This is a genomic window from Microbacterium saperdae (assembly GCF_006716345.1).
Lineage (GTDB): Bacteria > Actinomycetota > Actinomycetes > Actinomycetales > Microbacteriaceae > Microbacterium > Microbacterium saperdae.
Map to the genome: position 1 here is coordinate 1069440 of NZ_VFOX01000002.1, position 56015 is coordinate 1125454.

Below are 56015 nucleotides of genomic sequence, written 5' to 3' on the forward strand. Positions count from 1 at the left end.
ACCGTCATCTCGGACTCGGAGCGTCGGCGTCCGGGCATCCGGTTCGGGATGTCGCTCACGCACGTGTTCCTGACCGTCGGACTGGTGGTGGCCGGACTCGGCCCGATCCTGTGGTTGGCGAAGTCGGCCGTGACCCCGACGCAGGACACCCTGCAGCAGCCTTTCGCGCTGTGGCCGAACGGGATCGACTGGGAGAACCTGTCGACGGCGTGGAACGACATCCACATCGACCAGTACTTCCTGAACACGATCGTGATCGCGCTCGGCGCCTGGTTCGTGCAACTCTTCATCGCGACGACGGCGGGCTATGCGCTTTCCGTGCTCCGCCCGAGGTACGCGCCGGTGTTGAACGGGCTCGTGCTGGCGACGCTCTTCATCCCGGGGATCGTGCTGCTCGTGCCGCTGTATCTGACGATCGTCAACCCGCCGCTGCTGGGCGAGGTGAATCTGCTCAACAACTACCTCGCGGTGTGGCTGCCCATGGGCGCGAACGCCTTCAACATCCTGCTGGTCAAGCGCTTCTTCGACAGCCTGCCGCGGGAGGTGTTCGAGGCTGCGCGCACCGATGGCGCCGGTCCCTTCCGGCTCTTCTGGTCGATCGTGCTGCCGATGTCGAAGCCGATCCTCGGCGTGGTCTCGGTCTTCGCGATCATCGCCGCCTGGAAGGACTACCTCTGGCCGATGCTGGTGCTGCCGGACCCCGCGGTGCAGCCGCTGTCGGTGCGGTTGCCCGCGGTGCAGTCGCAGACAGAGCTCGACGTGTTCCTGGCGGCGCTCGCGATCGCCACGCTCATCCCGATCGCGATGTTCCTCGTGTTCCAATCCGTGTTCCTGCGGTCGGCGGGGCTCGGCGGTGCGGTGAAGGGGTAGCCCTCCCGGTTGCCGTGGGTGGTTCGCGCTGCGGCTGTTCCGCACCGAGACCCACCGCGAGCACCGAGACCCACCGCGCGAGGCGTTCTTCGCGGTGGGTCTCGGCGGGGGTGGTGGGTCTCGGCGGTCAGATCTGCGGTTCAGTCGTCAGGGCGGCGGGCGGAGCCGGCGGGTACAGGGCGCCGATCAACGCCTCCATGATCGCGGGCATGTCGACGGTCGGGTCGATCATCCACTGCAGCTGCAGGCCGTCGGATGCGGCCTGGATGACGCGTGCGAGGGTCTCGGGCTCGAGTACGGGGCGTCCGTGGCCGCCGGGGCCGAAGCTCTCGACGAAGGTCTCGCGCAGGCGCTCGCTGCGGTCGAGGAAGTACTGGTGTGCCGGGTGCTCGGGGTCGGCGGCATCCACCGAGAGGCGTGAGAAGAGGGCCACGAGACCGGGGACCTGGGTGTTGTGACGGATCACGTCGATGAAACCGGCTCTGGCCGCGTCGGCGTCGAGGAAGGCGGGATCCAGCCCGTCGTGCTCGTCGCGCTTGCGCAGCACCTCGGTGAAGAGCTCCTCCTTGGAGCCGAAATAGTGCAGCAGCGCGGCGGGGGTCACCCCGACGACCTCGGCGATCTCCTTGAGAGAGGCGTTCTGGTATCCCTTGCGCCCGATCACGTCGAGCGCGCTCTCCAGGATCTCTTCGCGTCGAGCGACGCCTTTCGCGTATGAGCCACGTCGTGCCATGCCTCGAGAGTAATCCTGAATACCGTTTGAAATCTAATACTGAAGCGCATATAGTTTTCGCAGAGACACCGCCGTCGCCCGCGAAAGGAAGACCATGACCGACATCTCGGCATCCGATCTGACACTCGAGGAGAAGGCGTCGCTCACCAGCGGCGCGGACTTCTGGACCACCAAGGCTGTGGAGCGCGCGGGCATCCCCTCGGTGATGATGACCGACGGTCCGCACGGACTCCGCAAGCAGTCCGGCGGCACGGACCACCTCGGGCTCGCCAGCAGCGTCCCCGCCACCTGCTTCCCGCCCGCCGTCGGCATCGGCTCGTCGTTCGACCCCGAGATCATCGCGCGCGTCGGCGCCGCGATCGGCGTGGAGGCCGCGATCGAAGACGTCGCGGTGGTGCTCGGACCCGGCATCAACATCAAGCGCTCCCCGCTGTGCGGACGCAACTTCGAGTACTTCTCGGAGGACCCTCTCGTCTCGGGCATCCTCGGTGCCGCCTCGGTGCGCGGCGTGCAGTCGCAGGGTGTGGGGACTTCGCTCAAGCACTTCGCGGCGAACAACCAGGAGTTCGACCGCATGCGCGCGAGCTCGGATGTCGACCCGCGACCGCTGCGCGAGATCTACCTGCGCGGCTTCGAGCGCGTCGTGAAAGACGCCTCGCCGTGGACCGTCATGTGCTCGTACAACAAGCTCAACGGCGTCTGGACCTCGGAGGACCCGTGGCTGCTCACCAGCGTGCTGCGCGACGACTGGGGCTTCGACGGCCTCGTCGTCTCGGACTGGGGTGCCGTGAACGACCGCGTCACGGGCGTCGCCGCCGGACTCGACCTGGAGATGCCGGCATCGGGTGGCCGGACGGATGCGCAGCTGGTGGATGCCGTGCGGGCCGGCACCCTCGCCGAGAGCGTGCTCGACACGGCCGCAGGCCGAGCGATCGACCTCGTGCGCAAGGCGGGGGAGCGACCGGCCGTGGCCGGACCCCTCGACGTGGACGCGCATCACGCCCTCGCCCGCGAGGCCGCCGGCCGCTCGATCGTGCTGCTGAAGAACGACGGGGGAGTGCTGCCCCTTGCAGCCACACAGAAGGTCGCCGTGATCGGGGCGTTCGCGACCGAGCCGCGCTTCCAGGGCGCCGGCTCCTCGCTCATCAACCCGACCAGGGTCGATGCCGCCCTCGACGAGCTGCGCGCCGTCGGTGGAGGCAACGTCACGTACGCCCCGGGCTTCGCGGTCGCCGGTGGCGCCATCGCGGCATCCGGACGCAGCGCTGATGACCTGCGCGCCGAGGCCGTGACGGTGGCTGCCGCCGCCGATGTGGCCGTCGTCCTGCTGGGCCTGCCTGCTGCCGAGGAATCAGAGGGCTTCGACCGCGAACACATCGACCTGCCTGCCACGCAGCTCGCGCTGCTGGACGCGGTGATCGCGGCCAACCCGCGCACCGTGGTGGTGCTGTCCAACGGCGGCGTGGTCGCGCTGCCCTTCGCCGACCGGGTGCCGGCGATCGTCGAGACCTGGCTGCTCGGTCAGGCCGGAGGAGGCGCCGTCGCCGACGTGCTCTACGGCGTCGTGAACCCCTCGGGCAAGCTCACCGAGACGGTTCCGGTGCGTGTCGAGGACAACCCCTCGTTCGGCAACTTCCCGGGCGAGTTCGGGCACGTCCGCTACGGCGAGGGGCTGCTCGTCGGCTACCGCTGGTACGACGCCAAGGGCCTCGAGGTCACCTATCCGTTCGGCCACGGACTCTCGTACACGACCTTCGAGTACGGGGCGGCCACGGCATCGATCGGCGCCGATGGCGACATCCTGGTGCGCGTCGATGTGACCAACACCGGTGACCGCGACGGTCGCGAGATCGTCCAGGTGTACGTCGCCCCTGCGCAGTCGATCGTGCAGCGCGCACCCCGCGAGCTCAAGGCGTTCTCGTCGGTCGCGCTCGCCGCGGGCGAGACCCGTGCCGTCGAGCTCGTCGTGCGCCGCGAGGACCTGGCGTACTGGGACGTGCGCGTCGATCGCTGGGTCGTCGAGGGCGGCACGTACGCGGTCGAGGTGGCGGCATCCAGCCGTGACATCCGTTCGTCGGTCTCGGTCGAGGTCGCGGGCGACGATGTGCAGCAGGATCTGACCATGAACTCCTCGGTCGGCGACGTGCTGGCCCACCCGGTCGCCGGCCCCATCGTGATGGGGGCGCTCGGCGGCTTCATGAGCGAGCTCAGCGGAGCGGACTCGTCGGCGGCGTCCATGATCCCGGACGACGACGCGATGCAGAAGATGATGGCGTCGTTCCCGATCGGCCGCCTCGTCGGATTCCCGGGTGTCGAGGTGACCTACGAGCAGGTCGAGCAGCTGATCGCGGCCGCGAACGCAGGAGTCCTGCCGGCGGAGTAGTCCGCGGGGGTCTTCCTTCCCGCGCTTGCGCCGAGACCCACCACGACCGCCCGGACCCACCACGCCGCGCACCGGTGATGGTGGGTCTCGGCGCGCGTGGTGGGTCTCGGCGCGCGGTGGCGGTGGGTCTCTAGGCGCGGGGCCGGCGGACTCCGCGGGCGGAAGTCGGCGGACTCAGCCCGCCGTCGAGCGACGGATGACGAGTTCGGGCGGGAACACCGTCTGGCGGGGGATGCTCTCGGGGTCGGCGGCTTCTTCCAGCACGATGCGCAGCGCGGTGCGTCCGATCATCCGGCTCGGCTGGCGGATCGACGACAGGGGCACGGCAGCGGCCGCGGCGAACGGGTTGTCGTCGAAGCCGATGAGGGCGATCTCATCGGGGACCAGCACTCGCCCTCCTGAGACCAGCGATTGCAGGAGCCCGAGCGCCAGCAGATCGTTGGCGGCGAAGAGCGCATCCGGCCATTCGCGGCGCGGGCGCGTGAGCAGCTTCGTGCCGGCGATGACTCCCTCTTCGACCGTCATCGCCGATGTCGGGACGACTTCGAGCTCCACGTGGACCGCCGCGTTCTCCGCCGCGGCGCGGGCGCCGGCGAGGCGATCGGTGACCTGGCGCATGTCGAACGGGCCGCCGACGAAGGCGATGCGCCTGCGGCCGCCCTCGATCAGGTGCTCCACCGCGAGACGCCCGCCCGCGACGCTGTCGACGGAAACGGACGAGAAGCCGCTGTCGGCGCTGAACCGGTCGACCAGGACCGTGGCGATCCCGCTGGCCCGGAATCGGCGCAGTTGTGTCATGACATCGCCGTAGGGGGCGATGAGCAGTCCACGGACCTGCTGTTCGCGGAACAGATCGAGGTAGACCTTCTCGCGGGACGGATCATCGTCGGTGTTGCCGTAGAGGATCGCGATGCCGTGGCTGGACGCCTCGTCCTCCGCCCCGCGCACCACGTCGTTGTAGAAGGGGTTCTGGCCGTCGAGCACCACGAAGCCGACGGTGGTGCTCACGCCGGCGCGGAGCTTGCGCGCCGCATCGTTGCGCACGTAGCCGAGCTCTTCGATCGCCTGCGTGACCCTCTCGACCGAATCGCTGGAGACCTCGTCCGGGCGGTTCAGGACGTTCGACACCGTGCCGACCGAGACGCCGGCGCGGAGGGCGACATCACGGATGCTGATCGACATCTGGCTGTCCTCTCGTCGTCGGGTGGATCACGCTTCGGCATCAGGGGTTGACCTGAGACCGGCATCACATACACTAGCCTGAAACGAGCTTGAATCGATTCAGGTAGAGTTCATTCCGATCATCATCCCCCTCAACGGAGAGGAAAGCCAGTGGTAGACGCAGCCTCCGCCCGCAGCGCTCCCCCCACCGCGCTCGAGCTGCACCGGGTCGTGAAGTCCTTCGGCCCCGTCGTCGCGCTCCGCTCGGGCAGCCTCACGCTCCGCCCCGGTTCGGTCCACGCCCTCATCGGTGAGAACGGTGCGGGCAAGTCGACGCTCGTGAAGATCATGGCCGGTCTCTACCGCCGCGATTCCGGCGACTTCCGCCTGCACGGCGAAGAGGTCGACTTCACCAGCACCGCCCAGTCGAAGGCCGCGGGCATCGCGGTCATCTACCAGGAGCCGACGCTGTTCCCCGATCTCTCGGTCACCGAGAACATCTTCATGGGGCGCCAGCCCACCGGCTTCCTCGGTCGCATCGATCGCAAGGCGATGCGCACCGAGGTCGACCAGATCTTCCGCCGCCTGGGTGTGGCGCTCGACCCCGATCGCATCACCGAAGGGCTGTCGATCGCCGACCAGCAGATCATCGAGATCGCCAAGGCGATCTCCCTCGATGCGAGCGTGCTGATCATGGACGAGCCGACCGCCGCTCTCAGCGGCGTCGAGGTCGACCGTCTGTTCGCCGTCGCCCGGAGCCTCCGTGACGAAGGCAGGGCGATCCTGTTCATCTCGCACCGCTTCGACGAGGTGTTCGATCTGTGCGACACCGTCACCGTCATGCGGGACGGCGCCTACATCGACACCACGCCGATCGCCGAGACCACGGTCGACGACCTGGTGCGCCAGATGGTCGGCCGAGACGTCACCGAGCTGTTCCCCAAGCAGGAAGCCGAGATCGGTGAGCCGCTGCTCGAGGTCACAGGGCTGAACCGCCCCGGCGTCTTCCATGACATCTCGTTCACCGTGCGGGCGGGCGAGATCGTCGCGCTGGCCGGCCTGGTCGGCGCAGGGCGTTCCGAGGTCGCGCGCGCGGTCTTCGGCGTCGATCCGTACAACGAAGGCGACGTGCGGATGCTCGGCGCCGCCGTCGCCCGTCGCAACCCCACCGCGGCGATGCGCAGCGGGCTCGCGCTCGTGCCGGAGGACCGCCGCAAGCAGGGTCTCGTGATCGACGCGGGCGTGGGAGGCAACATCACGCTCGCGATCCGTCGACGTCTGTCGAAGTGGGGACTGATCACCAGCGGCATCGAGAACCGTGCCGCCAAGGAATGGGCATCCCGACTCGAGGTCAAGACGCACGCGCTCGACACCGTGGCATCCACCCTCTCCGGCGGCAACCAGCAGAAGGTCGTGCTGGCCAAGTGGCTCGCCACCGACCCGCGCGTCCTGATCATCGACGAGCCGACCCGAGGCATCGACGTCGGCACGAAGTCCGAGGTGCACCGTCTCCTGTCGCAGCTTGCGGGCGAGGGGATGGGCATCCTCATGATCTCCTCCGAGCTCCCCGAGGTCCTCGGCATGGCCGACCGGGTGCTGGTGATGCGCGAAGGCCGCATCACCGCCGAGATCTCCCGCGACGACGCCACCAGCGAGAACGTCATGTTCGCCGCCACTCATTCATCGGAGCAGCACTGATGCGCCGCGCTGAGAGAACGAAGAGAGACGAAGTGAGCCTCATCACCGCACCGCCGGACGCCCCGGCGTTCGCGAAGAAGCCGGCCGGCGTCGGACGCGCGCGCGAGTTCGGCATCCTCGCCGCCCTCGTGCTCGTCGTGATCGCCGCCACGGTGAAGAACCCGAACTTCCTGTTCAGCGCCGACGGCTGGCGCGACCTGCTGCTCACGCCGTCGATCCTCATGCTCGTCGCGATCGGCCAGGCCATCGTGATCATCACGCGCAACGTCGATCTCTCGGTGGGGTCCGTGATGGGCCTGACGGCCTACCTGACCGGCCGACTGTTCGTCGACATACCGGGTATCCCGATCGTCGTCGTCGTGATCGCCGCCGTGCTCCTCGGCGCCCTCCTCGGACTCGTGAACGGCGCGCTGGTCGCGTTCGCCAAAGTGCCGGCGATGGTGATCACACTCGGCACGCTGTATGCCTATCGCGGCATCAACGTGCTCTGGACCGGCAGCGATCGCATCAACGCCTCCGACATGCCCAAGGACTTCCTCGGACTCGGCACGCAGCAGATCCTGTTCATCCCCGTGCTGTCGATCATCGCGGTGATCGTGCTCGCCGTCGCCGCCTGGTACCTGCGCAACACCCGGGGCGGTCGCGAGTACTACGCGATCGGATCCGACCCGGCAGCCGCAGAGCTCTACGGCCTCAAGGTCACGCGCCGGGTGCTCTCGGCATTCGTCCTCTCCGGCGCGCTCGCCGGGCTCGCCGGCGTCTTCTACGCCGCCCGGTACGGATCGATCAGCTCGCAGGCCGGCAGCGGCTGGGAGCTGGATGCGGTCGGCGCGGCCGTCATCGGCGGCATCGCGATCACCGGAGGCGTCGGCACGGTCTGGGGAGCGGCCATCGGCGCGATGCTCCTGATGACCATCAACCGTGCGTTGCCGATCCTCGGCATCCCGGACTTCTGGCAGCGCGCCGTGGTGGGCGTGCTCATCATCGGGGCCATCGTGCTCGACCGGGTGCTCGCGGTCAGACAGAGACGCCAGCTCATCGAGGCGAGGGACGAATCATGACCACGACAACGACGACCGCGTCGACGCGCGCCATCCGCGACTACGACCGTCCGCTCTGGCGCCGCATCTTCATCAACCGCGAGTTCGCGATCATCGCGCTCCTGGTGCTCGTGACGATCGTCGCCGCTGTGTCCATCCGCGGGTTCGCGCAGCCCATCACCGCGAACTACCTGCTGCTCGACGTCGCGCCGATCCTGCTCATCGCGCTGCCGATGACCCTCGTCATGATCACGGGCGAGATCGACCTCTCAGTCGGGTCGATGGTGGGGCTGGCCAGCGTCGTGACGGGCGTGCTCACGCAGTCCGGTGCTCCCTTCGAGGTCGCGGCGCTCGCCGCACTCCTGGTCGGCGTCGTCGGCGGTGCCTTCAACGGCTTCCTCGTCACCGTCGTCGGACTGCCCTCGCTCGCCGTCACGATCGGCACGCTCGCACTGTTCCGCGGTCTGGCGGTCGGGCTGCTCGGCACCACGGCCGTCACCGACTTCCCGGAGGCGTGGACAGCTCTCGCGAAGGCGAAGATCGCCGGGACGACGATCCCGTACATCGTCATCCCGTTCCTGATCCTGCTGGCGTTGTTCATCGTACTGCTGCACTTCACCCCCTTCGGGCGCGGGGTCTTCGCGATCGGCCTGTCGAAGGATGCCGCGCGGTTCTCCGGCGTGAATGTGGAGCGGACGAAGTTCATCCTGTTCGTGCTCTCCGGTGTGGTGGCCGCGTTCGCGGGCATCTTCTACACACTGCGCTTCGGCAGCGCCCGTGGCGACAACGCCACCGGGCTCGAGCTCCAGGTCATCGCCGCCGTCGTGCTGGGCGGCGTCTCGGTCTTCGGCGGTCGAGGACATCTGCACGGCGTCGTCGCCGCCGTTCTGCTGATCGGGGTGCTCGGCAGCAGCCTGCGCCTCGCCGGCGTCACGTCCGACGTCATCAACATCATCACCGGCGGTCTGCTGATCTTCTCGGTCGTCGCAGCCAGCGTCCTCGCCTGGGTGCAGCGCATCCGTGCGAAGGCCGGTCCGCCGCTCCGCGTCGCAGCCTCCTCCGCACCATGAGGCAGCCTCTCATCGCCGGCACCCGCCAGCGGTGATCATCACGAAAGGAAGAACAATGACGTTTGCACGTAAGAAGATCGCTGCGTTCGCGGCGGTCGCCGTCGCCGCAGCGCTCGTGCTGAGCGGCTGCGCCGACACCGGCAGCGGCTCGGGCGGATCCACCGAGGGCGAAGGCGGCGGGTCGGACAACCTGTCGATCACGTTCCTGCCCAAGAACCTCGGAAACCCGTACTTCGACACCTCGAGCAAGGGCGGCAAGGCCGCTGTCGAGGAGTTCGGCGGCACGTTCGCCGAGGTCGGTCCGGCAGAGGCGACGCCGGACGCTCAGGTCAGCTACATCAACACCGCCACGCAGCAGGCGGTCGGTGCGCTCGTCGTGTCGGCCAACGACCCCAAGGCGATCTGCGACGCGCTGAACGAGGCGCGCGACGCCGGGGTCAAGGTCGTCACCTTCGACTCCGACACCAACCCCGAGTGCCGCGATCTGTTCATCAACCAGGCCGACTCCGAAGGCATCGCCAAGGTGCAGGTCGACCTGATCGCCGACCAGATCGGTGGCGCGGGCGAGGTCGCGATCCTGTCGGCATCCGCCAACGCGACCAACCAGAACGCCTGGATCGACCTGATGAAGGAGTACGTCGCCAGCGAGTACCCCGACATCACCATCGTCGAGACCGTCTACGGCGACGACGACGACCAGACGTCGTTCGACAAGACCGCCGCGCTGCTGCAGAGCCACCCGAACCTGAAGGGCATCATCTCGCCCACCACGGTCGGAATCGCCGCTGCCGCCCGCTACGTGTCGACCTCGGACTTCAAGGGCAAGGTCGCCATCACCGGTCTCGGTACCCCGAACCAGATGCGTGAGTACGTCGAAGACGGCACCGTCACCGCGTTCGCGCTGTGGAACCCGGCCGACCTCGGCTACCTGGCCGCTTTCGCCGCCAAGGCCCTGATCGAGGGCGAGATCACCGGCGCAGAGGGTGACACCTTCACGGCGGGCGACCTCGGCGAGTACACCGTCGGAGCCGACGGCGTCGTGCTGCTGGGGGACCCGTTCGAGTTCAACGCCGACAACATCGGAGAGTTCGACTTCTGAGTCGTCGCGCGAGGGGGCGTCGGGGCTTCTGCTCCGGCGCCCCCTTTGTCGTGCGCGCTGTCTGCGCGCCGCGCGCCACGCGCGTCGGGTGGGTCGCGCGTCGGGGTGGCCCTGCGCGCGCCGAGACCCACCACTCCCGCCGAGGCCCATCATCCCGAGCGTCGGGGGTGGTGGGTCTCGGCGGGCGCGGTGGGTTTGGGCGAACCGGATGACGGCGGCTGAGGATCTGTGGCGGGGTCAGCGCCGGCTGTCAGGCCCGAGGGTCGAAGCGCTCGGGCTCGTGCGTCGCGGCGACGAGGGCGCGGAGCTCCTCGAGCGACGTGGGCGCGGCGCCGAGGGCTCGCGCCTGCACGAGCACATTGCCCAGCGCGGTGGCCTCGACCGGGCCGGCCAGCACGGGCAGCCCGGTGCGGTCGGCCGTGGCCTGGCAGAGCAGCCGATTCAACGAGCCGCCTCCGACGAGGTGGATGCGGTCGAGCTCGCGACCCGACAACGCGGATGCGGTCTGCACGGCCTGCGCGAACGCGGTGGCGATCGACTCCACGATCGACCGCGCGAACGCCGGCCGTGATGCGGGAGCGTCGACGCCGAGCAGCGCCGCGATACGGGCGGGCATGTCGCCGGGCGCGCTGAGGCTCGGGTCGTCCGCATCGAAGAGCGGCACGTCGCCGCTGACCTCGGACGCCGCAGCGAGGAGCGCGGGCAGGTCGATCGCGGAACCGTCCTCCGCTTCCCACGCCCGGACGGTCTCGCTCAGCAGCCAGAGCCCGGTCACGTTGTGCAGGAAGCGGTACCGCCGGTCGACACTGAGCTCGTGCGTGAAGTTGGCGTCGCGCGCGGCATCCGTCAGCACCGGAGCGGCGAGCTCGATACCGACCAGTCCCCACGTGCCGCAGGAGATGTACGCCGAGTGCGGTGTCGAGAGGGGCGCGGCGACCACGGCGGATGCCGTGTCGTGCGAGCCGACCGCGATCACGGGCAGATCCTTGCCGATGCGTGCGGCGAGCTCGGGGCGCAGGCGGCCGATGGTCGTACCGGGGTCGATCAGCGTCGGCAGGATGCGGGAAGGGACGCCGAGGCGCTCGGCCAGTGCCGTGTCCCACTCGCCGTCGATGACGCCGAGGAGGCCCGTGGTCGAGGCGTTCGTCCGCTCCGCGACGGCCGCGCCGGTGAGCAGGAACGCGATGAGGTCGGGGATCAGCAGCGCGGTGTCGGCCTCGGCGAGGTGCGCGTCGACCCGATACTGGTACAGCGTGTTGAACGGCAGGAACTGCAGTCCGTTGCGCCGGTACAGCTCGTCGAAGGGCGCGATCGAATGCACCTCTGCGACGCCGCGTGCGGTGCGCTCGTCACGGTAGTGGAACGGCTCGGCGAGAAGCTCTGCGTCCTTCACCAGGCCGTAGTCGACCGCCCAGGAGTCGATCCCGATGCTCTCGATGCCCGGCTCGCGGCGCACCGCCTCGGCGAGGCCCTCGAGCACATGCTCGTACAGCGCGCCGAAGTCCCAGTGCAGGCCGTCCTCACGTCCGACAGGACCGTTCGGAAAGCGTGAGACGAGCTCGAGGTCGAGCACCCCTTCGCCGATGCGCCCGATCATGACCCGCCCGCTGGTGGCGCCGAGGTCGACGGCGGCGACCGTGCGCGTGGTCATGCGCGCGCCGCGTCGCTCGTCGAGTGCACGGCATCCGCGCGAGTGCACGGTTTCACTGCGTCGACCGGTCGTGCACCCGACGCGATCCCGTGCACCCGGCGGGGGTGGCCGACGTTCATCGCAGGAACGCGGCGGCGACGCCGGAGTCGACGGGGATGTGCAGGCCCGTCGTGCGGCTGAGCTCGGGGCCGGTGAGCACATACACGGCGTCCGCGACGTTCTCCGGCACGACCTCGCGCTTGAGGATCGTGCGATTGGCGTAGAACTGACCGAGGTCCTCTTCCGCGACGCCGTAGGTCGCGGCGCGGTTCGCGCCCCAGCCCGAGGCGAAGATGCCGGAGCCACGCACGACGCCATCCGGGTTGATGCCGTTGACGCGGATGCCGAACTCGCCCAGCTCGACCGCGAGCAGACGCACCTGGTGCGCCTGGTCGGCCTTGGTCGCCGAGTAGGCGATGTTGTTCGGCCCGGCGAAGACCGAGTTCTTCGAGGAGATGTAGATGATGTCGCCGCCGAGCTTCTGGTCGATCAGCACGCGGGCTGCGGCCTTCGAGACGAGGAACGAGCCCTTGGCCATGACGTCGTGCTGCAGATCCCAGTCCTTCTCGGTGGTCTCCAGCAGTGGCTTCGACAGCGAGAGTCCGGCGTTGTTGACGACGAGGTCGACACCACCGAACGCGAGCACGGCATCGTTCAGCGCCGCCTGGATCGCGTCGGCATCCGCCACGTTCGCGGCGACACCGATCGCGACGTCGGTACCGCCGAGCTCGGCCGCCGCGGCCTGAGCCTTCTCGAGGTCGAGGTCGGCGATCACGACGCAGGCGCCTTCGGCCGCGAGGCGGGTCGCGATGGCCTTGCCGATGCCGGAGGCGGCGCCGGTCACGAAGGCGATGCGTCCCTGGTGCGACTTCGGCTTCGGCATCCGCTGCAGCTTGGCCTCTTCCAGTGCCCAGTACTCGATGCGGAACTTCTCGGCGTCGGAGATGGGCGAGTAGGTCGACAGCGACTCGGCGCCGCGCATCACGTTGATCGCGTTGACGTAGAACTCGCCGGCGACGCGTGCGGTCTGCTTGTTCGCGCCGTACGAGAACATGCCGATGCCGGGCACCAGCACGATGAGCGGGTCGGCGCCGCGGATGGCGGGGGACTCGGCGGTCGCATGGGCGTCGTAGTAGGCCTGGTAGTCGGCGCGGTACTCGGCATGCAGCTCGTGCAGACGGGCGATCTGCTCCTCCGCCGTGGCCGTCACCGGGAGGTCGAGGATGAGCGGCTTGACCTTGGTGCGCAGGAAGTGGTCGGGGCAGCTGGTGCCGAGAGCGGCGAGCTCGGGAGCCCGCTCCGAGGCGAGGAAGTCGAGCACGACATCGGCGTCGGTGAAGTGGCCGACCTGCGGCTTGTCCGTCGAGGCGATGCCGCGGATGGTGCCGGCCAGGGCCGCCGCGCGCTCACGGCGCTCCGCCTCCGGCAGCGCCTCGAAGCCGACGCGCACGCCGCCGAAGGGAGCGGGCTTGCCGTTCGACGCGATGTAGGAGGCTGCGGTGTCGATGATCCACAGGGAGTTCGCCTCGGCCTGCTCCGAGGAGTCTCCCCAGGCGGTGATGCCGTGTCCGCCCAGGATGCAGCCGATCGCCTGCGGGTTCTTCTCCTTGATCGCGGCGATGTCGAGCCCGAGCTGGAAGCCGGGGCGGCGCCACGGCACCCACACGACCTTGTCTCCGAAGATCTTCGCGGTCAGCTCCTCGCCGTCTGCGGCGGTCGCGATCGCGATGCCCGAGTCCGGGTGCAGGTGATCGACGTGCGCGGCATCAACGAGACCGTGCATCGCGGTGTCGATTGACGGCGCAGCCCCGCCCTTGCCGTGCAGGCAGTAGTCGAACGCCGCGACCATCTCGTCCTCACGGTCCAGGCCCGGGTACACGTCGACCAGTGCGCGCATGCGGTCCAGACGCAGCACGGCCAGACCCTGCTCGGTGAGCGTGCCCAGGTCGCCGCCCGAACCCTTCACCCACAGCAGCTCGACCGGCTGTCCGGTCACCGGATCGGTCTCGGTCCCCTTCGCGGACGTGTTGCCGCCGGCGTAGTTGGTGTTCTTCGGGTCAGCGCCCAGGCGGTTGCTGCGCGCGATCAGAGCGGCGGCGGTCGGGTTCGTCATCAGAATCGTGTCCTTGGTCTGTTCAGCGAGAAGTGTCGAGGATGCGGGCGGCGAAGCGCTCGATCGAGGAGGTGGCGGCGGCGTCTTCTGGTCGGTTGAGGTGCCCGTGCCCGGTGCCGGGCTCGGTCGAGACATCGACATCGACGTGGGCTGTGCGGAGGGCTTCGGCGAACGCCTCGCCGGAGACCCGCAGCTCGTCGATGCTGCTGTTGATCATGATCGTCGGCGGGAAGTCGACGAGCTGCTCGGGTGACGCGGTGCCTGGCACCGCGTAGACGTCACCGGACTCCGCGGCGGCACCGAGGTAGTTCTCGTACATGCCACGCACGGCCTCCGGGAAGAACACATCCGCTTCGGGAACCGCGTCCAACGCCGCGCGGAGCTCGGCATCCGGTGTCGACTGCACGGCGTGCAGCGTCGGATACGCGAGCACCGCGAGCGCGGGACCCTGCCCGTCGCCGTGACTCATGCGCAGGGCCGCGCCGGCCGCGAGGTTGCCGCCGGCGCTGGCGCCGCCCAGTGCCCAGGGACCGTCGGCGAGGTCCGACTCCGCTGCCCATCGGAACGCGAACTCGATCTCGTCCGAGGCGACCGGATAGTGCACGCCCTCCCGGGGTGGCTGACCGGTGGCCTCGGCCCACGCGGCCGCGAGCGGCGCGAGGGAGTAGTCCACCGAGACCACGGCGATGCCGCGCTCTGCGAAGCTCCGCGCGACCCAGTCCGCTTCGGGCATGTCGAGGTCGCCGCCGGCGAAGCCTCCGCCGTGCACCCAGACCAGACCGGGCCCTGCGGGCGCGTCCGGACGGTAGAGGCGGAGCGTGAGCGGACCGTGCGGGCCCGCGACGACGATGTCGGTCATCCGCTCAGGCGCCCCAGCCGGCCTGCACGCCACCCACGCGGTCGGCCGCGATCTGCTGCTGGTAGCCGGATGCCGCGTAGGCCGCCATCGGGTCGCCCGCGAGGCCGCGCGACTCGCGCCATTCTGCGAGCGCCGGGCGCACGTCGGTGTAGAACGCGTCCATGAACACCGCGTTGGCGGCCAGCACGTCGCCCGACTTCTGTGCCGCGGTCAGCGCCTCGCGGTCGAGGATCAGCGCACGGGCCGTCATCTCCTGCACATTGAGCACGGAGCGGATCTGACCGGGGATCTTGTCCTCGACGTTGTGGCACTGGTCGAGCATGAAGGCCACATCGGGGTTGTTCAGACCGCCGCCGCGCACGACCTCGAACAGGATGCGGAACAGCTGGAAGGGATCGGCTGCACCGACGATCAGGTCGTCGTCGGCGTAGAAGCGCGAGTTGAAGTCGAAGGAGCCGAGCTTGCCCAGGCGCAGCAGCTGCATCACGATGAACTCGATGTTGGTGCCGGGGGCGTGGTGTCCGGTGTCGAGGCAGACCATCGCCTTGTCTCCGAGCGAGCTCACCTGTGCGTAGGAGGTGCCCCAGTCCGGAACATCGGTGTGGTAGAAAGCCGGCTCGAAGAACTTGTACTCGAGCACCAGGCGCTGGTCATCGCCCAGGCGTGCGTAGATCTGCTGCAGCGACTCCTGCAGACGGTCCTGGCGGCCGCGCAGATCGGCCTGGCCGGGGTAGTTCGAGCCCTCGGCCAGCCAGATCTTGAGGTCGCGGCTGCCCGTCGCGTCCATGACGTCGATGCAGGCGAGGTGGTGGTCGATCGCCTTCTGGCGGATCGCCGCGTCTTCGTGCGTCAGGGCCCCGAACTTGTAGTCGTCGTCCTGGAAGGTGTTGGAGTTCACGGTGCCGAGCTCGACGCCCAGGTCTTCCGCGTGCTTGCGCAGGTCGGAGTACGAGTCGACCACGTCCCACGGGATGTGCAGGGCGACCGACGGGGCGAGCGCCGTGTACTTGTGCACCTGGGCGGCATCGGCGATCTTCTCCCACGGGTCGCGGGGCGTGCCCGGCGTGCCGAACACCTTGAAGCGCGTGCCGGAGTTGCCGAATGCCCAACTGGGGAGTTCGATGCCCTGCTTCTCGAGAGCGGAGAGGTGTTCGGGGGAGAGGATGCTCACGATGCGCTGCCTTCTGAGTCGTTGTCGGATGCGGAGTCGTTGTCGGATGCTGCGTGCACGCCGCTGGCGGCGAGCTGGTCTTCGAGGTGGAACACCTCGGGAAGCGGAGTCGCGGCCTGGTCGGGGCGGCCGTCGAGCCCAAGGAAGAAGCGGCTCATCTCGCTCTCCCAGCGTGCGGCGACCGGAGAGGCCGCGAGATACGCCTGTGCGGCGGCGTCGTCATCGGTCTCGTAGTAGCCGATGAGTGTGCCGCGGTCGCCGAGGAAGAGCGTGTAGTTGCGTCGACCGGCGGCGGCGATCTCCGCCAGCATTTCCGGCCACACCGGCGAGTGCCGGGCGAGGTACTCGTCGAGCAGCTCGGGGCGCACCTGGAGCTGGAAGGCGACGCGGGTCATGTCACATCTCCATTGAGGGAATGAATCGTTTCAAAAGTGGTTCGTGATCGACGATAAGCGATACGTTGACGGCTGTCAAGGTGGCGTGAGACGCTGGATGGGCGTGCCGAGATGATCCGTTTCACCGCGCATCTCGAGAAGGCGGCAGGGAGTCTCATGGCGGTCAACGTGCGCGAGGTCGCCGAAGACGCAGGAGTGTCGGTCGGCACCGTCTCGAACGTGCTGAACCGGCCGGACAAGGTCTCCCCTGCGACGGTGGCCCGCGTGCAGGCATCGATCGCACGACTGGGGTTCGTGCGCAACGACGCGGCCCGGCAGCTGAGAGCCGGGCGCAGTCGCACGATCGGACTCGTGGTGCTCGACATCCGCAACCCGTTCTTCGCCGAGATCGCCCGCGGCGCGGAGGAGCGAGCCGATGAGCACGGCCTCTCGGTGCTGATCGCCAACAGTGACGAGCAGCAGCAGCGGGAGCTGATGCACCTCGACCTCTTCGAGGAGCAGCGGGTCGCCGGTGTGCTCGTGACCCCGCTGAACGAGGGTTCTCCGCAACTGGCGCAGATCCGTGACAGGGGGACCCCGGTCGTCCTGGTCGACCGCGAGTCCGTCGACGGAGCGTTCGCCGCCGTATCCGTGGATGACACCGAAGGCGGCCGGCTCGCGACCGAGCACCTGCTCGCACGAGGACGCCGCCGAATCGCCTTCGTCGGAGGGCCCGCGTCGCTGCGCCAGGTGTCCGACCGATACGCCGGGGCGCAGGCGGCCGTGAGCGCGGCGGGTGCGGAGCTCGAGTTCATCGCGACCACGGTGCTCAGCGTCGAGGAGGGCCGCCGGATCGGACGGCACATCCTCGGACGGGAAGCGGCAGTACGCCCCGACGCGATCTTCGCCGCCAACGATCTGCTCGCCCTCGGCATCCTCCAGAGCCTGGTGATGACCGGGGACGCCCGCGTGCCGGAGGACATCGCGCTGATCGGCTACGACGACATCGATTTCGCGGCGGCGGCGGTCATCCCGCTGAGCTCCGTGCGGCAGCCGGCGGCGCTGATCGGGTCGACCGCCGTCGATCTGCTGGTGCGGAGCCAGGGACAGGACGTGCCGGTGCGCGAGCACGTGCTGTTCCGCCCTGAACTCGTCGCGCGGGCCTCCACACTCGGCTCCTGAACCCGCATCGCACCGGCGGGACACCGTGTCAGGGACTCGCGCCCGCCCGGCGTCTGACCGCGACTTCGGTCGGGATGCCCCGCGAGAACAGCAGCGACAGCAGACTGATCAGGATGAGGCCGAAGAACGAGATGCGCAGCGAGGACAGCTGCGAATCGCGGTAGATGCCCGAGAGGGTGCTCGCATCCTCGTCGCTCAGGCCCGCCTCCTCGGCGATCGCCGTGACGGTGGTCGCCGGGACGATCGTGACGCCGTGCTCGGTGGCCGCGCTGATGGTGGCCCTGGTCTCGGACGGCAGATCGCTGTGCGCGACTCCGGAGGCGAACGACGTCGACAGCGCCCCGATCAGGATCGAGCCGATCAACGCCGTGCCGAGCGAGGAGCCGAGGTTCTGGAAGACTCCCTGGAGTCCGCCCACCTCGCTGGTCTGCGACTCCGAGACGCTCGACATGTTCACGTTGCCCAGCTGCGAAGCCAGGAGCCCGAGGGCGCTCCCTGCGAGGAACATCCCGACGGCGAAGAGGCCGCTGCGCAGGTCGCTCGTCGCGGAGCCCAGCAGGACGACCGCACTCACGACGAGCAGTACCTGGCCGGTGCGGGCGATCGCACGGGGCGTCATCCGTCGAGACAGTCGTGTGCCCACGATCGAGAACAGGACGAGCGACACCGACAGCGGGAAGATGCGGATGCCGGTCTCCAGGGCATCGAGTCCGAGCGTCATCTGCAGGTAGACCGGCACCATGAAGAACAGCCCCGCGGTCACCGCGTACTGCGCGCCGAGCACCGACAGGCCGCTGCGGAGCGAGGCGATCGAGAACATCCGCACGTCCACCAGCGGTGCACGCTCCTGCTCCGCCAGCCGTCGTTGGCGTGCGATGAAGACCGCGATGAGCACTCCGCCGAGCGTCATGAACCAGGCGCTCATCGAGATGCCGAGCGGGGCGACGGGCACGCCGCCGAGTTCGGGCTTGGCGAGCGGCACGATCCACCCCCAGGTCTTGCTCTGCAGCATGCCGTAGACGGCGAACACCAGACCGACCGAGGAGAGCACGACGCTCAGGAGGTCGATGCGCGCGCTCTGCCTGGTGCCGGCGTCGGTGATGATCCGCGCGCAGGCCACGACGGCGAGCATGATCACGACCTCCGCCACGAACACGTAGCGCCAGTCGAAGTAGGTCGTCACGGCGCCGCCGATCAGCGGACCGGCGGCGACGGCTGCTCCCGACACCGCACCGATGATCGCGAACGCGGTGACGCGGTCGGCGCCCCGGTAGTTGTCGGCGACGAGCGCGGCGATCGCGGGGATCACGAGCACCGCGCCGAGCCCCTCGATGACGGACCAGCCCAGGAACAGGAACTGCACGTTCGGACTCAGCGCGGTGATCAACGAGCCGACCGCGTAGATGCACGAGCCGATGACGAACGCGCGACGTCGCCCCCACACGTCCCCGAGTTTGGCGCCGAGCAGCATGAAGGCCGCCATGGTCAGCGTGTAGAAGGTGATGGCGGCCTGCATGGCCGAGACGCTGGTGTCGAGGTCGGTGACGACGGTCGAGATCGACACGTTCATCACGGTGCCGTCCAGCACCATCACGAACTGCGCGCAGCCCAGCACTCCGACGACGGCCCATTTCTTCATGGCGTCTCCTTCGGTGTGCGCAGCGCATCGCGTGCCGTGGTCGGGCCGGTCGCGCCGCGCATGATGCGCGCGACGGCCGTGATGAGGAAGAACTGCCCGGTGATCGCCTCGGAGACCGCGATGGTCTGGGCGCCGGTGCTGACGGGAACGAGGTTTCCGTAGCCCGTGGTCGTGAGCGTGGTGAACGAGAAGAACACCTGGTTCGCGAGCGAATCGCCGTCGGTCGCGTCGAACGTCGGCGTCGCGGAGAGCTGTGAGAGCAGGTTCAGCACGAAGGCGAAGAACAGCCCGACGAGGACGTACGCCGTGATCGCAGCGAGCAGGGCTTCGAGATTGAGCCCGCGACGGGTGGCCTGGTGACCGATGATCACGGCGGGCGCGATCAGGAGCGCGACCATCGACGCGGCGGAGAGCACGACATCGAGTGTGTGGCCCTCGGCGCCGAGGAGGGTCGCCACGATCGTCGCGAGCCCCGCGACCGACAGCACCGCCCACGCGATGTGCTGCACGAACGCGCGCGTATCCGTGACGCGGAACACCACGGCGACCGTGACGAGGATCAGGAGGAAGGCGATCGGATTGGGGTCGGTGCTGCGCTGACTCGCACACAACCAGTAGGACACGACGAGGAGGGCGAGGATGGCCGCGTATCCGATGCTGCGCGCCCCGTCGGCGCTGAGGCGTGCGACGATCCGCCGTCGAGCGCGGTCGCGCCGGGCGGGAGCGGTCACGGGACTGCCTCCGCCCACATGTCAGTCCTCCGGCACCGCTGCGCCGGTGCCGACCGGCACCTCGGCGCCGGCATCGTCCACGTCGGGCGAGGTGGACGACGCCTCCTTCGGCGGGCGCTCCGCGATCTCCAGCAGCAGGATCACCAGAGCCGCGAGCGCGAGGGTCCACAGGACCAGTCCCGGCGTGATCGGACGGACGAGCAGCACCACGGCAGCGCCGATCACAGCGACGGCGACCCTCAGCAGCGTGCGCTGCGCGGAGAGCCACCGACCGACGCGTCCCGTCGTCACCCCGTGGCTCTCGAGGGCTGCGCGGAGGTGACCGGCACCGGCGTGCGTGGCTCCGCGAAGCCGCGAGGGCAGGACGAACGGGCCGCTGATCCACACGACGATCGCGACCACGAGTGCGAGCACGAGCACGGCGATGGCGGTGTCGCGCATCGCACCGGTGAGCGTCTCGAACATCACTCCCGCGGCATCCGGCGCCACCGGGCCCGATCGCATCGCCGCGTCGAAGAAGATACGGCCGATCGCGAAGCCGGCCAACAGGATCACCATCGATGCGGCGAGCGACAGCGACGCGGCGATCCCTGCGACCCAGCGGCGGTGCGCGGCGACGACTCCGGCGGCGAGGAGCAGGAGCGAGATCCAGGGCAGCCAGAGTCCTGCCGCCACCGCGAGTCCGTAGGCGAGTTGCACGGTCGGCAGCGCATCGGAGGTCGCCACGACGATGGTGCGGTCGATCGCCGGGATGGAGGAGGCGAAGCCCACCCCCTGCGACACGAGCGCCTGCTTGACGGCTTCGATGATCGGTGCCAGCTGGATTCCGATCGTCCCGTCGACGCCGAGGTCGATGGCCGCATTCGGATCGTTCTGGAGCGCCCCGGTCAGCTGGGAGTGGCTCACGCGAAGGGCGGATGCCCAGACATTCGCGAACGCATCCGATTCCACGAATCTCGCCACGACATTCCCGACGAGCGACTGGATGCCCTGCGCAGCGGGTCCTTTCAACAACTCGAGCGCACGCGTGGCACGGTCGCCCGTTCCGAGATCGATGATCCCGTCGATCACATCGGAGGTGAGGGCCGGGACATCGATCTGCTCCTCTATCACCGCGACCACTTGTGTGGTGATGAGGGACTGGATCGCGGGGTCGTCGGCGAGCGGGGCGTAGCTCGTCACGAAGCGATCCGTGTCGGTGAGCTGGACGTTCGCCCATGTGGCCACCACGGCGACCGGTGCGAGCAGGGCGCCCAGCACGATCAGCACGGTGGCGAGGAGCGTGCGACCCCACCTGCGCGGCGTTCGCGCGCGCGTCGGTTCGGGGCTCACGGACTTCAGCGCGGCGTTCTCCGCCTCGAGCGCACTGAGTCTGCTTTGCAGCTCTTCGATCGTCGGTGTCATTCGGAGCTCCGGTCTCACGTCTTCGCATCCTGGCGCGGTATGACGAGCTGCTTGATGATCAGCAGGATAGCGGCGGTGACGGGAATCGCCACCAACGCGCCGAGCAGACCGAGCAGGGTGCCTCCGACGAGTGCTCCGATGATGACCAGCGCGCCTGGCACCGCGATCGCCTTGTTCATCACCCGCGGGGTGAGGAGGTAGGCCTCGAACTGCATGTAGATCAGGTAGAGGACGGCGAAGATCAGTGCGAGCACCGGGTCGGTGAAGAGCGCGATGACCGAGGCGAAGATCCAGTACAGCACGGGTCCTACGAGCGGGATGAGCGTGATGAGGAAGGAAGCGAGGCCCATGAATGCCGGAAAAGGAAGCCCGAGCACGAGGTGCAGAATCGTCGCGAACGCCGCATTGCACCCTGCGAGCGCGACCATCCCGATCAGGTACGCACCGACGGAATCGGTGATGGTCTCGGTGAGTTCGGCGACCGTCTTGCGCTCGCGCGCCGGGGCCAGACGGTAGAAGGCGGCCTGGAATGCGGTGAGCGAGGCGAGGAAGTACAGCGTCAGAACGATCACGATCAGGGTGCCGGAGATCGCGTTGCCGATACCGAATCCGACAGCCAGCACGCCGCCCCCGATCGCCAGCAGATTTCCCGGATCCGAGAGGAAGGCCGCGAGCTGGTCGAGGCCGTTGCCGACCACGTCGCCGATCTGCGCTTCGAATCCTCGGTACCAGTCGGAGGCCTGGAACTGCATGATCGCCGCGGGAATCGATTGCACGAACTCGGCGATCTGCCGGAACGCCGGGGGCAGGACGAAGACGACCGCCACGAGCACGATCACGGTGAAGGCCGCGAAGACGACGATGATCGCCCGCGGGCGTGACATCCCGTGCCGTTCCAGTCGCTTGACGACCGGATCGAGTCCGAGGGCGATGAAGATCGCGAGCGCGATGTAGATGAGGATCGTCGACAGCGAGGTGAGGGCGACGCCGAGCGTGAACGCCGCGAGTGCACCGAGCGTGACCGCGAAGCCCAACGCGAGGGGGCGGTCGAGCGAGGCGAGGATCGGGCGGCGCTGTCGGATGCGGAGCGCAGGAGCAGGCTCCGGGCTTTCCGATGCGGGCGTCGTCACGTCGCTCATCGTGGCACCGTCGGGTCGGGCGTCGTCGGGCGCGTCACCCTTTCCGGGCGATACGTGTCGACGAAGAAGGGGAGATCCGGCCGTGGTTCGTACCTCCCGGTCGAACCCGTTATGATGGCTAGGTGCATCCGTGCTTTCGGGCCGGATGCCTGGAGACGTCGCATAGTCCGGCCGAGTGCACCACCCTGCTAAGGTGGAGTCCCCTCACGGGGACCAGGGGTTCAAATCCCCTCGTCTCCGCAGTGTGATGTCTCAGGACATCGTGAACGGCTGAACCCCCGGTTTCCGGGGGTTCAGCCGTTTTTGCGTTGGTAGTTCTTGGTGGGGTCGAGGGTGAATTCGATGAGGAGTTCGCCGGTGGATGCCCTCTCGGGCGAGGTGTTCTGCGATCGTGTCTGCCCCGGCATCCATTCCGTTGCCGATGAGCTCATCACGCAGAGCGATCACGCGTTCACGGGTCGGGACCGCCGTCCGATTCGGCGTTGTCTGCGGCCGGCGTGAGAGGGGCTCGAACGCCGCATCTCCCTCGGTGAGCCACCGGTGATGGAGCTTGTGGACCAGCATCTTCGAGACCCCGTACCGGGCGGCGACCTCACCGTAGGAGAGGTGTTGAACGGTCACGGCTTTGATGAGGATCTCGTACTTGGCCACCGTTCACGATGTCCCGAGACATGCCCGCGCCACCAGCCGCACCGTTCACGATGTCCCGAGACACCCGTTCACGATGTCCTGAAACCAGACACCCTCGTCTCCGCACCCTCGTCTCCGCACTTCTTCTTGGAATCGACCCCGTTCAGGTGTTTCCGGCTCGGTCCCGAGGCCGCCGGAACGGCATCCGGTAAGGTCTCCGCATGGCCACCGCAACGACGCAGACACCACGACGCGAGGCCTTCGGCTCGCGGAACGTCTTCATCCTCTCGGCGATCGGTTCGGCCGTCGGGCTCGGGAACATCTGGCGATTCCCGTATGTCGCGTACGAGGGCGGAGGCGGAGCTTTCCTCATCCCGTACCTCTGTGCACTGCTGACAGCCGGCATCCCGCTGCTCTTCTTCGACTACGCGATCGGTCACCGCTTCCGTGGTTCTGCGCCGCTGGCGTTCCGCCGAATGCACCGCGCGGCCGAGCCTCTCGGGTGGTGGCAGGTACTCATCTGCGTGGTCATCGCTGTCTACTACGCGGTGATCATCGCCTGGGCGGCCATGTACACCTGGTTCTCCGCGCAGCTCACCTGGGGCCCGGGGAACGAGAACGACTTCTTCTTCACCGACTTCCTGCAGTCGGCCGACGTCGCGGTGGTCGGGGTGTCGACTGATTTCGTGCCGCAGGTCGGCATCCCGCTCGTGGTCGTCTGGCTTCTCGTCATCGGCATCATGGCGCTGGGAGTCAAGCGCGGCATCGGGCGCGCGAACATGATCCTGATGCCCCTGCTGACGGTCATGTTCGCGATCCTCGTGGTGCAGTCGCTGTTCCTTCCGGGAGCGGCGGAAGGGCTCAACGCGTTCTTCGCTCCGAACTGGGAGGCGCTCGCAAACCCGGCCGTCTGGGCGTCTGCGTACGGACACATCTTCTTCTCGCTCTCGGTCGCCTTCGGGATCATGGTCACGTACTCCTCGTACCTGAAGCGCAAGACCGACCTCACCGGGTCGGGTCTCGTCGTCGCCTTCGCGAACTCGGGCTTCGAGATCCTTGCGGGTATCGGTGTGTTCGCGGCGCTCGGATTCATGGCGCAGGCGCAGGGGACGGATGTCGCCGGCGTGGCGACTTCCGGCATCGGGCTCGCATTCATCGCCTTCCCGACGATCGTGTCGCAGGCTGCAGGTGGTTCGATCATCGGCGTCCTGTTCTTCGGTGCGCTGGTGTTCGCGGGGATCACCTCGCTCATATCGATCCTCGAAGTCATCGTCGCCGCTCTGCAGGACAAGCTGGGCTGGGGGCGCATCCGCACGACGCTCATCGTGTCGATACCGCTGGCGGTGATCTCGATGGCATTGTTCTCGACCACGACGGCGATCTCCGTGCTCGACACGGCGGACGCGTTCGTCAACGCCTTCGGGATCATGGCGGTCGCGTTGGTCGCCGTGATCGTCGTCGCCTGGTTCCTGCACAAGCTGCCGGCGCTGACCGAACACCTCAACAGGCGATCGAGCTTCCCTGTCGGCACGCTTTGGAAGATCCTGATCGGCGTGCTCGCTCCGCTCGTTCTGGGCTATCTCCTCGTCACGGGTCTCATCGAGAAGATCGCGGAGCCGTACGGCGGCTACCCGTCGTGGTTCATCGGGGTGTTCGGCTGGGGCATGGTCGTCGCGTTGGTGCTCATCGCACTGCTGCTCTCCGCTCTGCCCTGGGGTACCCGATCGCACGCGAAGGACGATCCGGAGTACGACGAGTTCTTGCAGGAGGAGAGCTACCAGGCCGACCCCGAGACGGCCTCCATTCCTCTGCAGACCGACCGGAAGGGGACGCGCGCATGACCACGACAGCGATCGTCATGATGATCATCGCCATGGTCACCGTCTGGGGCGGTCTGATCGCCGCGATCATCAACCTCGCCCGGCATCCCGAGGAGTCTGCATCGGAGCCGTCGCCGCCCGTCGAGCTCTGAGGGAGGCTCGTCCTCCCCGCTCTCGTCGGCGCGAGACCCGATCGCATCGGTCGCGAACGATCGGGTCTGCGGCATACCCTCGTGACGACGATGGAGGGGTAAGGAGGACCGCATGATCGGAACGCTCAACGCCCTGGTCGATCTCATCGAGCAGCGTACGGATGACGAGATCGACCTGGCCGTGTTCGCTCGCGAGCACGGCACGACGGAGTACCACCTGCGTCGGATGTTCTCGTCGCTGGCGGGCATGCCGTTGTCGGAGTACGTGCGTCGTCGCCGCATGACCCTTGCCGGAGCCGAACTCGTCGTCGGGGCGCCCAGCCTGCTCGATGTGGCAGTGCGTCACGGGTACGGATCGGTCGAGGCGTTCGGTCGGGCGTTCCGCTCGGTGCACGGTATCGGGCCGGCGGATGCGCGCCGAGACGGTGGTCCTCTCCGCACACAACCCACGCTCCGGTTCCGCCTGAGCGTCGAAGGGAGCACCCCGATGCACGTCACCATCATCACCCAGCCTGACCTCATGCTCGCCGGACATGCCGCCACCGTGCCGCTGATCCACACGGGGGTCAACCCGCACATCCAAGAGCACATCGCCGGCATCCCCGCGCAGGAGCATGCGCGGCTCAAGGCGCTCTCCGACGCCGAGCCGTCCGGCATCCTGGCCGTGACCGCGGATGTCGACCCGGATGCGCCGGAAGGCTCGCCTCTCACCTATCTGCACGGCGTCGCGCTGCGGGCCTCGACACCGGTGCCCGACGATCTCGATCGGATGCCGTTGGAAGCAGGAGCCTGGGCCGTGTTCGCGTCGGCGGGACCGTTCCCCGAGACCCTGCAGAACCTTTGGGCGGCGACCGCGACGGAGTGGTTCCCGTCGAACCCCTGGCGGTTGCGCCCGGGGCCGTCGATCGTGCGGTATCTCGAGTTCAGCGGCACGCACGCGTCGTGCGAGCTCTGGCTCCCGGTCGAATCAGTCTGACACTCGACCCGGTGGGTGACGTCTTCTCGGACGCACCCACCGGCGTCCGACCTCCATGACACACTGGCCCCAGCAGCGGAGGAGGCCACGACATGGCGATCGATCTGAAGAAGACACTCGACGCGTATCAGGCGAAGAGAGGCGTCTTCCGCGTGGTCGAGATCCCGGCCATGCGGTACCTGATGATCGACGGTGCGGGCGATCCGAACTCGGTGCCGGAGTACTCGCACGCCGTGACAGCGCTGTTCTCGCTGGCCTACACGCTCAAGTTCGCGAGCAGGAAACAGCTCGGTCTCGACACGGTCGTGATGCCGCTCGAGGGGCTGTGGCATGCACCTGATATGGAGACCTTCACCTCGCGGCGCGACAAGTCCGCGTGGTTGTGGACGCTTCTGATCATGGTTCCCGCGCACGTGACCGATGAGATGTTCGCGGCGGCGGTCGACGCCGTGGCGAAGAAGAAGGATGCCTCGCCGAGCCTGTCATCCGTCCGGCTCGAACTGCTCGACGAGGGTCTCTGCGTGCAGACCCTGCACGTCGGGTCCTACGACGATGAGGCGCCAGTGCTCGCCGACCTGCACGACCGCTTCATCCCGGAGCAGGGCTTCGAGATGCGCGGACTCCACCACGAGATCTACCTCAGCGACGTCCGCCGCGTCGAGCCGGCGAAGCTGCGCACGATCCTCCGGCAGCCGGTGTCGCGAGCCGTCTGACCTCAGGCCGTCGCGGGCTTCTCGCTCCACAGCAGCAGGAACGCGCCGAGGCCGATCATCATGCCCCCACCGGTGGCCGACATGGTCGAGATCCGCCGCGGCGACCGGCCGAACCAGTCGCGGGCCGCGCTGGCGAGCAGCACCCACACCGCATCGCACGTGACGCCGATGACCACGACGATCGAGCCGAGCACGAAGAGCTGCAGCGGCACCGATCCGGCGTGCAGGTCGACGAACTGGGGGAGGATCGCCAGGAAGAACGCGATCGACTTGGGGTTGGTGATGCCCACCACGAATCCCTCGAAGAGGAGCCGCCACCCCGACGTGCGCTGCACGGCGCCGGTGACGGCTGCAGCCGCATCCTTCCGGTGGCGGATCGCCTGGATGCCGAGGAACACCAGATAGCCGGCGCCGGCGACCTTGACGATCGTGAAGAGCACCACCGACTGGGCGATCACGGTCCCCACGCCGAGCGCGACCGCGAGCACCAGGATGATCGATCCCACGGCCGTCCCGACGATGCTGAGGAACCCGCCGAGCCGCCCGAGAGCGATCGACCGTCCGATGGTGAACAGCACGGTGGGCCCGGGGATGACGACCATGATGAACGCCGCAGCGATGAACGCGAGGAGCGTGGGGGTGGCGATCATGAAGCGAGCCTAGGGGGTGCGCGGGCGAACGCGACAGGGACGGTCGTGGATGGCCTCGCGACCACCCACGACCGTGATCTCAGACGGAGCCCCAGAAGCGGTCCTCGGCGGCCTGGTCCTCGCTGATCAGCCAGACTTCGGCGATGCGTCCGTCCGTGATCCGGAACACGTCGACGCCGTGCTGGTCGAGGTCAGGCTGCCCCGGTCGTTGCGCGCGGAACCGCACAGTCGCCGACACCAGGTCGCCGCTCTCGGTCGCGGAATCGGTCTCCAGCGCGAAGGTTCCGCCGCTGAGCTCCATGAACGTGCCCAGATGAGCGAGGATCGCGTCGGGACCGATGTGGTCGCCCGACACCTGGTTCGCGCCGGGCTGATGCCAGACGGCATCCGGGCTGAAGGTGGCGGCCAGCGCGGCCATGTCTCCCGCGGCCATGGCCGCTCCGTACTGTCCCACGACGTCGATAGCCGACATGATGTTCCTCCAGATGACTCGGTACTGTGAACATCCAGCGTCTCGAGCGGGGCGCGGTTACTTCAACGTCACCGGACGGAGCGACGCATGAGCACCGGGTGGACCGTGTTCTCGGCCAAGTGCCCGTCGCGGGCGTCGCTCGCCCGGATCGCCAACAAGTGGACCGCGATGATCGTGGTGCTCCTGCACGAGGAGCCGCTGCGGTTCGGCGAGCTGCACCAGCGCGTCGATGGCATCGCGAAGAAGGTGCTCTCCGACACGCTGCGCGCTCTGGAGCGGGATGGCATGATCGCGCACGGCGTCGATCCGGACGGTCACGCGCGCTACCGTCTCACCGCACTCGGACGCACACTGCACGAACCCCTCCAGGCCCTGCAGGTCTGGGCGGAGTCCCATGTGGACGACGTGCGCGATGCGCAGGACCGCTACGACGAAGCGGCCGACGAACGCGTGCTCGACGGCCGCTGATCGGTCGGCCTCAGCGCGGCGGGTTCGCGGGCAGCCACTCGGCGAGCGTGGTCGGGAAGATCTGTGCTCCATCGACGGGGAGCAGCGTGCGCTCTTCGATATGTGCGCCGAAGTACTGCGCGTCGGGGTCCTGCACGACGACCCGGTCATCACCGCGGAACGCGAGTCCGCGCCGGATGAACTCATCCATCGTGAAGACCTCGGGGCCGGCGATCTCGATTCCGCCGTTCAGAGGTGCGCCGACAGCGGTGCGGGCGACCGCGGTGGCCACATCGGCCGCGGCGATCGGTTGGATCAGGGCACCGGGCAGCCGGACCTCCGCCCCGGCGGCGACCGTCGACGCGATGCTGCCGATGAACTCGAAGAACTGCGTGGCGTGCACGAACGAGTAGGGCACGCCGGAGGCGGCGATCAGCTTCTCCTGGGCGGCCTTGGCGTGGAAGTAGTCGATGTCCTGCGGGCGGTCGGTGCCGACGATGGTGAGGGCGACATGATGCCCGACACCGGCTTCCTTCTCCGCGGCGAGCAGATTCCTCGTCGACGTCGTGAAGAACGCCAGGACGGCATCCTTCTCGAAGGACGGGGAGTTCGACACGTCGATGACGACGTCGGCACCGGTCAGCGCCTCGGCGAGACCTTCTCCGGTGATCGAGTTCACTCCCGTGTTGGGAGACGCCGCGATGGCTTCGTGCCCGTGGGCCGTGAGCTTCGCGACGACCTGGGAGCCGATGAGCCCCGTTCCGCCGATGACGACGATCTTTGACATGTCGAGCCTTCCTCTGACTGCGCCGCACGAAGAGCAGCGTCCACCAGCTCTGACCGGATGGGCTCTCCGGTTGTGACGCTCAGGGCCGATCCCACCGCCGCAGTTTCTCGGGATTGCGGATGATCCACAGTTCGACGATCAGCCCCGCGTGGGTGCGCGCGCAGAGCACGGTCGTGATCCGACCCTGCCGGCGGATGACGATGCCGGGGCTGCCGTTGACGGATGCCGTCGCGACGTCGCCCGAGACCGCACTCCGCAGCACCGCATCGGCGGCGGCATCCGGTCCGGGAAGCACGGACGAGGGAGCATCGCCGTATCCGCCGCTGTCGATCACCGTCACGACCGCGGCATGCAGCAATGAGCGCGTGCGATCCGCGTCCTGGTCGACCAGAGCGAGCGCCAAAGCGTCGATGGTGTCCGGATCCGGGGGCTGCGGTTCGCGCCGACGCCACCGGGCCGGCGGCCGGGTCATGCGTGCGCCGCGCTCACATGGCGCAGCTTCTCGGGGCTCATCACCCAGAGCAGCTGTCGGATGCCGTCGTCCGATGTCGTGACGGTGACCATGGTCGTCACGATGCCGTTCTCGACCAGCGTCGCCGCCGGCTGATCGTTGACGCGCACCCAGCCGATCGACTTGCCCACCCAGAAATGATGCGCGAACGCGGCGACGAACTTCGCCACCCGTCCACGCCCGCTGACCGGGATGCGCGCGGCGAGTGCGACGCCGTTGCCGTCGGTGTAGCTGACGACCTCGTCCGCGAACAGCTTCTCGAGCTGGGCGGCGTCGCCTTCCTGTGCTGCGACGAGGAAGGCAGCGAGCAGGGTGCGCTGCGCCGAGGATTCCACGGCGATCCGCCGTTCGGAGGTGAGGTGGGCGCGCGCTCGACTGACGAGTTGCCGGGCGCTGACCACGCTCACGGAGATGACCTCGGCGATGCGCGGATACGGGTAGTCGAAGGCCTCGCGCAGCACATACGCCGCCCGTTCGGTCGGGGTCAGCTTCTCCAGCATGAGCAGCACCGCGAACTGCAGCGCCTCGGCACGCTCGGCGCCGAGCGCCGGATCATCCTCCGTGTTCACGGGCTCGGGCAGCCACGGGCCGACGTAGGTCTCGCGTCGCACTCTGGCCGACTGCAGCACGGTGATCGACAGGCGCGTGGTGATGGTCGCGAGGAACGCTCCCGGTTCCCGGATACCGGAGCGTTCGGTGCTCTGCCAGCGGATCCAGGTCTCCTGCACGATGTCCTCGGCATCGGCCACGCTGCCGAGCATCCGATATGCGATGCCGAACAGCCGCCGACGCTGTTCGTCGAACACGCCGAGCGCATCGTCCAGGTCATCGCCCGACGTCATCTCACCGCTCATGGCTCCTCCTCTCTGCGCAGCGCGCAGAGTGTCCTCTCTTCTCTGACCGGACAGAAGCCGCAGGTGTGACATCTCGGAGCGAAGTCGCCCCGCTGTTGCTGACGACGAGGCGGCGATGTTTCCGGATGGTAACCGCTGTGTGACCGTTCTGGCAACGCCGTTCTCCTGACGCAGGTCTGCGTCTAGCGTGGGCGACACCCACGAAAGAGGAGTCCGCATGACTGCGAAAGCCCCCATCGCTCCTGAATTCGACTCAGAGCGTCCCGCCGAACCGGTGGAGGAGAACGCCGCCCCCGAGGAGAAGCCGCGCACGGAGCGCGTCGATCTCGACCGCTACGTCGTGGTCACCGACGCCCCGATCGGCTATGTCGAATGGGTGGCTCCGGTCTTCGTCTGCTACGCGGGTCACCCGTACCGGAACTCGGAGGAGATCGCCCAGGCGCATGGCTTCGACGAGGCCGTGAAGCTGGTCGTCGACCGCGCCTCCCGGAATCGCGCTCTGTGACCCACGAGGTCTGGCCGGGGTCACCGTACCCGCTGGGCGCGACCTTCGATGGGCAGGGCACGAACTTCGCCCTCTTCAGCGAGGGTGCCGAGCGGGTGGAACTGTGCCTGTTCGACGAGCACGGCGCGGAGGAGCGGGTGCCGCTGTCAGAGGTGGATGCGTTCGTCTGGCACGGATACCTGCCCTCCGTGCAGCCGGGGCAGCTGTACGGCTACCGCGTGCACGGCCCCGCCGCGCCGGCGGAGGGCAAACGCTTCAACGCGCACAAGCTGCTGCTCGATCCTTATGCCAAGGCCGTCGACGGGGAGATCGAGTGGGGGCAGTCGCTGTTCGGCTACGACTTCGGCGAGCCCGATTCGCGCAACGACGATGACTCCGCCGAGGCGATGGCGAAGGGGGTCGTGATCAATCCGTTCTTCGAGTGGGCGGGCGATCGTCTGCCGAAGACGCCGTACGCGCAGACCGTCATCTACGAGGCGCACGTGAAGGGGCTCACCTTCACCCACCCCGACATCCCGGAGGAGCTGCGGGGCACCTACGCCGGCATCGCCCACCCCGCGATCATCGAGCATCTCGTGCATCAGGGCATCACCGCTCTCGAGCTGATGCCGGTGCACCAGTTCGTGAACGACTCGACACTGCAGGACAAGGGGCTCTCCAACTACTGGGGCTACAACACGCTCGCCTTCTTCGCCCCGCACGCGTCGTACTCCTCGAGCGGTCAGCGCGGCCAGCAGGTGCAGGAGTTCAAGGCCATGGTGCGCGCGCTGCACACGGCGGGCATCGAGGTCATCCTCGATGTCGTGTACAACCACACCGCGGAGGGCAATCACCTCGGTCCGACCCTGTCGATGAGAGGGATCGACAATGAGGCCTACTACCGCCTCGAGGAGGACCGGCGGTACTACACCGACTACACCGGCACCGGGAACAGCCTCAACGCCGGGAGCCCGCACGCGCTGCAGCTCCTCATGGATTCGTTGCGCTACTGGGTCACGGAGATGCACGTCGACGGCTTCCGGTTCGATCTCGCGTCGACCCTGGCCAGGGAGTTCTACGACGTCGACCGGCTGTCGACGTTCTTCGAACTCGTCCAGCAGGACCCGGTGGTGTCGCAGGTCAAGCTCATCGCCGAGCCGTGGGACGTCGGGCCCGGCGGATATCAGGTCGGCAACTTCCCGCCGCAGTGGACGGAGTGGAACGGCAAGTACCGTGACACCGTCCGCGACTTCTGGCGCGGTGAGCCGCAGGCGCTGGGCGAGTTCGCGTCGCGCCTGACCGGCTCCGCCGACCTGTATGAACATTCGGGGCGGCGCCCGGTGGCGTCGATCAACTTCATCACCGCGCACGACGGGTTCACGCTGCGAGACCTCGTCTCGTACGACGAGAAGCACAACGAGGCGAACGGCGAGGACAACAACGACGGCGAATCGCACAACCGCTCGGACAATCTGGGGGTGGAGGGGCCGACGGATGACGAGCAGATCAACCGGCGTCGCGCGCGACAGCAGCGCAACTTCCTCGCGACGCTGCTGCTGTCGCAGGGCGTGCCGATGATCGCGCACGGCGACGAGCTGGGGCGCACGCAGGAGGGCAACAACAACGGCTACGCCCAGGACAACGAGATCACCTGGATCGACTGGGAGTCGGCGGATGCGCCGCTGATCGAGTTCACCGCGGCGGTGGCGCGCCTGCGGCGGACGCATCCGACGTTCCGACGCAGCAGATTCTTCAACGGGCGTCCGGTGCGCGCAGAAGACGGTGGGCGCGTTCCCGACGTGGTCTGGCTACGACCGGATGCCGCGCCCATGGCGCCGGAGGATTGGGATTCGGGTTTCGGCCTCGCCGTGGGGATGTTCCTCAACGGGGGAGGGATCCGAGAACGGGATCTGCGCGGGCGACCGGTCACCGACGTGAACTTCCTCGTCTATTTCAACAGTGGCGAGGAGGTCGAGGTCACGCTGCCGGACGATCGCTATGCGCCGAGCTGGCAGGTGATGGTCGACACCGCGGGCGAGCGGGGGAACGAGCCGGCGCTCGCCGCGGGGTCGGGGTTCACGCTCGACGCGCGGGCGCTCGTGGTGCTGCGCGAGATCGACGGGGCCGAGGTCGTGCCCGACGATTCGGTCGACGCGTCGCTGCGCGTCCAGAGCGAGCAAGCCGTGATCACCTCTCCTGCACCGACCGCGGAGCATCGCGCATGACGCGGCGACCGCTGTCGACGTATCGGTTGCAGATCCGCTCGCAGCTCACCCTCGACGACGCCGCGGACCTGGTGCCGTACCTGGTCGATCTCGGCATCTCCTGGGCCTACCTGTCGCCCCTGCTCGCCGCCGTGCCCGGTTCGGATCACGGCTACGACGTGGTGGACCACTCCCGCGTCGATGCGAGCCGTGGCGGCGAGGCCGGTCTGCGCCGGTTCGCCGACACCGCGCACGAGGCGGGGCTCGGCGTCCTCGTGGACATCGTGCCCAACCATGTCGGTGTCGCGATACCGAGGCAGAACCCGTGGTGGTGGGACGTGCTGCGCCTCGGTCGCGGGTCGCGGTACGCCACCGCATTCGACATCGATTGGCGTCACGGAAACGGGAAGCTCCGGCTGCCGATCCTCGGCTCGGTCGCCGAAGCCGCGCTCGACAACGGGGACTTCGTGGTCGACACGACCGCATCCGACGACGCCCCCGACGGCACGTTGTCGTACTTCGAGCATGTGCTCCCGCTCGCCCCGGGCTCGGGAGACCTCGCATCCGACCTCCCCGCGCTGCTGGCCGCCCAGCACTACGAGCTGCGCTTCTGGCAGGACCAGAATGCCGAACTCAACTACCGCCGCTTCTTCGCGGTGTCGGAGCTGGCCGGCATCCGGGTGGAGCTGCCCGATGTGTTCGCCTCCTCGCACCGTGAGATCGTGCGGTGGATCACGGAGGGTCTCGCCGACGGCATCCGCGTCGATCATCCCGACGGCCTGGCCGACCCCGGTGGATACCTGGAGGCACTGGCGGGTGCGACGGGGGCCGTGTACACGCTGGTGGAGAAGATCCTCGAACCGGGAGAGTCGCTGCCGCCGTGGTGGCGCACGGAGGGGACCACCGGCTACGACGCGCTCGGCGAGATCGATCGCGTCCTCGTGGACCCGGACGGTGTCGCAGCGCTGTCCCTGCTGGACGCGCGGTTGCGTGCCGAGACGGGGCTCGCCGAAGGCCAGAGCTGGCCCGAGCTCATCCACACGACCAAGCGGATGATCGCGGATGGGCTGCTGCAATCCGAGATCCGTCGCCTCGTCGGCAGTCTTCCGTACGGGATCGTGGGAGCCGAAGACGCCTTGGCCGAGCTGGTCGCGTGCTTCCCGGTGTATCGCTCCTACCTCCCGGCGGGACACGAGCATCTGAGCGAGGCGTTCCAGGAGTCACGCGCACGGCGCCCGGACCTCGCGGACGCGTTCGACGAACTGCAACCTCTGCTCGCCGATGCGCGCACCGAGGTCGGCGTGCGGTTCCCGCAGACGAGTGGCGCCGTGATGGCGAAAGGTGTGGAGGACACCGCGTTCTATCGGTGGACGCGGCTGGGCACCCTCACCGAGGTGGGTGGCGACCCGTCGATCGCCGCCCTGTCGATCGCGGAGTTCCACGATGCACAGCGGGCACGGCTGGCGTCCTGGCCGCATGCCATGACGACGCTCTCCACCCACGACACCAAGCGCTCGGAAGACGTCCGCGCCCGACTCAGCGTCCTGTCGGAGATCCCGGAGCGGTGGTCCGAGGTGCTGGAGGAGTTGCGCACGATCGCATCGACCGGTCATGGTCCGCTCGATGCCCTGCTCTGGCAGGCCGTGGTCGGGGCATGGCCGATCGCCTCGGATCGTGTGCTCGCTTATGCGCAGAAGGCGGCGAGGGAAGCGGCGGAGGCGACAGGGTGGCAGCATCCGGATGCGGCCTTCGAGGAGGGGCTGGCGGCGATCGCCGACGCCTCGGGCGGTGCCGCGCGTGCCACGGTGGAGCGCTTCGTCGCCGAGATCGACGCGTTCGGCCGTTCGAACTCGCTGTCGGCGAAGCTGCTGCAGCTCGCCGGCCCCGGCGTGCCCGACGTCTATCAGGGCACCGAGCTGTGGGACCACTCGCTGGTCGACCCCGACAACCGCCGGCCGGTCGATTTCGCGGAGCGGGCGCGTCTGCTGCAGGCTCTCGACACGGACTTCGGACGCGGTGTGCTGCCGCCGATCGATGACTCCGGACGGGCGAAGCTTCTCGTCACCTCGCGCACGCTGAGGCTGCGTCGCGACAACCCCGAGCTGTTCGCGACGTACCGCCCGGCGGTGGTGACCGGTCCGGCATCCGCTCACGCGGTCGCGGTGGACCGTGGCGGCGTGACGGTGGTGGCGACACGACTACCCGTCGGACTCTCCCGTCTCGGCGGATGGGGCGAGACGCAGCTCCTGCGCCGCGACGTCGCCGCGGTCGACGCGTTGACCGGTCGCCGTATCGAGCCTGGGCCGGTGCGGGTGGAGGAACTGCTCGCGGACTATCCGGTGGCGCTGCTGGTGGACGCTCGATGATCGAGGTGTGGGCTCCGCGTGCGCGGCGGATGCGGGTGCGCACCCTGACCGATGACGGGGAGTCGACCGCCGAGCAGGAACTCACCGGTCCGCACGAGCGGGATGGCGTCTCCGGCTGGTGGTCCGCCGATCTCGATCAGGACGACGGCGAGCGCTACGGGTTCCTGATCGACGACGGCGACCAGGTGCGCCCGGATCCGCGCTCCCGGCGCCAACCGGGCGGGGTGCATGGTCCTTCCGCGGTCTTCGACGCGCACCGGTTCGCCTGGACGGACTCCGCGTGGACGGGGCGGCAGCTCGCCGGGGGCGTGCTCTACGAGTTGCACATCGGCACGTTCACCCCCGACGGCACGCTCGATGCCGCGATCGCACGGCTCGACCACCTCGCCGCACTCGGGATCACCCACGTGGAGCTGCTGCCGGTCAACGCGTTCAACGGCGCGTGGAACTGGGGGTACGACGGGGTGCTCTGGTACGCGGTGCAGGAGAGCTACGGCGGCCCGCGGGCGTATCAGCGTTTCGTGGATGCCGCCCACGCCAGAGGTCTCGCCGTGATCCAGGACGTGGTCTACAACCACTTCGGACCCAGCGGCAACTACCTGCCGGAGTTCGGTCCGTACCTGCGCGACGGCGAGGGCAACTCGTGGGGCGACTCGGTCGATCTGCATGAGCCCGCGGTGCGTGCCCACATCCTCCAGAACGCCGAGATGTGGATGACGGACTTCCACGTCGACGGTCTGCGGCTCGACGCCGTGCACGCGCTGCATGACGAATCGCCGACCCACATCCTGCAGGAACTCGCGCAGCGCACCGATGCCCTGTCCGCCCGACTCGGTCGACCGTTGAGCCTGATCGCCGAGTCCGATCTGAACGACCCGACGCTGATCCTGCCGCGTGAGGCGGGCGGGTTCGGGCTGACGGCGCAGTGGTCCGATGACTGGCACCACGCCGTGCATGTGGCGCTGACAGGGGAGACCACGGGTTACTACGCCGATTTCGCAGCCGCGGATGCCGTCGCCAAGGTGTCGCGACACGGATTCTTCCACGATGGCACGTACTCGTCGTTCCGCGGCAGGGTGCACGGCTCTCCGATCCCCGACACGGTGCCGAGCTGGCGTCTGGTCACGTTCGCGCAGGACCACGATCAGGTCGGCAACCGGGCCGCAGGCGACCGCCTCTCGTCGTCGTTGTCGCCGTCACGACTCGCGGTCGCCGCCGTGCTCACCCTGACGGCTCCCGGAACCCCCATGCTCTTCATGGGGGAGGAATGGGGTGCATCGAGCCCGTGGCAGTTCTTCACCTCGCATCCCGAACCCGAGCTCGGGCGTGCGACGCGGGAAGGGCGCACCGCCGAGTTCGCGCGGATGGGCTGGGATCCCGCCGATGTGCCCGATCCGCAGGACCCCGCGACGTTCCGGCGCTCGCATCTGCAGTGGAGTGAGAGGGAGGCCCCCGATCACGCTGCTCTGCTGGCCCTGTACCGCGACCTCATCACGCTGCGGCGTACGCGCCCCGAACTCACCGATCCCGACCTGACGCACACGCACGTCGCGGTGACACAGGACGACGGAGACCCGAGCACGCGGGCGTACCGGATCGACCGCGGGGCCTGCGCGGTGCTGATCAACCTCACCGCGGATGCCGTCGTCTTCGACATCGACCCCGGCGACGCCGTGCTGCTGTCGACGTCCGCCGTGGAACCGGACGCCGGTCGCGTGCGGGTCCCGTCCGAGGCAGCGGTCGTGGTGGGGTCGGCGCGGGCCTGAGCAGCGGCATCCGGCGGTGCGCGCGCGAGACGACGCGACCCGGACCTCGTCGTCAGATGAGAAGCTAGAAGGATGAGCGTTCCCCCCGCCGCTGACGTGCTCGCCCCGCTGAGCGAGGACGAGGTCCGGCGCATCCGCGAAGACTTCCCCATCCTGCAGATGCAGGTGAACGGGCATCCGCTGGCCTACCTCGATTCGGGTGCGACGTCGCAGCGGCCGTTCGTGGTGCTGGATGCCGAGCGCGAGTTCGCGTCGACCATGAACTCCGCGGTGCATCGGGGCGCGCACACCCTCGCGGCCGAGGCCACCGAGCTGTTCGAGGATGCGCGGGCCACCGTCGCACGCTTCGTCGGCGCCGACGACGACGAGATCGTCTGGACCTCGAACGCGACCGAGGCGATCAATCTGGTCGCGTACTCGCTCTCCAACGCCTCACTCGGGCGCGGCGGGGCGGAGGCCGACCGCCTGCGGTTGCGTGAGGGCGACGAGATCGTCACCACCGAGATGGAGCACCACGCCAATCTGATCCCCTGGCAGGAGCTCGCGGCCCGCACCGGCGCGACGCTGCGCGTGATCCCGCTCGACGACGACGGCGCGCTCCGAATGGACGAGGCCGCCGCGATCATCGGCGATCGCACCAAGCTCGTCGCCGTCACTCACGTCTCCAACGTGCTCGGCGTGATCAACCCGGTGGAGCAGATCATCGCTCTCGCGCGTCGGGCCGGCGCGCTCGTGCTGCTCGACGCCTGCCAGTCCGCACCCCATCTGCCGCTCGACGTGCGAGCCCTCGACGTCGACTTCGCGGTGCTCTCCGGACACAAGATGCTCGGGCCCACCGGCGTCGGCGCGCTGTACGGTCGCCGTGACCTGCTCGAGGCGATGCCGCCGTTCCTGACGGGCGGCTCGATGATCACGACCGTCACGACGACGCACGCCGAGTACCTGCCGCCGCCGCAGCGCTTCGAGGCGGGCACGCAGCGGGTGTCTCAGGCGATCGCGCTCGCCGCAGCCATCGACTATCTCACCGCGGTCGGCATGCCGCGGATCGCCGCGCATGAGGCGGCGTTCGGTCGCCGTCTGGTCGACGGGCTGGGTGCGATCGACGGGGTCCGTGTGCTCGGCGCCGGCATCGACCTGCCGCGTGTGGGACTCGCGAGCTTCGACGTCGACGGCATCCATTCGCACGATGTCGGGCAGTTCCTCGACGACCGCGGTATCGCGGTGCGCGTCGGACACCACTGCGCGCAGCCGCTGCACCGACGCCTCGGCATCACCTCGTCCACCCGGGCGAGCACCTATCTCTACACGACCGAGGCCGAGGTGGAGGCCGTGATCGACGGCGTCGCTGCGGCCATCGACTTCTTCGGAGTGCACGCATGACATCCGGCGACCTGCAGAACCTCTACCAGGAGCTCATCCTGGATCACTCGCGCACCCCGCACGGCTTCGGTCTGCGCGAGACCATCGCGGCGCAGTCGCACCAGGTCAACCCGACCTGCGGCGATGAGGTCACGCTCCAGGTGCATCGCGCGGCCGACGGAACCGTCGAGGCGATCGCCTGGGAAGGCCACGGCTGTGCGATCTCGCAGGCGTCGGCGTCCCTTCTCGCGGAGCTCGCCGAAGGACTGTCGGTTGCAGACCTGGAGGTGCGCATCGATGCGTTCCGGGAAGCGATGCGCTCGCGCGGCAAGATCGAACCCGACGAGGAGCTGCTCGGAGACGCGGCGGCGCTCGGCGGGGTGTCCCGCTATGTGGCTCGGGTGAAGTGCGCGATGCTCGCGTGGGTCGCTGCGGAGGACGCGCTGCACAAGTCGGCCTGATCGGTCGACCGCTCCTCCGCGAGGGCGCAGGATGGACAGTATGACCGTACGCCTCACGCCACTGCCCGCCGCACGCTACGACGAGTGGAGCGCGGCCACCAGGGAGCGGCTCATCCGTCTGCGCCAGGACTCCGGACTGCGCCTCGGTGAGGATGCGGTCACACAGGCCGGGCAGTACTTCACCGAACTCCTGCCGAACGGTCTGGACTCCACGGCCTCGCAGGTGCTGCTCATCGCCGATGGCGACGACGAGCTCGGCACGCTCTGGCTCGGCGCGAACGCTGGGCGCTTGTTCGTGATCGATCTCGCTCTCTCGGTTCCGCCGTCGACGTCGCAGGGCGACGAGATCGTGGCAGCGCTTCAGACCATCGCGACAGGAGAAGAGGCCTCGCTGATCAGCATCGGGCTCTTCCGGCAGGATGTCGAGGGGCATCGCCTCGTCGACGGGCGGGGCTTCCGCGTCGCTTCCATCCAGATGCTGCTCGAACCGCTGCCCGACCGTGAGGTGGCCCCTCATGTGGTCGTGGCTCCGATGACGGTGGAGCGCTATCCGAGCTTCGCGGACACCTCGGAGGCGGCTTTCGCGGTCGACCTCGCCACGTCCGGCCGGTACAGCCCCGAAGAGGCGGCAGTGGAGTCGCGCCGGCAGTTCCTGCAGGAGCTGCCTCAGGGCCTGGACACCCCGGGCCAGGAGATCTTCACGGCTACGGTCGACGGCGTCGAGGTCGGAATCCTCTGGATCGGGATGCGGGAGCGGGGCGGTCGTCCCCATGCCTTCATCCTCGACATCGAGGTCGCTGCGGATCAGCGTCGGAAGGGCTACGGGCGTGAGCTGATGCATGCCACGGAACGTGAAGCGCGTCGATTGGGTGCAGGGTCCATCGGCCTGCACGTGTTCGGATTCAACGACGCCGCGGTCACGCTATACGAGCAGCTCGGGTACCGACGGCTCGAGGAGCAGTTCGTCCTCGACGTCGGAGACGCGGCGCGCGCGGGATCGTGACGCCCGGCGTCGGTGCGGGAATACCCGCGCGTCTGCCGCGTTGGCCCCCCACATGACAACTCTCGGAATCATCGGTGCAGGACACATCGGATCACAGGTCGCGCGCGTGGCGGTCGCCCACGGCTACGACGTCGTGATCTCCAACTCGCGCGGTCCGGAGACGCTCGCCGCGCTCGTCGAGGAACTCGGCCCGCGCGCCCGTGCCGCGACGGCGGTGGAGGCCGGAGCGGCCGGTGACGTGGTCGTGGTGACGGTTCCCCTGCGCGCCCTCGACCAGGTTCCGGTCGAGCCCCTCGCCGGCAAGATCGTGCTCGACACGAACAACTACTACTTCGAGCGCGACGGTCACATCGAGGCGCTCGACAAGGGCGAGACCACGACGTCGGAGCTCGTGCAGCAGCACCTGCCCACCTCGAAGGTCGCCAAGGCGTTCAACCACATCTACGCCGCCGACATCACGACCGACGGCGCTCCGGCCGGTGCGGAGAACCGTCGGGCGCTCGCGACGGCGGGCGACGACGCGGAGGCGGTGGAGTTCGTGACGCGCTTCTACGACGAGATCGGGTTCGACACCGTGAACGTCGGTGCGTTGAGCGAGTCGTGGCGCGTCGAGCGCGACCGTCCCGCGTACGTCGTGCGCCAGAACGCCGCCGAGCTCGAAGCCAACCTCGCGATCGCGAATCGCCTTCCCTGAGGTCGTGGCGCTGCAGAAGGAGGGAGGTCGTCGTCGACGGCCTCCCTCCTTCTGCGTGAGTGGCCCGAGCGGGATGGGATACCAAAACTTGTCCCCGATCCCGCCGAGTGAGACAATCGCGGGATGACGGCAGCGGGGGCTACCGGCGAACTAGAGTCGGCCAGGGTCACGCGCATACTGCGTGATGACATCATCCTCGGACGCCGCGCGCCCGGGTCCCGGCTCGTTGAGCGCGACATCGCCGCCGAGCTCAACGTCTCGCGGCTGCCCGTTCGGGAAGCCATCCGCGCCCTGGTGGGGGAGGGCGTCGTGGTCGCGAGACCGCGCACGTGGGCGGTCGTGCGCGAGTTCACGCATCGCGACATCAAGGACTTCGCCGAGGTGCGTGAGGCGATCGAGACGCTGATCTTCGTCTTCGCCGCCGAGCGCCACGACACGGCCGGGATCGCGCGGCTCCGCGCGGCGTACGAACGCGAGCGGGACGCGGCCAAGACGGACGATGCCGAGGGGGCGCGCATCGCCGCGGCGGAGTTCCACGAGATCGCCGCCGAACTGGCGGGGAACGAGATGCTGGGCGAGCTGATCGCCGTGTTCATCACGCGTCTGCGCTGGCTGTTCGGGCAGCACGACGATCTGCCGGCGATGGCGGAAGAGCACCGCGTCATCCTGGAGACCCTGGTCGCGCGTGACGTCGATGCGATCCGCACGCTCATCCCGCAGCACCTGGCCAACGGACAGGCCGTCGCCGAGCGCCGGCTCGCCAACGGCTACCAGATCTGACGGGCGGTGAGGACGGGACGACCCGTCGCGTCGTCCCGGGTGCTCGAGCGGGGGACGCGACGCCGCGATCGCTATATATTGGGGCGTATCGGAATCGTTCCGGAACTGTCGCGTTGTCCTGGGGAGCGAGATGCGGGGTCTTGCTGTCGTTGTCGGAGGCCTGCTGCTGGTGGGCGGGGCGGTGCTCGTCGTGGTCGCCGATCAGGAGCGCGTGGCGGCGCTGGATGAGATCAGGGCCCAGGTCGTCAAGACCGAGAAGCTGTTCGACGACACGCGAGCGGAGAACCTCCGTCTGGCGGAACAGCTCACCGCGCTGAGGTCCCAGATCGCCGAGCAGGATGCGGTGCTCTCCGATTCCACGGGATTCCTGCAGTGATCCGTCGGTTCGTCTCGGTCTCCGTCGCGGTCGCGATGATGCTCTCGGTCGGGATCATGGCGCGCGCGAACGGTCTCGACGCTGAGCGCACGGAGGCAGTGGCAGAGCTGACGGCGCTCGCCGGCACCACCCGCACCGCGCTGCAGCGCACGGACTACCTCGAAGGAGCCGTCGAACGTGCAGAGGATGACACGGCGGATCGCGCCGCAGTGCTCGAGGTCCGTCCGGCGTTCCTCACGGAGATCACGGCGCTGAGCACCGCGCTGGCCGGTGCGAAGGGCAAGGTCGACACCGCGGCGCATCGGGCGGCGGCCCTGTCCGCGCAGCAGACCGTGCTCGATGAACGAGCCGACCCCGACACGGTGAAGAACGCCACTGCCACAGTTCACGCGCTCACCGCGAAGGTCGGCGAAGAGGTGGCCACGTGGCAGGCGGTGCAGCTCGCACAGAGCGCCGGTCCGGGCGGCCCGGCCTGGAGCACCAGCGGACCTGACGGCTACGCCCGGGTGCGCGCCGCGCTCGATCGCGTCGGCGGTGGCGGTGTCGGGCTCTACGAGTCCTCCTCCTGTGCGGGAGGAAACGCGCCCGCGTGCGCGAACAGTGGCGGCTACATCAAGTACCGCGGCGACATCGCGAACTGGAGCGAGGGACGGCTGAACTGGGCGATGGCCCATGAGCTCGCCCACATCTACCAGTTCCGGGTCTGGGGTGCGCTGAACTCGTCCGGTGCGTACCGGTCGATGTTCGGCGGGGATCCGGAGTTCCTGGCGAACTGCATGGCCGTGGTGCGCGGCTACCCGGGCAGCGTGGGGTGCAACGGTGATCAGCAGGCATGGGCCTCGGGGATCTGGGTCGGCGCGGTGCGCTGACGCCTGGTCAGGAGATCGGCGTCGTGGTGTCGATCGCCTCGCGCAGCGGGCCACGCATCACGCGCCAATAGGCCGACGGAGCCACCCTCACGAGTACGTCGATGAGTCGCGCCTCCCTCCCGACCATCGTGCGGGGGCGGCGACGCTTCGTCGCCTGCACGATCCGCGCCGCCGCGTCGGCCGGCTCGGTGTGATACATCGCGGCCTGCGCCTCGGCTGCTCGTGCCGCGACCGCGGGATCGATCGCGGCGGCGTACCGTCCGTGCAGGATGATGCCGGTGCGCACGCCCGCCGGGTACACGGCACCGACCGACACCGAGCTCCCTTCGAGCTCGTGACGCAGAGCCTCGGAGAAGGCGCGGACGGCGAACTTGCTCATCGCGTAGGGGATCCGTCCGGCCGGAGAGGCGAGGGCATAGACGCTGGCCAGGTGCGTGATGTGCGCGGCCGGCGCGTTCCGCAGCGCCGGCAGCAGGGCCTTGGTGATCGAGACCGTGCCCCAGAGGTTCACATCGGTGAGCCAGCGCATCTCCTCCATCGTCAGCTGGTCCAGATTGCCGAGCATCGAAGAGCCGGCGCACGTGATCAGGGCGTTGATCCGCGGATGCGCAGCCGTGATCTCGGCCGCGGTGGCGAATACGGCGTCGTCGTCGCGGAGGTCGACGACGTGCGTGGTGACGGTGGTGCCGGTCAGCTCTGCGGCGATCTCGGTGAGAGCAGTGGCGTTGTGATCGAGCAACGCGAGATGCGCGCCTTCGGCCGCGAGCAGCCGGGCGATCGCCGCGCCCATGCCGCTCGCCGCGCCGGTGATCACGGTCGTGCTCCCGGCAAGGTGCAGGTGCTTCATGCTTCTCCTTCTGGCGCGCGGCGGTGCGCGCCGTCTGGGTGGTCGTCGGGCGGGGTGAGATCCCGATCCGAACCATTCTGGCCGACGCTTCCCGCAAGCGATACCGGTACGCTCGTGAGGAGGAGGTACCGGTGGGACGGACAGCGGATGCCATCGCTGAAGGTGTCGCGATCGCGACCGCTGCAGCGCGCCTGGCCGTCAAGAATCACATCCTCGTCGGCACGATCGCCGAGAACGGGGTCTTCGACACCGACAAGTACATCGACGACGCCCGGGAGGCGCTGCGCGCGATGGCCGAGGAGTCCGAAGAGGCCGCCGCGAACGTGACCGCCCTGCGCAAGCGGGCGCGTGGTCGCCACTCCGACCCGTCCGGCACGCACGACTACCGTGATCGCGACGTGCGCAACCTCCGTCGTCGAGCGAAGCAGTCCAGCGGCGTCGCCGCCAAGCTGCGCGACATGATGCAGGACCGCGACCGGCTCCGCGTCATCGTCGAAGAAGCGCGTGAAGCGGCCTGGGCCGACGTGCGCCACAACCTCGACCGCCGACTGCGGGTCGAGGGGATGCGTCCGGATCACGACCCCGATTACGACCGCATGCGCGAGGCGCGGATGCAGGCGCTGCGGCTCGTCGATCTGCAGGCGCTGTCGTCGCAGCAGCGCGCCAAAGCCAAGCGCAAGAAGAAGCAGAAAGCCGACGCCGAGGCCGAGTGAGGCCCCGTTTCGCTTTCCCGTCGCGACTGTTGTAGGCTGTTCTACGGCCCGCTGAGCGGTCCAGGAGCGCCCGTAGCTCAATGGATAGAGCATCTGACTACGGATCAGAAGGTTAGGGGTTCGAGTCCCTTCGGGCGCACAGATCCAGAAACGGCTTCCACTTCGGTGGGGGCCGTTTCTGCGTTTCTGGCCGCTCTGCGATGCCGAAAACGCGCCGCACTCGTCCACGCGCTCGGCGTTCCTCCGCGCTCAGCGGCGAACCCCAACGGGCTTGCGCACCGATGAGATCATGGGTCCATGAGACGCGCCCCTGTCATGCTCGCCGTCGCGTGGGGCCTGACGTTCGGGCTCGCCGGATGCACGGGCACCGCGGTCCCGGATCCGGTGGCCACCGAAACGCCTGTCGATGAGGCTGAGTCTCCGGACGCTGCTCCGCTGTCTGGAACCACGTGGGGTGACGGAGTGGCCGAGTTCGAGTTCCGCCGCGAAGGAATCGTCGTCGGAGACAACGGCTGCAATGGTGTCAGCTTCGAGTGGGAGCAGGACGGAGCGGACATCCGCTTCGGGCTCTTCAGCACCACCGACATCGGTTGCTCAGGGTATGAGCACTGGGTCGAGCCTCCGAGCGCGGGCGAGATCTCGGACGGCGTCCTCACGGTGAGGAACCAAGACGGCGATGTCATCGTCGCGCTCCGTCCTCTCGACTAGCGCTCGCCGGGCTACCCGAGCAGCTCCACCCCGAACCCCGCCACCACGGCACGCAACTCTTCGAGGTAGCGCTGCGCCTGTTCCGTGAGCGGGATCGCGGAGTGGTCGATCCAGCCGATCTCGATCCGCTCGTCGATGTCGAGCGGAATCGCGACGATCTCCGGATCGAGGTCGTCGCTGATGATGCCTGTCGAGATCGTGTAGCCGTCCAGGCCGATCATGAGGTTGAAGATGGTAGCGCGGTCCGCGACCCGGATCTCCTGCTTGCTCGACAGGGTGGAGAGGATCTCCTCGGCGAAGTAGAACGAGTTGTTCGCGCCCTGGTCGAAGGTGAGTCGCGGCAGGTCGGCGAGATCGTCGAGCGTGACGTGATCCCGCGAGGCGAGCGGGTTCTTCCGGGAGATGAAGATGTGCGGGTCGGCGAGGAAGAGCGGGTGGAAGGCGAGTCCCGAGTCCCGAAGGAGCTTGTCGATGACGTTCCGGTTGAAGTCGTTGCGGTAGAGGATGCCGAGCTCGCTGCGAAGCGTCCGGACGTCCTCGATGATCTCCCAGGTGCGCGTCTCCCGCAGCGAGAACTCGTACTCGGCCGCATTGCTGCCCTTCACCATGCGCACGAACGCGTCGACGACGAAGGAGTAGTGCTGCGCCGAGACTCCCAGCAGGCGTCGCGACGGCGCCCGCCCGAGGTAGCGCTGCTCGAGAAGGGCGACCTGCTCGGTGACCTGCCGCGCATATCCGAGGAACTCCGCCCCCTCGGTGGTGAGCGTCACTCCGCGGGCCGACCGGAGGAAGAGGGTGCGCCCGATCCGCGCCTCGAGATCCTTCATCGCCGACGACATGGTCGGCTGAGAGACGTAGAGCAGGTCGGCGGCGGCGCTGATCGACCCCTCCGCGGCGACCTCGATGAAGTAGACGAGTTGCTGCAGGGTGATGCCGTTGGATCCACGAGCCATAGGTGGAGCCTATAACAATGCATAGTCGTGGCTACTTACCCGATATCCGCCCCGTGCCTGCACGATGGAACCACAGACTTCCGCGCGGCCGAATCCGGCCGATCACAGCAATCAGATGGGTCGCTCATGGCGAACGAATTCACGTTCAGCATCTCCACCACGCGCTTCGACGAGGACTACGCGCCCTCGGAGAACTCGCGCATCACCACGAACTTCGCCAACCTGGCCCGGGGCGAGCACCGCCAGCAGAACCTCCACAACGCGCTGACGATGATCGAGCGTCGCTTCAACTCTCTCGCGCACTGGGACAACCCCACCCAGGACCGCTACGGCGTCGAGCTCGAGATCGTCTCGGTCGAGCTGGAGTTCTCCACGGGAGGTGAGGACAAGGAGTTCCCGCTGCTCGAGGTCCTCGACATCCAGATCGTCGACCGGGTCACCGGCGCACGTCATCACGGGATCGTGGGCAACAACTTCTCGTCCTACGTCCGCGACTACGACTTCAGCGTGCTGCTGCCGGCGACCACCGAGGCTGCCGGGAAGTTCACCCTCCCCGACGAGTTCGGCGTGCTGCACGGCAAGCTGTTCCAGCACTTCCTCGACTCCGCCGCGTACCGGGAGCGGTTCTCGACCTCTCCCGTCATCTGCATCAGCGTCTCGACGAGCAAGGAGTACCAGCGCACCGCGAACCACCACCCGGTCCTCGGCGTCGAGTATCAGCAGAGCGACTACTCCCTCACCGACGAGTACTTCGGGAAGATGGGGCTGCAGGTCCGCTACTTCATGCCCCCCGGAAGCGTGGCTCCGCTCGCGTTCTACTTCAGGGGCGATCTGCTCAACGACTACTCGAACCTGCAGTTGATCGGCACCATCAGCACGATGGAGACGTTCCAGAAGATCTATCGTCCGGAGATCTACAACGCGAACGCGGCGGCGGCGAGCACCTACCGGCCGACGCTCGATCAGCAGAACTTCTCGTCGACGCAGATCGCGTACGACCGTGTCGAGCGCAACCAGCTCGCGAGCGCGCAGGGGAAGTACACGGCTGAGCACTTCATCACGCCTCACCAGGATGTGCTCGATCGCTGGGCCGCCGACTACCCGACCCCGGTCGCCTGACCCGCGGAGCATCACGAACATGAACACTCTTCTCCCCACCTCGATCGTCGGCAGCCTCCCGAAGCCCTCGTGGCTCGCGCAGCCGGAGACCCTCTGGTCTCCCTGGAAGCTGGAGGGCGATGCCCTGGTCGAGGGCAAGCAGGATGCGCTGCGCATCGCTGTGCAGGAGCAACGCCAGCGCGGCATCGACATCATCAGCGACGGGGAGCAGACCCGTCAGCACTTCGTCACGACGTTCATCGAGCACCTCGACGGCGTCGACTTCGATCAGCGCGAGACCGTGCGGATCCGCAATCGCTACGACGCGAACGTGCCGACCGTGGTCGGTGCGGTGAGTCGTCAGAAGCCGGTGTTCGTCGATGACGCGAAGTACCTCCGTCAGCAGACCGACCAGCCGATCAAGTGGGCGCTTCCCGGTCCGATGACGATGATCGACACGCTCGCTGACCGTCACTACAAGAGCCGCGAGAAGCTGGCCTGGGAGTTCGCCACCATCCTCAACCAGGAGGCGCGCGAGCTCGAGGCCGCGGGGGTCGACATCATCCAGTTCGACGAGCCCTCCTTCAACGTCTTCTTCGATGAGGTGCAGGACTGGGGCGTGGCGGCGCTGGAGCGTGCGGTGGAAGGGCTGCGGGCCGAGACCGTCGTGCACATCTGTTACGGCTACGGCATCAAGGCGAACACCGATTGGAAAGCGACCCTCGGTTCGGAGTGGCGCCAGTACGAGGAGTCGTTCCCGCTTCTGCAGCAGTCCTCCATCGACGTCATCTCGCTCGAATCGCAGAACTCCCATGTGCCGATCGACCTCCTGGAACTCGTTCGCGGCAAGAAGGTCATGCTCGGTGCCATCGATGTGGCGAGCGAGACGGTCGAGACTCCGGAGCAGGTCGCCGAGACCCTCCGGAAAGCGCTCGCATTCGTGGATGCCGACAAGCTCATCCCGAGCACGAACTGCGGCATGGCCCCGCTGCCCCGCGACGTCGCCCGCGGCAAGCTGGGCGCGCTCAGCGCGGGCGCGGCTATCGTCCGTGAGGAGCTCGCCGCCGCGAAGGTCTGACCGCGGGGCATCCGGGCGAGGGGCCAGAACACGCCGCGACCGCACGCGGCTGTGGGGCGTGTCTTGACTCTTCGCGGGCGTTCGAGGTCCGGGCTCAGTCGATCAGCGAGGTGATCGCGGGGTCGCGGCGGGCGACCTCTGCCGCGGTCGAGAGGATGACCTCGCGCATCGCGGCGACCGCGACGGCGGGGGTGACGTCGGATCGGTGTGCGAGGCTGACGACGCGCGTCATCATCGGATGCGTCAGGCGCACCGAGCGCAGCGCCGGCTGATCGAGCAGCACCATCGCCGGGACCACCGCCACACCGACTCCGCGCTCGACGAAGCGGAGAACGGCATCCATCTCTGCACCCTCCAGCACGTGGCTCGGCGTGAGGCCGGCGGAGCGGAACGCGGCGTCGGTCGCCGCCCGCAGCTCGTAGGTCTCGTCGAGGGCGATGAGCGGCAGCGTGGAGAGATACTCGAGTCCGATCGACGGCGTCACCGCGATCGGAGGCTGCGATGCTGCCGACACCACGACGAGTTCCTCGGTGAGCAGCGGTGTGCGCGTGAGGCTGAAGCCGGAGGGCGGGGGACCGTCTGACTCGGTGATGAGGGCGATGTCGACCGCGCCGATGGCCAGCTGCTCCACGAGTGCGCGGGATCCGCTCTCGGTCAGGTGGAGGTCGACTCCGGGGTGTGCGGAATGGAAGGTGCTGATCGCCTCGGCGACGAGGCTGATGCAGAGCGTGGGTGGCGCACCGAGGCGCACCCGACCACGGCGGAGTCCCGCGAGCTCGCCCATCTCCTCGCGGATCGCCTCGGCCTCGGCGAGCATCCGCTGCGCACGGGGGAGGAGGGCATCGCCGGATGCGGTCAACGTGATGTGTCCCCGCGCACGATGGAACAGCTCGGTTCCGAGTTCGCGCTCCAGCGTGGAGATCTGCCGGCTGAGCGACGGCTGTGCCAGGTGGAGGTGTTCGGAGGCACGCGTGAAGTGACCGAGGCGGGCGATCTCGACGAATCCTCGAAGCTGCTCCAGATTCATACCCGCAGTCTATCGAAACAAGTAGAACTATGCATTGGAGTTATTAGGATCGCCTAACTAGCGTCGAAGGCATGAGTACACGCGAACGTCAGATCTCCACCACGGTCCTGGTCATCGGCACCGGAGGATCCGGCCTGCGAGCGGCGATCGAGATCGCCGAACACGGTGTCGACGTCCTCGCCGTCGGCAAACGCCCGCGCCAGGATGCGCACACCTCCCTCGCTGCCGGTGGCATCAACGCCGCCCTCGGAACGATGGACTCCGACGACACCTGGCAGCAGCACGCGGCCGACACCATCAAGGAGAGCTACCTGCTCGCGAACCCCCACACGGTCGAGATCGTGACGCAGGGCGCAGAGCGCGGCATCCGCGACCTCGAGCGCTGGGGCATGGACTTCGCCCGCGAAGACGACGGCCGTATCTCGCAGCGCTTCTTCGGAGCGCACACGTTCCGCCGCACGGCCTTCTCGGGCGACTACACGGGCCTCGAGATCCAGCGGACCCTGGTGCGCAAGGCCGAGCAGCTCGAGGTGCCGATCCTCGACAACGTCTACATCACGCGTCTGCTCGTGCGCGACAACGTCATCTTCGGCGCCTACGGCTTCGACCAGGCCGACGGGACGCGCTACCTGATCCACGCGGATGCCGTGATCCTGGCCGCCGGCGGACACAACCGCATCTGGCGCCGCACCTCCTCCCGCCGCGACGAGAACACCGGAGACTCGTTCCGCCTCGCGGTCGAGGCGGGCGCGCGGCTGCGTGACCCGGAGCTCGTGCAGTTCCACCCGTCCGGCATCATCGAGCCCGAGAACGCCGCCGGCACCCTGATCTCCGAGGCGGCTCGTGGCGAGGGCGGCATCCTGCGCAATGCGCTCGGTGAGCGGTTCATGCCGAAGTACGACCCGGAGCGCATGGAACTGTCGACCCGCGACCGCGTCGCGCTCGCCGCCTACACCGAGATCAAAGAAGGGCGCGGCACCGAGAACGGCGGCGTCTGGCTCGACGTCTCGCACCTGCCGCGCGAGGTGATCATGACCCGTCTTCCGCGCGTCTACCAGACGATGATGGAGCTGCAGATGCTCGACATCACCACCGACCCGATCGAGATCGCGCCGACCGCGCACTACTCGATGGGCGGGGTGTGGGTGCGCCCGGAGGACCACCAGACCGACGTCGAGGGTCTGTACGCGATCGGCGAGGCGTCCAGCGGTCTGCACGGCGCGAACCGCCTCGGCGGCAACTCGCTCATCGAGTTGCTCGTGTACGGACGGATCGTCGGCCAGGCGGCCATGGACCATGCGGCAGGACTCGAGGCGCAGCACCGGTCGGCTGAGGCTGTCGCTGCAGCACGGGCCGAGATCGCCGATCTCCTCGCCGCCGACGGCCGTGAGAACGTCCGTGCACTGCAGCGCGCGATCCGCAACACCATGACCGAGTACGCGGGCGTCGTCCGCGATGAGGAAGGGCTGCGCGCCGGCCTCGCCGAACTCGACATGATCGAGGGGCGGATGGAGGACATCGGCATCCACCCCGACATCGCCGGGTTCCAGGACCTCGCGCACGCGTTCGACCTCAAGGCCTCGGCGCTGGCCGCTCGGGCGACGATGGAGGCCGCGCTGGAGCGCCGCGAGACCCGCGGATGCCACAACCGCAGCGACTTCCCCGACACCGACCCGACCCTGCAGGTGAACCTGGTGTGGAGCCCGCGCGACGGCATCACGCACGAGGCGATCCCCGAGATCCCCGCCGAGATCGCCGAACTCATGCGCGAGGTCGACACCGCGGGCAAGCTCGTCGAGTAGCGCTGGTCGCGACTCCCGGCGCTGCCGAGGGGTCAAGGCACGCCGCCGGCCGACTACTCCGTGCGGCGTGTCTCGACCTCTCGCCCGGCACCCCTCGCCCAGGGGGGAGTGTCAGTCGGCCTGGGGTTCTTCCGTCTCGACGACGCCGATGCCGACGGCCTCGTGGTCGGGCTCCGGCTCATCGCGCTTCGGGGCGACCGGTTCTTCGCCCGGATCCTTCTCGGTGCTCGGCTCCTGCAACTGCTCGGTGCTCGGCACCTCTTCCGGGTCTGCCTGCTCGACGGACTCGGCCTCTGCAGGGGAGGCGTCGGGCTCGGGTGACTCCGCCGTCAGCTCGCCGGCGTCGGCGCCCGATGAGGGTGAGGGGGTGGGAGCCTGCGCCTCGGGAGACGGTTCCTGCTCCGGTGTGCTGTTCGTCATGATCGTCCCTTTCGCGATGTCTTCGCGATCAGGATGCCGTCGGAGGAGCGCCGGATGAAGGGGCTTGACGCGGCCTCAGAAGTGCATCTGCTTCAGCGTGCCGTACTTGATCAGCAGCTCTTCGAGAGTGTCGCCGTCCTTGTACTCCACACGCACGGTCTTCCCCGTGCCGCCCGCGAGCACGATGTCGGGTCCGTTCGAGAACAGCAGCGTCGACCAGGGTGAGGCGAACACGCTCACGCCCGCGGAATCCCTGGCGGTGACGCCCTCAGCATCCATCGCGAGCTCGACGATCTTGTCCGATCCCTTCACGGCGAAGGCGACGGGGAACTCGGTCCCTTCCCACTCGCGGAAGTACGCGGTCAGCCCGACCTTCGCCTGCGGGAACCCGGCGCGCAGACTGCGGCCGATCCGCGACACGTGCACCTCATGCTCGGCGCGCTCTCCCTGCTCGTCGGTGATCGTGACCGTGACGCTTGCGCCGATCGGGTAGGTCTGCCGGAACAGCTCCTCCTGCCGCTTGTCGTCCGGGGTCAGATCGGTGCTCTCGAGGAACGGCTGCTCGCCGATCCACCCGGTGCGCACGGTCCAGGTGTGGGCCGTCGCCGTCTTCTTCCTGCGCGAGCTGAGCACGCCGAACGCGACGATCAGCGCGAGCACGAGCACACCCGCTGCGAGGAACAGAAGGATCCCGGTGTCATCACTCATGGGATCAGGTTAATGGGGGTGAACCGGGGCGGTGAATGCGGCGTAGCCTGGAGGGGTGACTGCGTACGTCTCGGCCTTTGACCTGTTCTCCATCGGAGTGGGTCCCTCGAGTTCCCATACGGTCGGACCGATGCGCGCGGCGCTGGACTTCGTCCACCGGCTGGGCGCGAGTGAGGCGCTCGCCGCGGTGTCGCGGATCGAGTGCACGCTGTTCGGTTCGCTCGGCGCGACCGGCATCGGGCACGGAACGCCGGATGCCGTGGTGGCGGGTCTGCGCGGGCTGTCGCCGGAGAGCTGTGACCCCGCGGAGGTGCGTTCCGCCTGGACCGAGTACCCGGCGGGTGAGCCGCTCACTCTCGACGGGCAGCAGCAGATCCCCTTCGCGAAGACCGACATCGTGTTCGCCCCGCGCACCCGGCTCCCCGGTCATCCGAATGCGATGACGCTCACCGCCTGGGATGCCGCCGGAGCGCCGATCGCGGAGGAGACCTACTATTCGATCGGCGGAGGATTCATCCGGCGCGAGGGGGAAGGCACCTCGATCACTGCGGCCGGTTTCCCGTATTCCTACGCGGATGCTGCATCGCTGCTCGCGCTGTGCGACGAGCACGGACTGTCGATCGCCGAGGTCGCGCGCCTGAACGAGACCGCCGTGCGCAGCGAGGAAGACGTCGCTGCGGGGCTGGACGCGATCTGGAACGCCATGTCGGCCTGCGTCGACGCCGGCCTGCACTCCGACGGCGTGCTCCCCGGCATGCTCAAGGTGAAGCGGCGGGCGAGCACGATCCGCGCGCAGCTCGATGAGGTCGAAGCAGACGGGCACCGCGAACTGCCCGGCGAATGGCTCGGGGCCTTCGCGCTCGCGGTCAACGAGGAGAACGCCGCGGGCGGACGAGTGGTGACCGCCCCGACGAACGGGGCGGCCGGCATCCTTCCTGCGGTGGCGATGTACTGGTGGCGGTTCCTCGCCGACTCCGGACTCGGTGCGGGCAACGCCGTGACGCCCTACGGCGAGCTGGTCGGCAGCGCGCTGCTGGGCTTCGGCCCCGACGGCCGTGGTCTCGCCGCGCAGGTGGATGCCGACCTCGATCCCGAGCAGACGGCCGAGGCGAATCGTCGCCGCGGGATTCGTCGCTTCCTGCTCACGGCTACCGCTCTCGGCTCGCTGTTCAAGGCGAACGCCTCGATCTCCGGCGCGGAAGGCGGATGCCAGGCCGAGGTCGGTTCGGCCTGCGCGATGGCCGCCGGTGGCCTGACGGCGGTGATGGGCGGCACCAACCGTCAGATCGAGAACGCGGCCGAGATCGCGATGGAGCACCATCTGGGACTCACCTGCGACCCGATCGGCGGCCTCGTGCAGATCCCCTGCATCGAGCGCAACGCGATCGCCGCCTCGACGGCCGTGACCGCTGCCCGTCTCGCGCTGCGGGGCGACGGGAGTCACTACGTGTCGCTGGACGCGGTGGTCGAGACGATGCGGCAGACCGGTGCCGACATGTCGACCAAGTACAAGGAGACCAGCGAGGGCGGTCTCGCGGTCAACGTCATCGAGTGCTGAGGATGCGGTGCTCTCCTGCGGCCGGTGTCGGGAGTCGCCGGTAGCCTGCGGGCAGACACGACACGCAGGGGAGTGCGATGGATCCGTTCTGGGACCCGAACAGTCGGCGACGGCGGCAGCAGCCGGTCGTGGCCGTGCGTCCGACCGACGATGCGCCCGCACCCGGCGCGCAGTGGCCGACGAGCATCCCGGCCGTCGCGCAGGTGCTGCGGGAGGGAATCGACCTCGACCCCGGCGTCACGTTCCTCGTCGGCGAGAACGGCAGTGGAAAGTCGACCATCGTCGAAGGGGTCGCGATCGCGTACGGGCTGTCGCCCGAGGGAGGATCGCGCCAGGCCAAGCACAGCACGCGCCCCACCGAGTCGCCGTTGTCGGAGTGGCTACGACTCCAGCGCGGCGTCGGCGCGAACCGCTGGGGCTTCTTCCTCCGAGCCGAGACGATGCACTCGTTCTACACCTACCTCGAAGAGAATCCCTCGCCCCGCGGAGACGTCGCCTTCCATGAGATGAGTCACGGCGAATCGTTCCTCGCGCTGCTGGAGAGCCGGTTCGACGAACCGGGGTTCTACTGTCTCGACGAGCCGGAGGCCGCACTCTCGTTCTCGTCGACGCTCTCGCTCATCGCGGTGCTGCAGCGCATCGTCGACGAGGGTGGTCAGGTGCTGTGCGCCACACACTCGCCGGTGCTCGCGGCTCTGCCCGGTGCCCGGATCCTCGAGGTCGGCGACTGGGGTATCCGCCCTGCCGAGTGGAACGACCTCGAACTCGTGAACCACTGGCGGTCGTTCCTCGACTCACCGCCGCGCTATCTCCGCCATCTGCTCGACTAGCACCGGCACCCGCTCGCGGCGGAAGTCGTAGGCTGGCGGGCATGACCGAGCACACATCCCCGAAGCGGCGCGGTCGCCCGCGGGGAGTGTCCGACGCTCGGGAGCGGATCATCGCCGCGGCCGTCGACGAGTTCGGCGAGCACGGCTACGAGGCGGCGACGATCCGCCTCATCGCCGCGCGAGCAGGGGTGGACTCGGCACTCGTGCACCACTACTTCGGCACCAAGGCCGACCTCTTCGCCGAGGCCGTCGGCATCCCGCTCCGCCCCGATATCGATGTGCCGGGGATCCTCGCCGGACCCCGCGACGAGATCGGTGAGCGACTGATCCGCTATGTGCTGCAGGGGTTCGAACAGCCGGAGATCCGCCGCCGCGGCGTGATGCTGCTGCGCACGGCGATCGGCAGCAAGCTCACGACCCCGCTGCTGGTCGGCTTCCTGTCGCGGGAGCTGCTGTCGCGGGTGGCGAAGAGCCTCGACGTCGATGATGCGGAGCTGCGGGCGTCGCTCGTCGCCTCGCAGATCGCCGGGTTGTTGATCGCGCGCTATGTGCTGCGGCTGCCTGCGCTCGCCGGAGCATCCGTCGACGAGCTGGTCGCGCGGGTCGGCCCGACCGTGCAGCGCTACCTCTTCGACTGAGCAGCGCCCGTTCCCTCCGGCTCCGGTCGCGGATTCGCGCCTTGGTGGAGTGGGGAAGGTGCCGTTTCGCGACGGGAATGTGGGATGCCGCGGTGTGAGGGACAGGCATCCGTTGACGGCGGCGCTGCACAGGCGCATAATTCATCGCATGATGAATAATCTCGCGGTCGAGGTCTCGCAGCTGCGGGTGCAGCGCGGCAAGACGTCGGTGTTCGACGGGATCGATCTCGCGATCCCGCGCGGTCAGATCACCGGCCTGCTGGGTCCGTCGGGCTGCGGCAAGACCACACTCATGCGCTCGATCGTCGGTGTGCAGCGGATCACATCCGGCGAGGTCACCGTGCTCGGCGAGCCGGGCGGTTCGCGGCAGCTGCGGCATCGCGTGTCATACGGCACCCAGGGTGCCGCGGTCTATGGCGACCTGAGCGTGCGGCAGAACCTGTCGTACTTCGCGGCCCTGCTCAAGGCGCCGAAGGGCGATGTCGACCGGGTCATCGCCGAGGTCGGACTCGGACCGCAGGCCGGGCAGCTGGTCGACTCGCTCAGCGGCGGGCAGTCGACGCGGGTCTCGCTCGCGATGGCGCTGATCGGATCCCCCGAGCTCGTGGTGCTGGATGAGCCGACGGTCGGACTCGACCCCGTTCTGCGTTCCGAGCTCTGGGGACTCTTCCGGGGCCTCGCGGACCGCGGCGTCACCCTCATCGTCTCGAGCCATGTGATGGACGAGGCGCTCCGCTGCGACCGACTGCTGCTTCTGCGCGAGGGCAGGATCATCGCCGACACCACCCCGCACGCATTGCTGGCCGACACCGGCACCGACGATCCGGAGGCGGCGTTCCTCGCCCTGATCGAACGAGACCGATCCCTCTCCGGTGACACGAGACGATCCCGCAGGGAAGCGCGTG

54 protein-coding genes and 2 tRNA genes (2 of these 56 cut by a window edge) are annotated in these 56015 nt (G+C 68.4%); 34 read left to right on the top strand and 22 right to left on the bottom strand.

The window, feature by feature from the left end; all coding sequences use genetic code 11:
- On the top strand, nucleotides 1-870 hold the 3' portion of the coding sequence (locus FB560_RS19660) for a carbohydrate ABC transporter permease (protein ID WP_141874390.1). Its footprint begins 66 nt before the window's first position; only the last 870 of its 936 coding nucleotides appear in the window; the start codon falls outside the window, past its left edge; its stop codon occupies nucleotides 868-870.
- A gap of 127 nt (nucleotides 871-997) precedes the next feature.
- On the opposite strand, the gene FB560_RS19665 is transcribed toward FB560_RS19660, so the two are convergent.
- Nucleotides 998-1603: a TetR/AcrR family transcriptional regulator gene (locus tag FB560_RS19665; RefSeq protein ID WP_141874391.1), complete on the bottom strand. Its 606-nt coding sequence runs from the start codon at nucleotides 1601-1603 to the stop codon at nucleotides 998-1000.
- A gap of 94 nt (nucleotides 1604-1697) precedes the next feature.
- Between FB560_RS19665 and FB560_RS19670 the strand changes: the two genes are divergently transcribed.
- Nucleotides 1698-3986, top strand: a complete 2289-nt coding sequence (locus FB560_RS19670) for a glycoside hydrolase family 3 C-terminal domain-containing protein (protein WP_141874392.1) — start codon at nucleotides 1698-1700, stop codon at nucleotides 3984-3986.
- Between the two features lie 174 nt (nucleotides 3987-4160).
- Here FB560_RS19670 and FB560_RS19675 read toward each other — a convergent pair whose 3' ends face one another.
- Nucleotides 4161-5168 (bottom strand): LacI family DNA-binding transcriptional regulator, encoded by a 1008-nt coding sequence (locus tag FB560_RS19675; RefSeq protein ID WP_141874393.1) that lies wholly within the window; start codon nucleotides 5166-5168, stop codon nucleotides 4161-4163.
- Nucleotides 5169-5318: 150 nt separating this feature from the next.
- On the opposite strand from FB560_RS19675, the gene FB560_RS19680 reads away from it, so the two are divergent.
- Genes FB560_RS19680 through rhaS form a run of 4 tightly spaced genes read left to right on the top strand, consistent with a single transcriptional unit; the run spans nucleotide 5319 to nucleotide 10054 of the window.
- Nucleotides 5319-6845 (top strand): sugar ABC transporter ATP-binding protein, encoded by a 1527-nt coding sequence (locus FB560_RS19680; protein ID WP_141874394.1) that lies wholly within the window; start codon nucleotides 5319-5321, stop codon nucleotides 6843-6845.
- A gap of 32 nt (nucleotides 6846-6877) precedes the next feature.
- The gene (locus tag FB560_RS19685; protein ID WP_229673018.1) at nucleotides 6878-7906 is read left to right on the top strand and encodes an ABC transporter permease; all 1029 of its coding nucleotides are present in this window, start codon (nucleotides 6878-6880) and stop codon (nucleotides 7904-7906) included.
- The gene (locus FB560_RS19690; RefSeq protein WP_141874396.1) at nucleotides 7903-8955 is read left to right on the top strand and encodes an ABC transporter permease; all 1053 of its coding nucleotides are present in this window, start codon (nucleotides 7903-7905) and stop codon (nucleotides 8953-8955) included. The genes FB560_RS19685 and FB560_RS19690 overlap by 4 nt, the downstream gene beginning before the upstream one ends.
- A gap of 55 nt (nucleotides 8956-9010) precedes the next feature.
- The gene (gene rhaS, locus FB560_RS19695) at nucleotides 9011-10054 is read left to right on the top strand and encodes a rhamnose ABC transporter substrate-binding protein (RefSeq protein WP_141874397.1); all 1044 of its coding nucleotides are present in this window, start codon (nucleotides 9011-9013) and stop codon (nucleotides 10052-10054) included.
- A 250-nt stretch (nucleotides 10055-10304) separates the two neighbouring features.
- Here rhaS and FB560_RS19700 read toward each other — a convergent pair whose 3' ends face one another.
- From FB560_RS19700 to FB560_RS19720, 5 genes are all read right to left on the bottom strand, one after another.
- On the bottom strand, nucleotides 10305-11705 hold the full coding sequence (locus tag FB560_RS19700; protein WP_141874398.1) for a rhamnulokinase: 1401 nt from the start codon (nucleotides 11703-11705) through the stop codon (nucleotides 10305-10307).
- A 115-nt stretch (nucleotides 11706-11820) separates the two neighbouring features.
- Nucleotides 11821-13857 (bottom strand): bifunctional aldolase/short-chain dehydrogenase, encoded by a 2037-nt coding sequence (locus FB560_RS19705; protein WP_141874399.1) that lies wholly within the window; start codon nucleotides 13855-13857, stop codon nucleotides 11821-11823.
- A gap of 22 nt (nucleotides 13858-13879) precedes the next feature.
- Nucleotides 13880-14716 carry an alpha/beta hydrolase gene (locus FB560_RS19710; RefSeq protein WP_141874400.1) on the bottom strand — a complete coding sequence of 279 codons (837 nt, stop codon included), beginning with the start codon at nucleotides 14714-14716 and terminating at the stop codon, nucleotides 13880-13882.
- Nucleotides 14717-14720: 4 nt separating this feature from the next.
- The gene (gene rhaI, locus FB560_RS19715) at nucleotides 14721-15887 is read right to left on the bottom strand and encodes an L-rhamnose isomerase (protein WP_141874401.1); all 1167 of its coding nucleotides are present in this window, start codon (nucleotides 15885-15887) and stop codon (nucleotides 14721-14723) included.
- On the bottom strand, nucleotides 15884-16282 hold the full coding sequence (locus FB560_RS19720) for an L-rhamnose mutarotase (RefSeq protein ID WP_141874402.1): 399 nt from the start codon (nucleotides 16280-16282) through the stop codon (nucleotides 15884-15886). Before FB560_RS19720 ends, rhaI begins: the two co-directional genes overlap by 4 nt.
- 156 nt (nucleotides 16283-16438) lie before the next feature.
- Here FB560_RS19720 and FB560_RS19725 point away from each other — a divergent pair, with 156 nt between their 5' ends.
- Nucleotides 16439-17443, top strand: coding sequence for a LacI family DNA-binding transcriptional regulator (locus FB560_RS19725; RefSeq protein ID WP_141874631.1), 1005 nt, complete (start codon nucleotides 16439-16441; stop codon nucleotides 17441-17443).
- 28 nt (nucleotides 17444-17471) lie between these two features.
- Here FB560_RS19725 and FB560_RS19730 read toward each other — a convergent pair whose 3' ends face one another.
- The 4 genes from FB560_RS19730 to FB560_RS19745 are packed head-to-tail and all read right to left on the bottom strand — an operon-like array spanning nucleotide 17472 to nucleotide 22356.
- The gene (locus FB560_RS19730; protein ID WP_141874403.1) at nucleotides 17472-19082 is read right to left on the bottom strand and encodes an MFS transporter; all 1611 of its coding nucleotides are present in this window, start codon (nucleotides 19080-19082) and stop codon (nucleotides 17472-17474) included.
- Nucleotides 19079-19813 carry an ion channel gene (locus tag FB560_RS19735; RefSeq protein WP_141874404.1) on the bottom strand — a complete coding sequence of 245 codons (735 nt, stop codon included), beginning with the start codon at nucleotides 19811-19813 and terminating at the stop codon, nucleotides 19079-19081. Before FB560_RS19735 ends, FB560_RS19730 begins: the two co-directional genes overlap by 4 nt.
- A 21-nt stretch (nucleotides 19814-19834) precedes the next feature.
- Nucleotides 19835-21217 (bottom strand): hypothetical protein, encoded by a 1383-nt coding sequence (locus FB560_RS19740; RefSeq protein WP_188895050.1) that lies wholly within the window; start codon nucleotides 21215-21217, stop codon nucleotides 19835-19837.
- Nucleotides 21218-21231: 14 nt separating this feature from the next.
- Nucleotides 21232-22356, bottom strand: coding sequence for an AI-2E family transporter (locus FB560_RS19745; protein WP_141874405.1), 1125 nt, complete (start codon nucleotides 22354-22356; stop codon nucleotides 21232-21234).
- A gap of 151 nt (nucleotides 22357-22507) precedes the next feature.
- On the opposite strand from FB560_RS19745, the gene FB560_RS19750 reads away from it, so the two are divergent.
- Nucleotides 22508-22596 (top strand) — tRNA-Ser (locus FB560_RS19750).
- 12 nt (nucleotides 22597-22608) lie between these two features.
- Here FB560_RS19750 and FB560_RS19755 read toward each other — a convergent pair.
- Complete coding sequence (locus FB560_RS19755) at nucleotides 22609-23007, bottom strand: helix-turn-helix domain-containing protein (protein ID WP_141874406.1); 399 nt, start codon at nucleotides 23005-23007, stop codon at nucleotides 22609-22611.
- Between the two features lie 200 nt (nucleotides 23008-23207).
- Between FB560_RS19755 and FB560_RS19760 the strand changes: the two genes are divergently transcribed.
- The 4 genes from FB560_RS19760 to FB560_RS19775 all read left to right on the top strand — a co-directional run bounded on the left by FB560_RS19760 (nucleotide 23208) and on the right by FB560_RS19775 (nucleotide 26647).
- Entirely contained in the window at nucleotides 23208-24827 is a 1620-nt protein-coding gene (locus FB560_RS19760) for a sodium-dependent transporter (protein ID WP_141874407.1), read from the top strand.
- A complete protein-coding gene (locus FB560_RS19765) occupies nucleotides 24824-24958 on the top strand; it encodes a methionine/alanine import family NSS transporter small subunit (protein ID WP_141874408.1) in 135 nt (44 codons plus the stop codon). The genes FB560_RS19760 and FB560_RS19765 overlap by 4 nt, the downstream gene beginning before the upstream one ends.
- A 112-nt stretch (nucleotides 24959-25070) precedes the next feature.
- Nucleotides 25071-25934, top strand: a complete 864-nt coding sequence (locus tag FB560_RS19770; protein ID WP_141874409.1) for an AraC family transcriptional regulator — start codon at nucleotides 25071-25073, stop codon at nucleotides 25932-25934.
- Between the two features lie 92 nt (nucleotides 25935-26026).
- Entirely contained in the window at nucleotides 26027-26647 is a 621-nt protein-coding gene (locus FB560_RS19775; RefSeq protein ID WP_141874410.1) for a GyrI-like domain-containing protein, read from the top strand.
- Nucleotides 26648-26649: 2 nt separating this feature from the next.
- Here FB560_RS19775 and FB560_RS19780 read toward each other — a convergent pair whose 3' ends face one another.
- Nucleotides 26650-27297, bottom strand: a complete 648-nt coding sequence (locus FB560_RS19780) for a LysE family translocator (protein ID WP_141874411.1) — start codon at nucleotides 27295-27297, stop codon at nucleotides 26650-26652.
- A 79-nt stretch (nucleotides 27298-27376) separates the two neighbouring features.
- A complete protein-coding gene (locus tag FB560_RS19785) occupies nucleotides 27377-27769 on the bottom strand; it encodes a nuclear transport factor 2 family protein (protein ID WP_141874412.1) in 393 nt (130 codons plus the stop codon).
- Between the two features lie 87 nt (nucleotides 27770-27856).
- On the opposite strand from FB560_RS19785, the gene FB560_RS19790 reads away from it, so the two are divergent.
- The gene (locus tag FB560_RS19790) at nucleotides 27857-28237 is read left to right on the top strand and encodes a winged helix-turn-helix transcriptional regulator (RefSeq protein WP_141874413.1); all 381 of its coding nucleotides are present in this window, start codon (nucleotides 27857-27859) and stop codon (nucleotides 28235-28237) included.
- A 10-nt stretch (nucleotides 28238-28247) separates the two neighbouring features.
- Here the strand turns inward: FB560_RS19790 and FB560_RS19795 are convergent, their stop codons facing one another.
- The 3 genes from FB560_RS19795 to FB560_RS19805 all read right to left on the bottom strand — a co-directional run bounded on the left by FB560_RS19795 (nucleotide 28248) and on the right by FB560_RS19805 (nucleotide 30368).
- Complete coding sequence (locus FB560_RS19795) at nucleotides 28248-29003, bottom strand: SDR family oxidoreductase (protein ID WP_141874414.1); 756 nt, start codon at nucleotides 29001-29003, stop codon at nucleotides 28248-28250.
- A gap of 79 nt (nucleotides 29004-29082) precedes the next feature.
- Nucleotides 29083-29475: a sigma-70 family RNA polymerase sigma factor family protein gene (locus FB560_RS19800; protein ID WP_141874415.1), complete on the bottom strand. Its 393-nt coding sequence runs from the start codon at nucleotides 29473-29475 to the stop codon at nucleotides 29083-29085.
- Complete coding sequence (locus tag FB560_RS19805; RefSeq protein ID WP_229673019.1) at nucleotides 29472-30368, bottom strand: RNA polymerase sigma-70 factor; 897 nt, start codon at nucleotides 30366-30368, stop codon at nucleotides 29472-29474. The genes FB560_RS19800 and FB560_RS19805 overlap by 4 nt, the downstream gene beginning before the upstream one ends.
- A gap of 217 nt (nucleotides 30369-30585) precedes the next feature.
- Here FB560_RS19805 and FB560_RS21010 point away from each other — a divergent pair, with 217 nt between their 5' ends.
- From FB560_RS21010 to FB560_RS19855, 11 genes are all read left to right on the top strand, one after another.
- Complete coding sequence (locus FB560_RS21010) at nucleotides 30586-30873, top strand: hypothetical protein (protein ID WP_229673020.1); 288 nt, start codon at nucleotides 30586-30588, stop codon at nucleotides 30871-30873.
- Entirely contained in the window at nucleotides 30870-33077 is a 2208-nt protein-coding gene (gene glgX / locus FB560_RS19810; RefSeq protein ID WP_229673022.1) for a glycogen debranching protein GlgX, read from the top strand. The genes FB560_RS21010 and glgX overlap by 4 nt, the downstream gene beginning before the upstream one ends.
- Nucleotides 33074-35422 carry a malto-oligosyltrehalose synthase gene (treY, locus tag FB560_RS19815; protein WP_141874417.1) on the top strand — a complete coding sequence of 783 codons (2349 nt, stop codon included), beginning with the start codon at nucleotides 33074-33076 and terminating at the stop codon, nucleotides 35420-35422. Before glgX ends, treY begins: the two co-directional genes overlap by 4 nt.
- Complete coding sequence (gene treZ / locus FB560_RS19820; protein ID WP_141874418.1) at nucleotides 35419-37188, top strand: malto-oligosyltrehalose trehalohydrolase; 1770 nt, start codon at nucleotides 35419-35421, stop codon at nucleotides 37186-37188. Before treY ends, treZ begins: the two co-directional genes overlap by 4 nt.
- Before the next feature lie 72 nt (nucleotides 37189-37260).
- Nucleotides 37261-38568, top strand: a complete 1308-nt coding sequence (locus FB560_RS19825; RefSeq protein WP_141874419.1) for an aminotransferase class V-fold PLP-dependent enzyme — start codon at nucleotides 37261-37263, stop codon at nucleotides 38566-38568.
- A complete protein-coding gene (gene sufU / locus FB560_RS19830; RefSeq protein ID WP_141874420.1) occupies nucleotides 38565-39008 on the top strand; it encodes a Fe-S cluster assembly sulfur transfer protein SufU in 444 nt (147 codons plus the stop codon). The genes FB560_RS19825 and sufU overlap by 4 nt, the downstream gene beginning before the upstream one ends.
- 40 nt (nucleotides 39009-39048) lie before the next feature.
- Complete coding sequence (locus FB560_RS21015) at nucleotides 39049-40011, top strand: GNAT family N-acetyltransferase (RefSeq protein WP_229673024.1); 963 nt, start codon at nucleotides 39049-39051, stop codon at nucleotides 40009-40011.
- A gap of 40 nt (nucleotides 40012-40051) precedes the next feature.
- The gene (locus FB560_RS19840; RefSeq protein WP_229673026.1) at nucleotides 40052-40705 is read left to right on the top strand and encodes an NADPH-dependent F420 reductase; all 654 of its coding nucleotides are present in this window, start codon (nucleotides 40052-40054) and stop codon (nucleotides 40703-40705) included.
- Between the two features lie 123 nt (nucleotides 40706-40828).
- Nucleotides 40829-41485 (top strand): GntR family transcriptional regulator, encoded by a 657-nt coding sequence (locus FB560_RS19845; RefSeq protein WP_141874422.1) that lies wholly within the window; start codon nucleotides 40829-40831, stop codon nucleotides 41483-41485.
- 130 nt (nucleotides 41486-41615) lie between these two features.
- Nucleotides 41616-41861, top strand: a complete 246-nt coding sequence (locus FB560_RS19850) for a hypothetical protein (RefSeq protein WP_141874423.1) — start codon at nucleotides 41616-41618, stop codon at nucleotides 41859-41861.
- On the top strand, nucleotides 41858-42730 hold the full coding sequence (locus FB560_RS19855; RefSeq protein ID WP_229673028.1) for a hypothetical protein: 873 nt from the start codon (nucleotides 41858-41860) through the stop codon (nucleotides 42728-42730). The genes FB560_RS19850 and FB560_RS19855 overlap by 4 nt, the downstream gene beginning before the upstream one ends.
- A gap of 7 nt (nucleotides 42731-42737) precedes the next feature.
- Here FB560_RS19855 and FB560_RS19860 read toward each other — a convergent pair whose 3' ends face one another.
- Nucleotides 42738-43577, bottom strand: a complete 840-nt coding sequence (locus tag FB560_RS19860) for an SDR family NAD(P)-dependent oxidoreductase (protein WP_141874424.1) — start codon at nucleotides 43575-43577, stop codon at nucleotides 42738-42740.
- Between the two features lie 131 nt (nucleotides 43578-43708).
- On the opposite strand from FB560_RS19860, the gene FB560_RS19865 reads away from it, so the two are divergent.
- The 3 genes from FB560_RS19865 to FB560_RS19875 all read left to right on the top strand — a co-directional run bounded on the left by FB560_RS19865 (nucleotide 43709) and on the right by FB560_RS19875 (nucleotide 44998).
- Complete coding sequence (locus tag FB560_RS19865; RefSeq protein WP_141874425.1) at nucleotides 43709-44290, top strand: asparagine synthase; 582 nt, start codon at nucleotides 43709-43711, stop codon at nucleotides 44288-44290.
- Nucleotides 44291-44356: 66 nt separating this feature from the next.
- Nucleotides 44357-44429: transfer RNA gene (locus FB560_RS19870), tRNA-Arg, on the top strand.
- Nucleotides 44430-44587: 158 nt separating this feature from the next.
- Nucleotides 44588-44998: an META domain-containing protein gene (locus FB560_RS19875; RefSeq protein ID WP_141874426.1), complete on the top strand. Its 411-nt coding sequence runs from the start codon at nucleotides 44588-44590 to the stop codon at nucleotides 44996-44998.
- A gap of 11 nt (nucleotides 44999-45009) precedes the next feature.
- Here the strand turns inward: FB560_RS19875 and FB560_RS19880 are convergent, their stop codons facing one another.
- A complete protein-coding gene (locus tag FB560_RS19880; RefSeq protein ID WP_141874427.1) occupies nucleotides 45010-45951 on the bottom strand; it encodes a LysR family transcriptional regulator in 942 nt (313 codons plus the stop codon).
- A 126-nt stretch (nucleotides 45952-46077) separates the two neighbouring features.
- On the opposite strand from FB560_RS19880, the gene FB560_RS19885 reads away from it, so the two are divergent.
- Both FB560_RS19885 and FB560_RS19890 read left to right on the top strand, forming a co-directional pair.
- On the top strand, nucleotides 46078-47070 hold the full coding sequence (locus FB560_RS19885; protein ID WP_141874428.1) for a putative oxygenase MesX: 993 nt from the start codon (nucleotides 46078-46080) through the stop codon (nucleotides 47068-47070).
- 19 nt (nucleotides 47071-47089) lie between these two features.
- Nucleotides 47090-48127: a methionine synthase gene (locus tag FB560_RS19890; protein ID WP_141874429.1), complete on the top strand. Its 1038-nt coding sequence runs from the start codon at nucleotides 47090-47092 to the stop codon at nucleotides 48125-48127.
- Nucleotides 48128-48221: 94 nt separating this feature from the next.
- Here the strand turns inward: FB560_RS19890 and FB560_RS19895 are convergent, their stop codons facing one another.
- The gene (locus FB560_RS19895; protein WP_141874430.1) at nucleotides 48222-49154 is read right to left on the bottom strand and encodes a LysR family transcriptional regulator; all 933 of its coding nucleotides are present in this window, start codon (nucleotides 49152-49154) and stop codon (nucleotides 48222-48224) included.
- Nucleotides 49155-49225: 71 nt separating this feature from the next.
- On the opposite strand from FB560_RS19895, the gene FB560_RS19900 reads away from it, so the two are divergent.
- Nucleotides 49226-50956: an L-aspartate oxidase gene (locus FB560_RS19900; RefSeq protein ID WP_141874431.1), complete on the top strand. Its 1731-nt coding sequence runs from the start codon at nucleotides 49226-49228 to the stop codon at nucleotides 50954-50956.
- Between the two features lie 111 nt (nucleotides 50957-51067).
- Here the strand turns inward: FB560_RS19900 and FB560_RS19905 are convergent, their stop codons facing one another.
- On the bottom strand, nucleotides 51068-51376 hold the full coding sequence (locus FB560_RS19905; RefSeq protein ID WP_141874432.1) for a hypothetical protein: 309 nt from the start codon (nucleotides 51374-51376) through the stop codon (nucleotides 51068-51070).
- Nucleotides 51377-51451: 75 nt separating this feature from the next.
- Nucleotides 51452-52084: a hypothetical protein gene (locus tag FB560_RS19910; protein ID WP_141874433.1), complete on the bottom strand. Its 633-nt coding sequence runs from the start codon at nucleotides 52082-52084 to the stop codon at nucleotides 51452-51454.
- A 55-nt stretch (nucleotides 52085-52139) separates the two neighbouring features.
- Here FB560_RS19910 and FB560_RS19915 point away from each other — a divergent pair, with 55 nt between their 5' ends.
- The 4 genes from FB560_RS19915 to FB560_RS19930 all read left to right on the top strand — a co-directional run.
- A complete protein-coding gene (locus tag FB560_RS19915; RefSeq protein WP_141874434.1) occupies nucleotides 52140-53642 on the top strand; it encodes an L-serine ammonia-lyase, iron-sulfur-dependent, subunit alpha in 1503 nt (500 codons plus the stop codon).
- Between the two features lie 77 nt (nucleotides 53643-53719).
- Nucleotides 53720-54472: an AAA family ATPase gene (locus FB560_RS19920; protein ID WP_141874435.1), complete on the top strand. Its 753-nt coding sequence runs from the start codon at nucleotides 53720-53722 to the stop codon at nucleotides 54470-54472.
- Between the two features lie 41 nt (nucleotides 54473-54513).
- Entirely contained in the window at nucleotides 54514-55110 is a 597-nt protein-coding gene (locus tag FB560_RS19925; protein ID WP_141874436.1) for a TetR/AcrR family transcriptional regulator, read from the top strand.
- A gap of 148 nt (nucleotides 55111-55258) precedes the next feature.
- A protein-coding gene (locus tag FB560_RS19930) for an ABC transporter ATP-binding protein (RefSeq protein WP_141874437.1) crosses the window boundary here: on the top strand, nucleotides 55259-56015 show its 5' portion. It continues 26 nt past the right edge of the window; only the first 757 of its 783 coding nucleotides appear in the window; its start codon is at nucleotides 55259-55261; the stop codon falls past the right edge of the window.

Coding starts and splice junctions, on each gene's coding strand:
- FB560_RS19805 (WP_229673019.1), bottom strand. CDS start 30,368: ATGAGCGGTGAGATGACGTCGGGCGATGACCTGGACGATGCGCTCGGC.
- FB560_RS19905 (WP_141874432.1), bottom strand. CDS start 51,376: ATGACGAACAGCACACCGGAGCAGGAACCGTCTCCCGAGGCGCAGGCT.
- FB560_RS19760 (WP_141874407.1), top strand. CDS start 23,208: ATGGCCACCGCAACGACGCAGACACCACGACGCGAGGCCTTCGGCTCG.
- FB560_RS19670 (WP_141874392.1), top strand. CDS start 1,698: ATGACCGACATCTCGGCATCCGATCTGACACTCGAGGAGAAGGCGTCG.
- FB560_RS19895 (WP_141874430.1), bottom strand. CDS start 49,154: ATGAATCTGGAGCAGCTTCGAGGATTCGTCGAGATCGCCCGCCTCGGT.
- rhaS (WP_141874397.1), top strand. CDS start 9,011: ATGACGTTTGCACGTAAGAAGATCGCTGCGTTCGCGGCGGTCGCCGTC.
- FB560_RS19910 (WP_141874433.1), bottom strand. CDS start 52,084: ATGAGTGATGACACCGGGATCCTTCTGTTCCTCGCAGCGGGTGTGCTC.
- FB560_RS19705 (WP_141874399.1), bottom strand. CDS start 13,857: ATGACGAACCCGACCGCCGCCGCTCTGATCGCGCGCAGCAACCGCCTG.
- FB560_RS19720 (WP_141874402.1), bottom strand. CDS start 16,282: ATGACCCGCGTCGCCTTCCAGCTCCAGGTGCGCCCCGAGCTGCTCGAC.
- FB560_RS19740 (WP_188895050.1), bottom strand. CDS start 21,217: ATGACACCGACGATCGAAGAGCTGCAAAGCAGACTCAGTGCGCTCGAG.
- FB560_RS19765 (WP_141874408.1), top strand. CDS start 24,824: ATGACCACGACAGCGATCGTCATGATGATCATCGCCATGGTCACCGTC.
- FB560_RS19745 (WP_141874405.1), bottom strand. CDS start 22,356: ATGAGCGACGTGACGACGCCCGCATCGGAAAGCCCGGAGCCTGCTCCT.
- FB560_RS19825 (WP_141874419.1), top strand. CDS start 37,261: ATGAGCGTTCCCCCCGCCGCTGACGTGCTCGCCCCGCTGAGCGAGGAC.
- FB560_RS19890 (WP_141874429.1), top strand. CDS start 47,090: ATGAACACTCTTCTCCCCACCTCGATCGTCGGCAGCCTCCCGAAGCCC.
- FB560_RS19860 (WP_141874424.1), bottom strand. CDS start 43,577: ATGAAGCACCTGCACCTTGCCGGGAGCACGACCGTGATCACCGGCGCG.
- FB560_RS19770 (WP_141874409.1), top strand. CDS start 25,071: ATGATCGGAACGCTCAACGCCCTGGTCGATCTCATCGAGCAGCGTACG.
- FB560_RS21015 (WP_229673024.1), top strand. CDS start 39,049: ATGACCGTACGCCTCACGCCACTGCCCGCCGCACGCTACGACGAGTGG.
- FB560_RS19700 (WP_141874398.1), bottom strand. CDS start 11,705: ATGACCACGCGCACGGTCGCCGCCGTCGACCTCGGCGCCACCAGCGGG.
- FB560_RS19795 (WP_141874414.1), bottom strand. CDS start 29,003: ATGTCAAAGATCGTCGTCATCGGCGGAACGGGGCTCATCGGCTCCCAG.
- FB560_RS19690 (WP_141874396.1), top strand. CDS start 7,903: ATGACCACGACAACGACGACCGCGTCGACGCGCGCCATCCGCGACTAC.
- FB560_RS19845 (WP_141874422.1), top strand. CDS start 40,829: ATGACGGCAGCGGGGGCTACCGGCGAACTAGAGTCGGCCAGGGTCACG.
- FB560_RS19785 (WP_141874412.1), bottom strand. CDS start 27,769: ATGTCGGCTATCGACGTCGTGGGACAGTACGGAGCGGCCATGGCCGCG.
- treZ (WP_141874418.1), top strand. CDS start 35,419: ATGATCGAGGTGTGGGCTCCGCGTGCGCGGCGGATGCGGGTGCGCACC.
- FB560_RS19875 (WP_141874426.1), top strand. CDS start 44,588: ATGAGACGCGCCCCTGTCATGCTCGCCGTCGCGTGGGGCCTGACGTTC.
- FB560_RS21010 (WP_229673020.1), top strand. CDS start 30,586: ATGACTGCGAAAGCCCCCATCGCTCCTGAATTCGACTCAGAGCGTCCC.
- FB560_RS19900 (WP_141874431.1), top strand. CDS start 49,226: ATGAGTACACGCGAACGTCAGATCTCCACCACGGTCCTGGTCATCGGC.
- treY (WP_141874417.1), top strand. CDS start 33,074: ATGACGCGGCGACCGCTGTCGACGTATCGGTTGCAGATCCGCTCGCAG.
- FB560_RS19850 (WP_141874423.1), top strand. CDS start 41,616: ATGCGGGGTCTTGCTGTCGTTGTCGGAGGCCTGCTGCTGGTGGGCGGG.
- FB560_RS19925 (WP_141874436.1), top strand. CDS start 54,514: ATGACCGAGCACACATCCCCGAAGCGGCGCGGTCGCCCGCGGGGAGTG.
- FB560_RS19880 (WP_141874427.1), bottom strand. CDS start 45,951: ATGGCTCGTGGATCCAACGGCATCACCCTGCAGCAACTCGTCTACTTC.
- FB560_RS19725 (WP_141874631.1), top strand. CDS start 16,439: ATGGCGGTCAACGTGCGCGAGGTCGCCGAAGACGCAGGAGTGTCGGTC.
- FB560_RS19885 (WP_141874428.1), top strand. CDS start 46,078: ATGGCGAACGAATTCACGTTCAGCATCTCCACCACGCGCTTCGACGAG.
- FB560_RS19730 (WP_141874403.1), bottom strand. CDS start 19,082: ATGAAGAAATGGGCCGTCGTCGGAGTGCTGGGCTGCGCGCAGTTCGTG.
- FB560_RS19665 (WP_141874391.1), bottom strand. CDS start 1,603: ATGGCACGACGTGGCTCATACGCGAAAGGCGTCGCTCGACGCGAAGAG.
- FB560_RS19800 (WP_141874415.1), bottom strand. CDS start 29,475: ATGACCCGGCCGCCGGCCCGGTGGCGTCGGCGCGAACCGCAGCCCCCG.
- FB560_RS19675 (WP_141874393.1), bottom strand. CDS start 5,168: ATGTCGATCAGCATCCGTGATGTCGCCCTCCGCGCCGGCGTCTCGGTC.
- FB560_RS19920 (WP_141874435.1), top strand. CDS start 53,720: ATGGATCCGTTCTGGGACCCGAACAGTCGGCGACGGCGGCAGCAGCCG.
- FB560_RS19775 (WP_141874410.1), top strand. CDS start 26,027: ATGGCGATCGATCTGAAGAAGACACTCGACGCGTATCAGGCGAAGAGA.
- FB560_RS19710 (WP_141874400.1), bottom strand. CDS start 14,716: ATGACCGACATCGTCGTCGCGGGCCCGCACGGTCCGCTCACGCTCCGC.
- sufU (WP_141874420.1), top strand. CDS start 38,565: ATGACATCCGGCGACCTGCAGAACCTCTACCAGGAGCTCATCCTGGAT.
- FB560_RS19780 (WP_141874411.1), bottom strand. CDS start 27,297: ATGATCGCCACCCCCACGCTCCTCGCGTTCATCGCTGCGGCGTTCATC.
- FB560_RS19790 (WP_141874413.1), top strand. CDS start 27,857: ATGAGCACCGGGTGGACCGTGTTCTCGGCCAAGTGCCCGTCGCGGGCG.